Source organism: Thermodesulfovibrionia bacterium (assembly GCA_030646035.1).
Classification (GTDB): Bacteria; Nitrospirota; Thermodesulfovibrionia; order UBA6902; family UBA6902; genus JACQZG01.
The window spans coordinates 57,672-115,342 of the sequence record JAUSMY010000058.1 but is presented as its reverse complement, the minus strand read 5'-3'; the positions used below and the strand labels follow the sequence as shown (position 1 = coordinate 115,342).

General features: G+C 46.4%; 58 protein-coding genes, 1 tRNA gene and 2 pseudogenes (2 of these 61 cut by a window edge). 20 read left to right on the top strand and 41 right to left on the bottom strand.

Features of this window, described 5'->3' with window-relative positions:
• Positions 1 to 448, bottom strand: the start of a protein-coding gene (fmt, locus tag Q7U10_10905) for a methionyl-tRNA formyltransferase (protein ID MDO8283109.1). 488 nt of this gene lie to the left of the window's left edge; only the first 448 of its 936 coding nucleotides appear in the window; the start codon lies at positions 446 to 448; its stop codon lies off the left edge, out of view.
• Positions 449 to 458: 10 nt separating this feature from the next.
• Entirely contained in the window at positions 459 to 977 is a 519-nt protein-coding gene (gene def, locus Q7U10_10900) for a peptide deformylase (protein MDO8283108.1), read from the bottom strand.
• A gap of 99 nt (positions 978 to 1,076) precedes the next feature.
• Between def and queF the strand changes: the two genes are divergently transcribed.
• Positions 1,077 to 1,445 carry a preQ(1) synthase gene (gene queF / locus Q7U10_10895; GenBank protein MDO8283107.1) on the top strand — a complete coding sequence of 123 codons (369 nt, stop codon included), beginning with the start codon at positions 1,077 to 1,079 and terminating at the stop codon, positions 1,443 to 1,445.
• Here the strand turns inward: queF and thiD are convergent, their stop codons facing one another.
• Positions 1,446 to 2,210, bottom strand: a complete 765-nt coding sequence (thiD, locus tag Q7U10_10890; GenBank protein ID MDO8283106.1) for a bifunctional hydroxymethylpyrimidine kinase/phosphomethylpyrimidine kinase — start codon at positions 2,208 to 2,210, stop codon at positions 1,446 to 1,448. It lies immediately after the preceding gene.
• Between the two features lie 51 nt (positions 2,211 to 2,261).
• On the opposite strand from thiD, the gene Q7U10_10885 reads away from it, so the two are divergent.
• Positions 2,262 to 2,774 (top strand): NUDIX domain-containing protein, encoded by a 513-nt coding sequence (locus tag Q7U10_10885; protein MDO8283105.1) that lies wholly within the window; start codon positions 2,262 to 2,264, stop codon positions 2,772 to 2,774.
• A 13-nt stretch (positions 2,775 to 2,787) separates the two neighbouring features.
• On the opposite strand, the gene Q7U10_10880 is transcribed toward Q7U10_10885, so the two are convergent.
• From Q7U10_10880 to ccsA, 4 genes are all read right to left on the bottom strand, one after another.
• Complete coding sequence (locus tag Q7U10_10880) at positions 2,788 to 4,791, bottom strand: PAS domain S-box protein (protein ID MDO8283104.1); 2,004 nt, start codon at positions 4,789 to 4,791, stop codon at positions 2,788 to 2,790.
• 113 nt (positions 4,792 to 4,904) lie between these two features.
• Complete coding sequence (locus Q7U10_10875; protein MDO8283103.1) at positions 4,905 to 5,588, bottom strand: glycosyltransferase family 2 protein; 684 nt, start codon at positions 5,586 to 5,588, stop codon at positions 4,905 to 4,907.
• Positions 5,589 to 5,598: 10 nt separating this feature from the next.
• Positions 5,599 to 6,318 carry a hypothetical protein gene (locus Q7U10_10870; GenBank protein ID MDO8283102.1) on the bottom strand — a complete coding sequence of 240 codons (720 nt, stop codon included), beginning with the start codon at positions 6,316 to 6,318 and terminating at the stop codon, positions 5,599 to 5,601.
• A gap of 11 nt (positions 6,319 to 6,329) precedes the next feature.
• Positions 6,330 to 7,043, bottom strand: a complete 714-nt coding sequence (gene ccsA / locus Q7U10_10865) for a cytochrome c biogenesis protein CcsA (GenBank protein ID MDO8283101.1) — start codon at positions 7,041 to 7,043, stop codon at positions 6,330 to 6,332.
• Between the two features lie 124 nt (positions 7,044 to 7,167).
• Here ccsA and Q7U10_10860 point away from each other — a divergent pair, with 124 nt between their 5' ends.
• Both Q7U10_10860 and Q7U10_10855 read left to right on the top strand, forming a co-directional pair.
• Positions 7,168 to 7,503: an iron-sulfur cluster assembly accessory protein gene (locus tag Q7U10_10860; protein MDO8283100.1), complete on the top strand. Its 336-nt coding sequence runs from the start codon at positions 7,168 to 7,170 to the stop codon at positions 7,501 to 7,503.
• Between the two features lie 61 nt (positions 7,504 to 7,564).
• Positions 7,565 to 8,527 (top strand): cation diffusion facilitator family transporter, encoded by a 963-nt coding sequence (locus Q7U10_10855; GenBank protein ID MDO8283099.1) that lies wholly within the window; start codon positions 7,565 to 7,567, stop codon positions 8,525 to 8,527.
• Between the two features lie 34 nt (positions 8,528 to 8,561).
• Here the strand turns inward: Q7U10_10855 and Q7U10_10850 are convergent, their stop codons facing one another.
• From Q7U10_10850 to ndhC, 18 genes and pseudogenes are all read right to left on the bottom strand, one after another.
• The gene (locus Q7U10_10850) at positions 8,562 to 11,210 is read right to left on the bottom strand and encodes a PAS domain S-box protein (protein MDO8283098.1); all 2,649 of its coding nucleotides are present in this window, start codon (positions 11,208 to 11,210) and stop codon (positions 8,562 to 8,564) included.
• A gap of 8 nt (positions 11,211 to 11,218) precedes the next feature.
• The gene (locus Q7U10_10845; GenBank protein MDO8283097.1) at positions 11,219 to 11,650 is read right to left on the bottom strand and encodes a response regulator; all 432 of its coding nucleotides are present in this window, start codon (positions 11,648 to 11,650) and stop codon (positions 11,219 to 11,221) included.
• A 147-nt stretch (positions 11,651 to 11,797) separates the two neighbouring features.
• On the bottom strand, positions 11,798 to 13,339 hold the full coding sequence (locus tag Q7U10_10840; protein MDO8283096.1) for a PAS domain S-box protein: 1,542 nt from the start codon (positions 13,337 to 13,339) through the stop codon (positions 11,798 to 11,800).
• Between the two features lie 23 nt (positions 13,340 to 13,362).
• Positions 13,363 to 16,272, bottom strand: a complete 2,910-nt coding sequence (locus Q7U10_10835) for a PAS domain S-box protein (protein ID MDO8283095.1) — start codon at positions 16,270 to 16,272, stop codon at positions 13,363 to 13,365.
• Between the two features lie 85 nt (positions 16,273 to 16,357).
• Entirely contained in the window at positions 16,358 to 17,374 is a 1,017-nt protein-coding gene (locus Q7U10_10830; protein ID MDO8283094.1) for a potassium channel protein, read from the bottom strand.
• A gap of 75 nt (positions 17,375 to 17,449) precedes the next feature.
• Positions 17,450 to 17,534 (bottom strand) — tRNA-Leu (locus tag Q7U10_10825).
• Positions 17,535 to 17,611: 77 nt separating this feature from the next.
• The gene (locus tag Q7U10_10820; protein ID MDO8283093.1) at positions 17,612 to 19,033 is read right to left on the bottom strand and encodes an NADH-quinone oxidoreductase subunit N; all 1,422 of its coding nucleotides are present in this window, start codon (positions 19,031 to 19,033) and stop codon (positions 17,612 to 17,614) included.
• A gap of 19 nt (positions 19,034 to 19,052) precedes the next feature.
• A complete protein-coding gene (locus Q7U10_10815) occupies positions 19,053 to 20,582 on the bottom strand; it encodes an NADH-quinone oxidoreductase subunit M (protein MDO8283092.1) in 1,530 nt (509 codons plus the stop codon).
• 11 nt (positions 20,583 to 20,593) lie between these two features.
• Positions 20,594 to 22,510 carry an NADH-quinone oxidoreductase subunit L gene (gene nuoL / locus Q7U10_10810; protein ID MDO8283091.1) on the bottom strand — a complete coding sequence of 639 codons (1,917 nt, stop codon included), beginning with the start codon at positions 22,508 to 22,510 and terminating at the stop codon, positions 20,594 to 20,596.
• Positions 22,511 to 22,526: 16 nt separating this feature from the next.
• Positions 22,527 to 22,829, bottom strand: a complete 303-nt coding sequence (nuoK, locus tag Q7U10_10805) for an NADH-quinone oxidoreductase subunit NuoK (protein MDO8283090.1) — start codon at positions 22,827 to 22,829, stop codon at positions 22,527 to 22,529.
• Positions 22,830 to 22,838: 9 nt separating this feature from the next.
• A complete protein-coding gene (locus Q7U10_10800) occupies positions 22,839 to 23,354 on the bottom strand; it encodes an NADH-quinone oxidoreductase subunit J (protein ID MDO8283089.1) in 516 nt (171 codons plus the stop codon).
• Between the two features lie 119 nt (positions 23,355 to 23,473).
• A pseudogene (locus Q7U10_10795) lies at positions 23,474 to 23,899 on the bottom strand (NADH-quinone oxidoreductase subunit I).
• A complete protein-coding gene (nuoH, locus tag Q7U10_10790; GenBank protein ID MDO8283088.1) occupies positions 23,896 to 24,867 on the bottom strand; it encodes an NADH-quinone oxidoreductase subunit NuoH in 972 nt (323 codons plus the stop codon). Before nuoH ends, Q7U10_10795 begins: the two are co-directional and overlap by 4 nt.
• Before the next feature lie 49 nt (positions 24,868 to 24,916).
• Positions 24,917 to 25,660 carry a tetratricopeptide repeat protein gene (locus Q7U10_10785; GenBank protein ID MDO8283087.1) on the bottom strand — a complete coding sequence of 248 codons (744 nt, stop codon included), beginning with the start codon at positions 25,658 to 25,660 and terminating at the stop codon, positions 24,917 to 24,919.
• A 55-nt stretch (positions 25,661 to 25,715) separates the two neighbouring features.
• Positions 25,716 to 26,921, bottom strand: coding sequence for an NADH dehydrogenase (quinone) subunit D (gene nuoD / locus Q7U10_10780; protein MDO8283086.1), 1,206 nt, complete (start codon positions 26,919 to 26,921; stop codon positions 25,716 to 25,718).
• Positions 26,922 to 26,960: 39 nt separating this feature from the next.
• Positions 26,961 to 27,500, bottom strand: coding sequence for an NADH-quinone oxidoreductase subunit C (locus Q7U10_10775; GenBank protein ID MDO8283085.1), 540 nt, complete (start codon positions 27,498 to 27,500; stop codon positions 26,961 to 26,963).
• A 19-nt stretch (positions 27,501 to 27,519) separates the two neighbouring features.
• Positions 27,520 to 28,080, bottom strand: coding sequence for an NADH-quinone oxidoreductase subunit B family protein (locus Q7U10_10770; protein MDO8283084.1), 561 nt, complete (start codon positions 28,078 to 28,080; stop codon positions 27,520 to 27,522).
• Positions 28,050 to 28,406: an NADH-quinone oxidoreductase subunit A gene (gene ndhC, locus Q7U10_10765; protein MDO8283083.1), complete on the bottom strand. Its 357-nt coding sequence runs from the start codon at positions 28,404 to 28,406 to the stop codon at positions 28,050 to 28,052. The genes Q7U10_10770 and ndhC overlap by 31 nt, the downstream gene beginning before the upstream one ends.
• A gap of 223 nt (positions 28,407 to 28,629) precedes the next feature.
• Between ndhC and Q7U10_10760 the strand changes: the two genes are divergently transcribed.
• The 9 genes from Q7U10_10760 to nuoG all read left to right on the top strand — a co-directional run bounded on the left by Q7U10_10760 (position 28,630) and on the right by nuoG (position 38,111).
• On the top strand, positions 28,630 to 30,225 hold the full coding sequence (locus Q7U10_10760; GenBank protein MDO8283082.1) for an ATP-binding protein: 1,596 nt from the start codon (positions 28,630 to 28,632) through the stop codon (positions 30,223 to 30,225).
• Between the two features lie 33 nt (positions 30,226 to 30,258).
• Entirely contained in the window at positions 30,259 to 30,741 is a 483-nt protein-coding gene (locus tag Q7U10_10755) for an anti-sigma regulatory factor (GenBank protein ID MDO8283081.1), read from the top strand.
• Positions 30,738 to 31,070, top strand: coding sequence for a DRTGG domain-containing protein (locus Q7U10_10750; GenBank protein ID MDO8283080.1), 333 nt, complete (start codon positions 30,738 to 30,740; stop codon positions 31,068 to 31,070). The genes Q7U10_10755 and Q7U10_10750 overlap by 4 nt, the downstream gene beginning before the upstream one ends.
• Positions 31,071 to 31,075: 5 nt before the next feature.
• Positions 31,076 to 31,819: a PHP domain-containing protein gene (locus Q7U10_10745; GenBank protein MDO8283079.1), complete on the top strand. Its 744-nt coding sequence runs from the start codon at positions 31,076 to 31,078 to the stop codon at positions 31,817 to 31,819.
• 4 nt (positions 31,820 to 31,823) lie between these two features.
• Positions 31,824 to 32,363: an ATP-binding protein gene (locus Q7U10_10740; GenBank protein ID MDO8283078.1), complete on the top strand. Its 540-nt coding sequence runs from the start codon at positions 31,824 to 31,826 to the stop codon at positions 32,361 to 32,363.
• A gap of 77 nt (positions 32,364 to 32,440) precedes the next feature.
• Positions 32,441 to 33,331: an NAD(P)H-dependent oxidoreductase subunit E gene (locus Q7U10_10735; GenBank protein ID MDO8283077.1), complete on the top strand. Its 891-nt coding sequence runs from the start codon at positions 32,441 to 32,443 to the stop codon at positions 33,329 to 33,331.
• A gap of 44 nt (positions 33,332 to 33,375) precedes the next feature.
• On the top strand, positions 33,376 to 33,759 hold the full coding sequence (locus Q7U10_10730; protein MDO8283076.1) for a (2Fe-2S) ferredoxin domain-containing protein: 384 nt from the start codon (positions 33,376 to 33,378) through the stop codon (positions 33,757 to 33,759).
• 50 nt (positions 33,760 to 33,809) lie between these two features.
• Positions 33,810 to 35,639, top strand: coding sequence for an NADH-quinone oxidoreductase subunit NuoF (nuoF, locus tag Q7U10_10725; protein MDO8283075.1), 1,830 nt, complete (start codon positions 33,810 to 33,812; stop codon positions 35,637 to 35,639).
• Positions 35,640 to 35,660: 21 nt separating this feature from the next.
• The gene (gene nuoG, locus Q7U10_10720) at positions 35,661 to 38,111 is read left to right on the top strand and encodes an NADH-quinone oxidoreductase subunit NuoG (protein ID MDO8283074.1); all 2,451 of its coding nucleotides are present in this window, start codon (positions 35,661 to 35,663) and stop codon (positions 38,109 to 38,111) included.
• Between the two features lie 26 nt (positions 38,112 to 38,137).
• Here nuoG and Q7U10_10715 read toward each other — a convergent pair whose 3' ends face one another.
• Positions 38,138 to 38,953, bottom strand: a complete 816-nt coding sequence (locus tag Q7U10_10715) for an SdiA-regulated domain-containing protein (protein ID MDO8283073.1) — start codon at positions 38,951 to 38,953, stop codon at positions 38,138 to 38,140.
• 152 nt (positions 38,954 to 39,105) lie between these two features.
• Between Q7U10_10715 and Q7U10_10710 the strand changes: the two are divergent.
• From Q7U10_10710 to Q7U10_10700, 3 genes and pseudogenes are all read left to right on the top strand, one after another.
• Positions 39,106 to 40,545: pseudogene (locus Q7U10_10710) on the top strand (RtcB family protein).
• Positions 40,546 to 40,551: 6 nt separating this feature from the next.
• Positions 40,552 to 41,343 (top strand): menaquinone biosynthesis protein, encoded by a 792-nt coding sequence (locus Q7U10_10705; GenBank protein ID MDO8283072.1) that lies wholly within the window; start codon positions 40,552 to 40,554, stop codon positions 41,341 to 41,343.
• Between the two features lie 247 nt (positions 41,344 to 41,590).
• The gene (locus tag Q7U10_10700; protein ID MDO8283071.1) at positions 41,591 to 42,217 is read left to right on the top strand and encodes a hypothetical protein; all 627 of its coding nucleotides are present in this window, start codon (positions 41,591 to 41,593) and stop codon (positions 42,215 to 42,217) included.
• A gap of 269 nt (positions 42,218 to 42,486) precedes the next feature.
• On the opposite strand, the gene Q7U10_10695 is transcribed toward Q7U10_10700, so the two are convergent.
• The 11 genes from Q7U10_10695 to Q7U10_10645 form a co-directional block, all read right to left on the bottom strand.
• Complete coding sequence (locus Q7U10_10695) at positions 42,487 to 43,386, bottom strand: DPP IV N-terminal domain-containing protein (protein ID MDO8283070.1); 900 nt, start codon at positions 43,384 to 43,386, stop codon at positions 42,487 to 42,489.
• A gap of 295 nt (positions 43,387 to 43,681) precedes the next feature.
• Entirely contained in the window at positions 43,682 to 44,755 is a 1,074-nt protein-coding gene (gene ald / locus Q7U10_10690; GenBank protein ID MDO8283069.1) for an alanine dehydrogenase, read from the bottom strand.
• A 35-nt stretch (positions 44,756 to 44,790) separates the two neighbouring features.
• Positions 44,791 to 45,453 (bottom strand): EpsI family protein, encoded by a 663-nt coding sequence (locus Q7U10_10685; GenBank protein ID MDO8283068.1) that lies wholly within the window; start codon positions 45,451 to 45,453, stop codon positions 44,791 to 44,793.
• On the bottom strand, positions 45,446 to 46,306 hold the full coding sequence (gene xrt / locus Q7U10_10680; GenBank protein MDO8283067.1) for an exosortase: 861 nt from the start codon (positions 46,304 to 46,306) through the stop codon (positions 45,446 to 45,448). Before xrt ends, Q7U10_10685 begins: the two co-directional genes overlap by 8 nt.
• A 43-nt stretch (positions 46,307 to 46,349) precedes the next feature.
• Positions 46,350 to 46,685, bottom strand: a complete 336-nt coding sequence (locus Q7U10_10675) for a hypothetical protein (GenBank protein MDO8283066.1) — start codon at positions 46,683 to 46,685, stop codon at positions 46,350 to 46,352.
• A gap of 14 nt (positions 46,686 to 46,699) precedes the next feature.
• Positions 46,700 to 47,320 carry an XTP/dITP diphosphatase gene (locus Q7U10_10670; protein MDO8283065.1) on the bottom strand — a complete coding sequence of 207 codons (621 nt, stop codon included), beginning with the start codon at positions 47,318 to 47,320 and terminating at the stop codon, positions 46,700 to 46,702.
• A gap of 12 nt (positions 47,321 to 47,332) precedes the next feature.
• Positions 47,333 to 48,319, bottom strand: coding sequence for a 4-hydroxythreonine-4-phosphate dehydrogenase PdxA (gene pdxA, locus Q7U10_10665; protein MDO8283064.1), 987 nt, complete (start codon positions 48,317 to 48,319; stop codon positions 47,333 to 47,335).
• Between the two features lie 174 nt (positions 48,320 to 48,493).
• Entirely contained in the window at positions 48,494 to 48,889 is a 396-nt protein-coding gene (locus tag Q7U10_10660) for a RidA family protein (GenBank protein ID MDO8283063.1), read from the bottom strand.
• A gap of 255 nt (positions 48,890 to 49,144) precedes the next feature.
• Positions 49,145 to 50,425: an NAD(P)/FAD-dependent oxidoreductase gene (locus Q7U10_10655; GenBank protein ID MDO8283062.1), complete on the bottom strand. Its 1,281-nt coding sequence runs from the start codon at positions 50,423 to 50,425 to the stop codon at positions 49,145 to 49,147.
• Positions 50,422 to 51,621 (bottom strand): MFS transporter, encoded by a 1,200-nt coding sequence (locus tag Q7U10_10650; GenBank protein ID MDO8283061.1) that lies wholly within the window; start codon positions 51,619 to 51,621, stop codon positions 50,422 to 50,424. Before Q7U10_10650 ends, Q7U10_10655 begins: the two co-directional genes overlap by 4 nt.
• A complete protein-coding gene (locus Q7U10_10645; GenBank protein ID MDO8283060.1) occupies positions 51,618 to 52,013 on the bottom strand; it encodes a hypothetical protein in 396 nt (131 codons plus the stop codon). The genes Q7U10_10650 and Q7U10_10645 overlap by 4 nt, the downstream gene beginning before the upstream one ends.
• 182 nt (positions 52,014 to 52,195) lie before the next feature.
• On the opposite strand from Q7U10_10645, the gene Q7U10_10640 reads away from it, so the two are divergent.
• From Q7U10_10640 to Q7U10_10630, 3 genes are read left to right on the top strand one after another with little or no spacing between them, the layout of a single operon-like run.
• Entirely contained in the window at positions 52,196 to 52,942 is a 747-nt protein-coding gene (locus Q7U10_10640) for a hypothetical protein (protein ID MDO8283059.1), read from the top strand.
• Positions 52,926 to 53,705 (top strand): TPM domain-containing protein, encoded by a 780-nt coding sequence (locus tag Q7U10_10635; GenBank protein ID MDO8283058.1) that lies wholly within the window; start codon positions 52,926 to 52,928, stop codon positions 53,703 to 53,705. Before Q7U10_10640 ends, Q7U10_10635 begins: the two co-directional genes overlap by 17 nt.
• A 58-nt stretch (positions 53,706 to 53,763) precedes the next feature.
• Entirely contained in the window at positions 53,764 to 54,339 is a 576-nt protein-coding gene (locus tag Q7U10_10630; GenBank protein MDO8283057.1) for a LemA family protein, read from the top strand.
• Between the two features lie 51 nt (positions 54,340 to 54,390).
• Here the strand turns inward: Q7U10_10630 and Q7U10_10625 are convergent, their stop codons facing one another.
• The 4 genes from Q7U10_10625 to Q7U10_10610 all read right to left on the bottom strand — a co-directional run bounded on the left by Q7U10_10625 (position 54,391) and on the right by Q7U10_10610 (position 57,281).
• The gene (locus Q7U10_10625) at positions 54,391 to 54,639 is read right to left on the bottom strand and encodes a hypothetical protein (GenBank protein MDO8283056.1); all 249 of its coding nucleotides are present in this window, start codon (positions 54,637 to 54,639) and stop codon (positions 54,391 to 54,393) included.
• 150 nt (positions 54,640 to 54,789) lie between these two features.
• Complete coding sequence (locus Q7U10_10620) at positions 54,790 to 55,635, bottom strand: histone deacetylase (protein ID MDO8283055.1); 846 nt, start codon at positions 55,633 to 55,635, stop codon at positions 54,790 to 54,792.
• Between the two features lie 32 nt (positions 55,636 to 55,667).
• Positions 55,668 to 56,408: an MBL fold metallo-hydrolase gene (locus Q7U10_10615; protein MDO8283054.1), complete on the bottom strand. Its 741-nt coding sequence runs from the start codon at positions 56,406 to 56,408 to the stop codon at positions 55,668 to 55,670.
• 24 nt (positions 56,409 to 56,432) lie between these two features.
• On the bottom strand, positions 56,433 to 57,281 hold the full coding sequence (locus Q7U10_10610; protein ID MDO8283053.1) for a deoxyribonuclease IV: 849 nt from the start codon (positions 57,279 to 57,281) through the stop codon (positions 56,433 to 56,435).
• Between the two features lie 82 nt (positions 57,282 to 57,363).
• On the opposite strand from Q7U10_10610, the gene Q7U10_10605 reads away from it, so the two are divergent.
• On the top strand, positions 57,364 to 57,671 hold the 5' end (the start) of the coding sequence (locus Q7U10_10605; protein ID MDO8283052.1) for a cysteine desulfurase family protein. 856 nt of this gene lie beyond the right edge of the window; 308 of the gene's 1,164 nt are visible here — the first part of the coding sequence; the start codon lies at positions 57,364 to 57,366; its stop codon lies off the right edge, out of view.

Below are 57,671 nucleotides of genomic sequence, written 5' to 3'. Positions count from 1 at the left end.
GAAGCAGGATATCTCCTGTATCCATGCCCTCATCCATGAGCATAGTTGTTACGCCTGTCTCAGTGTCGCCATTGATGACAGACTGGCTAATTGGTGAAGCGCCGCGGTATTTCGGAAGCAGAGACGCATGAACATTTATACAACCCTTCTCAGGCATGTTGAGTATTTCACGGGGAAGGATCTGTCCATATGCCGCGGTCACTATCACATCAGCGCCGATCTTCCTCAGTTCTTCTATGAAACCTGTATCCCTGACCCTATCCGGCTGGATTATCCTAAGCCCTGCTGCATCAGCCGCAGCTTTTACCGGAGAATATGCGATATGCCTTCCGCGTCCGCAAGGCCTGTCAGGCTGGGTTACAACGGCAAGCACTTGATGTTTATTATCCAGAAGGGCTTTAAGTGCGGGGACTGCAAATTCAGGTGTGCCGAAAAAGACGATATTCAAGAGTTCACCTTTAAGGGCCTACCTTCTCTTTCTTTCTCTCTTTCAAGAAACGCTTTTTGAAAAAATCCTTTCTGATGCGGCCTATCCTGTCTATGAGCAAGGCGCCGTTCAGATGGTCGATCTCATGCTGGAGCGCCCTGGATAAAAGCCCTGTACCCTCAACCTCTATCTCATTGCTCTCCCTGTCCAGCGCCTTCACAATCACCCTTTCAAACCTGCGCACAACGGTATAATATCCCGGCAGGCTTAAGCACCCCTCCTCCATCTCGATCTCTCCCTCAGAAAAGACCAGAACAGGATTAATAAGCGTGATAAGCTGGATATCTTCATCCTCAGTGCTCGCGTCAATTACAACCACCTGTTTGGATACCCCGACCTGATTGGCTGCAAGCCCGACTCCCGGCGCGGCATACATCGTCTCTATCATATTATCGATAAGGTCCTGCAGCTCATCATCAAACTTCTTGACGATCAATGTCTTCTTCAGCAATACCTTATCAGGGTACTTTATTATAGGTAGCACAGCCATAATTCTAATTTAAATGATTTTTCATTTAAATAACAAGTTAGGCGTGATTTAAAGCGGAGCGGGGAATTGGAAAGCAGTAATCAGGTATAATACTTTCGTATGAAATACGGTGAAAAAGCTATAGCAGGCGCAGGGTTGAAAAGATGGCCTAACCCAAACCCTGAAAAGGACTACACGATTGAAATAAGTTCGTGCGAATTTACCTGCCTCTGCCCGCGCTCAGGCTATCCTGATTTTGCGACCATAAGGGTAAGCTATGTTCCGGATAAATATATAGTAGAGCTGAAGTCATTTAAGCTGTATCTCAACAGTTTCAGGAACGAGGGCATATCTCACGAATCAGTTACGAATAAGATATTCGATGACCTGAAGAAACTCCTGAAACCAAGGCAGGTTGAAGTAGTCGGGGACTTTAATCCTAGAGGAAATGTTAAGACAGTAATAAGGGTCGCAAGCGAAAAAGAATAATTAAATCCCCAGTATCCTCAGCCCGCTGCCGAATGTCTCCGCACTCTCAATAGCCTTCAGCGTGAACGCCTTTGCCTTGACCATTGACGCCTTTACATCATAACCGAGCGCAAGGCTTGCCGTTATGACAGATGAAAATACGCATCCCGTTCCATGAAAGTCACCTTCAACCCTGCCGCCTTCAAGCAGGAAGAAATCATCCCCGTCAAAGAGCAGATCCATCGCCCTTCCCTGAAGATGCCCGCCTGTGATTATCACATTCTCCGGGCCGAGCCGCATGAGTTTGACAGCAGCCTCTTTCATCTCATCCTCTTCAATGACCTCCATGCCGGTGAGAAGAGAGACCTCATATAAGTTAGGGGTCACCACCTTTGCGAGAGGAAAGAGGATCTCTTTGATCGCCTCAAGGGTGCCTTCTTTAATAAGAGGCACGCCGGTTGAAGAGACGGTCACAGGATCAATGACAAGGTTATTCAAAGAGTGTTCTTTGATATTTTGGGCTATCAGCTGGACAATCTCAGGAGAATATATCATGCCTGTCTTAAGGGCATCCGGCCGGATATCATTGAGTAGATGGCTGATCTGTTTAGAGAAAAAATCAGCAGGCACCTCATGCACATCATGCACCCCTCTTGTGTTCTGCGCGGTAAGCACGGACGGGATGCTCAGGCCGTAGACCCCGAGAGACATGAATACCTTCAGGTCAGCCTGCAAGCCTGCGCCTCCGGTAGGGTCAGAGCCTGCTATGGTAAGGGCGGTTTTCATGCAAAGACTATAGCACCTTGTTTATAATAATTCAACAGAAAGGGAGGCGGAATGAGCGAAGAGCTTTTAGATGTTGTAGATGAGGATGGAAGGACGATAAAGACCCTCGCGAGAACTAAGATACACGGCAATCCTTCATTAATGCATAAAGTTGTTCATGCGCTTGTATTTGATATAAATGGCAGGCTTATTCTGCAGAAACGGTCAATGACTAAAGATGTAGCCCCGGGCAGATGGGACACTTCCGTCGGTGGACATGTCAATGCTGGAGAATCCATTGATGAAGCGCTCAGCCGTGAGATGGAAGAAGAGTTAGGCATAACCTCTTGCAATACTGAATTCCTTTATACATACATCCACTCAAACCCTTATGAGACAGAGCTTGTTTATACATTTTCATGTGTCTATGCCGGGAAGATAAAGTTTCAGCATGACGAGATAGATGAAGTGCGTGCATGGAGCCTTGATGAGATAAGTGATAACCTCGGCAAGGGGGGCTTCAGCGATAACTTTGAGCATGAGATAAAGATGTACTTAAAGAATAAACCTCAACAGAAAACCTGATCCGATTGCCGTATCATTTTTTCTGTTTCTCTTTCTTTTGTTCATACATCAGCTTGTCAGCCTGAACCAGGAGTTCCTCAATTGAATGGCTGCACTTTTCATAATACGCGATCCCTATGCTAATAGAGAGATCATATGGGGCAGATCTTTTCGTATTGTAAACCCTGAGATGTTCTTTGAACCTGGCGCTAAGTGTCTCTGTGCTGTAACCGGTGGTATGCACAGGGAACACAACAAACTCATCGCCGCCGATACGGGCTATAATATCAGACTCCCTGAAGACTTCCCTCAGAAGATTGGCAGTCTCAGAAATGGCGCGGTCGCCTTCCTGATGCCCGTACTTGTCATTTATGATCTTCAGGTCATCCAAGTCGGCGTAAAAGATGAGCACCCCTCTTTTCAGGCGGTTCGCCAGCTTAAGCTGCTGGCCGGCAAGCATGAGAAATCCTCTCCTGTTATAAAGGGCTGTAAGCTCATCTGTAATTGAGAGGGTACGGAGTTCTTCCTCCATCCTTTTCCTGTCGGAAATATTTTTGGAGATCACCGTGACGGCGATGACCTTGCCGTCCTTGTCCCTTACCGGGCTTAAGGTCCTGAGAAAATACATATCATCTCTTGAACTCTTGTGGTCCATCTGGATGGAGAGGCCTGTGTCAAATACCTCATCGATCAATTTTATGAACTCCTTTGTCTCTTTGGGAGAGTGAAGTTCAACATAAGAGTGATCTTTAAAATCATAATCCAGAAGCCCCATCCTCGATATATGCTTCTTGTTCATGAACAGGTACTTGTAATTCTTGTCAACAAGATATATCGAATCCTCTGTAGATTCAACCAGTGACCTGTACCTCTCTTCATTCATCTGAAGCTCAAACTCGAAGCGCTTGCGGGAAGTTATATTCTTTGATAAAACAGTAACTGCGGTAACTTTGCCATCCTTGTCTTTTACAGGGCTGAGGGTCCTGATGAAGTGCAAGTGCCTATCATCATTGATCCCCTTGTACTTATACTCCTGCTGGGAAGACTCCCCGGTATCACATACCTTGTCTATCAGTTTGGCAAAAGATTCCGTATCTTCTGCTGAGTGCAGATCCCCGTATCCTTTACCGGCATATCCGGACTCTGCCAGGCCAAGCCTCTCTATATGGTGTTTGTTCATAAAGAGATATTTACAGTCTCTGTCAAGAAGATATATTGAATCCTCAGTCGATTCGACAAGTGACCGGTAACGCTCCTCGTTGAATATCAGGGCATATTCTGACTTTTTACGCTCGGTAATATCCCTGAATATTCCATGGGTAGCGCCGGGGTTCCCGTCAATAATGCGGCAGCCCACATTGCCTTCAACTTCTACTTTATGTCCGTCTTTGGCAATAAAGATCGCTTCAATATTCCTCTGAGGCTCCCCTGACATCACCTTTTTGAAGAGCTCCATGCAGTGGCCCATGCAGCTCGGATCTATGAGGTCGAACATGGTGATACTTTGAAGCTCTTTCATCGTATAGCCCATCGTCTGAAGCCAGGCGTTATTAACATATATGAACTTCCCGTCCGGGCTAACGCTCTGGATCAAATCATGGGCATTATCAAAGAGTTCCCTGTAGCGCTCCTCGCTCTCTGCAAGCCTTGCATCAGTCTTAATACGCTCGGAAATATCTCTCACTATCTCAATACCGGCTATTATTCTTCCTGAAGTGTCTTTTAGCGGTGACGCCTTTATCTCAATATCCGGGATATCCCTGTCCGGTGGAGATGGCTTTATTAATGAGTGGACATTGCCGTCCTTAAATGACGCGGCAACAGGGCAGTTCTTGCAAATCTTATCACTATGAGCGTATGCCTTATAGCAGTACTCTCCGACAAACTCTCCCATAGCCATCTTTATATGAGCCTGATTCTGGTACAGCACCTTGAAATCAGTATCCTGAACGCTGATGCCGTCACCCATCGCATCTATTATCTGGATGGCAGGAAGGGACTTCATATCAAGTTGATTGTTCTTCGTTTCTTCTTTCATGATATTGGATTATTGCAAGAAAAAATAATAAGGATAAAAAGCATCCTGATATAAGTTAAACATTAAAAACAGGAAAGATTCAAGTCTTTTTTTCATACAAAAGCAGTGCGCTATCAATTCGTAAAAAGGTATTTGAAGATATTCCAGAGTATCTTGAACCCGACCTTGAATATTCCCTTTATATTTCCTGTCAGCTTGGATTTCCCCTCGCCTTTCCGGTAACTTACAGGAACCTCAAGAATCTTGTATCTTTTCTTCACAGCCTTTATCTGCATCTCAAGCGTCCAGCCGAGATTGTCTTTGACATCAAGGGCAAGGAGCTTATCAAACCTTACAGCCCTGAACGGGCCGAGGTCAGTGTATCTGAAACCGTAAAATAGCCTCATCAGTGTTGTGGCAAGCCAGTTGCCGAAGAGCACAGGCGGCCGGAGCGCGCCCTTTTCACATTCTCCCATAACCCTTGACCCGAGCACCATGTCATACCCGTCTTTCTCAATGGGCCTAAGTAGTTTTGGTATCTCTGAAGGATGGTCGCTGTAGTTTCCGTCAACAAAGACCACGACATCAGGCGGGGCTGTCTTCAGGTATTCGATCGCCCTGAGACAGGGATAGCCATAGCCTCTTCTTGACTCAAAGAGCACAGTAGCGCCCCAATCTTTTGCTATGAGAGCGGTCCTGTCAGAGCTCCCATTATCAACAACTATCACCTCGTTTATTATGCCGTGAGGCATGTCCGCAAGGACTTTCGGGAGAGTCTCTTCCTCATTCAGCGCCGGGATGATTACTGTAGTCTTCATATTTGACATATCAAACCGTTATCTTTTCTATCCTTATTTTTAACACGATGAGTGTGAGAATGCCGGTGATAAAGAGGATGCTGCCGGCAAGCGCCCATACAGCGCCCGGGTCTTTGCTTATCTGCAGAAGCGCTGCTTTTGGATACGGCTGAACATCTTTTGCAATAATATTCAGGCTGTTATGGAGTGACGGTTTATTGGGAGCTATCCGGTCTTCATCAATAACCATACCGCCGGATAAATACTCCAGATCAAGGCTCCAGTCATTTACATATCCCTGAGGATCAACCTGTATATCAATATTCTTTACCCTGAGAAGTTCACCCTCTGATATTTTGACCTGATAGCCCTCTGCAACAGCGACTTTATAATGATAGCTGCCGACAGCGCCCAGAAGATGAGCAAGAAGAATAAAGATAAATCCTATATGAATTATCTGCGGCGAGATAAGAAGCAGCCACTGGGTCACCTTTCTCTTTTTGATGATCGATTCGATGCTGCAAAAAAGCGTGTTTACCGAAAGTATACCAAGCAGACCGACAGCTCCCCATAACCACCACGTTGCGCCGGACGGCTGCTGCACAAGCCATTTAAAGAGCGGGATGTCAATTGAAGAGAACTCAGGATAGGAGGGCATGATGACCGCGCCTGCTATAAAAAAGAGCGTGATCAGAAAGAGAAGCCAGAGGCTTGTTCTTAAAGACAGCAATATTTCATATATGTTTTTCATCAGAGTAATTATCAGAAACTATGCGAGCTCTTCATTAAGAGGCTTACCCCGAGATATGTAAACATGACCACTCCGAACCCGGCTATGCCGAGGATGGCTGCAGGCCTTCCTGTCCACCACTGCCTAAGGCGCGCGTGAAGATAAAAGCTGTAGAATATCCATAGAATGCTTGTCCAGAGTTCCTTGGGCGTCCAGAGCCAGTAATTCCCCCACGCAAGATAAGCCCATATACCGCCGAATATCATGGACAATGTAAATAGGCAATACGCGATAAGTATCGCCCTGTACTGTAAGCCCTCGGTCATAGCTTCATTGTCTTTGAGATATACATAACCAAGCACTGACGCGACTCCGAAAAGCGCGTAAGACATAAAGGCAAGCACAACGTGTGTCTCAAACCAGAAGGTCTTAAGCACAGGAGGAAGCGGGATGTTGCGCGGCTCGTAGATAAGCGCAAGAACTGTTAATAATGCCGCTGAAACAACGATAAGATTATGGAACACCCTGCTGTTCTTTATCTTACTGCAGAAAGGCAGCGCAAATGCCGCGATAGACGCGGCTAAAAAAACCATTGTGTCATGCGGGCCAACAAGCGGAAGCCTTTCAAGCTCAGACGCCCTCCATAATATATATCCTGACTGAAGAAGGATCCCGAGGAAAAGAAGCGGCCTTATGAATAGCGCGAAAAGATATGCCCCGAAAGATAATATCAAGACTATATGCATAGCGGCTTATTTTAACTCATTTCACGCCTCAATAGCAGTAATAATTCCTCTCAAATTGATTTTATTGCGCTGATTCATTTATCTTAAATACAGAAGCATAAAAAACAGTTTAAGGAGAAAATATATGTTGACCATTTCAGATGTGGCAGTTGAAAAAGCAAAAGAGATACTTTCTGCAGAGGGAAAAGATAATTTCGGATTGAGGCTGTATATGGCAGGAAGCAGCTGCTGCGGGCCTTCTTTTGGAATAGATGTTGTTGAAACCCCTGAAGACGGTGACTCAGTTGTAGAGAAAGGCGGGCTTAAGGTCTTTGTTGATCCATCCGCGTCAGCAAAGCTTATGGGCATGGAGCTGGACTTTATTGATGACGGCGACAAACAGGGATTCATGTTCACCGGCAATCCCCCTGCATCATCATGCGGCTCAGGCTCAGGTTCAGGCTGCAGCAGCTGCGGCTAAATCTATTAAATCCCACCTCCTCCCCCTCTGCTAAAAGGGGGAGGAATTATTTACCTGAAGCATGATATTAAACAATTCAACTACAGACCGTTCATCTCTTACGCGCTTTGCATGGCTCTCGATCGCTGCTGCTCTCGTCACAATGGCGCTCAAGACCATAGCGTATCTTCTGACAGGTTCGGTAGGCCTGCTTTCTGATGCGATGGAGTCGCTTGTGAACCTTGCCGGCGCTATCATGGCTTTATCAATGCTTACGATAGCAGCGCGGCCTGCTGATGAAGATCACACCTACGGACACGGCAAGGCTGAATATTTTTCGAGCGGGGTTGAAGGCACGCTTATCCTTATAGCGGCTGTAAGCATCGCTGTAGCAGCTGTGCCGAGGTTTATCTCGCCAAGGCCCATTGAGCAGATCGGATTGGGAATGATCATTTCGGTCGCGGCATCTCTTGTCAACTTTTTCGTTGCGCTTATCCTGCTGAAGGCAGGCAAACGCCATCACTCGATCACCCTCAAGGCGAACGCTCATCACCTTATGACGGATGTGTGGACTTCAGGCGGTGTGCTTATCGGAGTCGGCGCAGTAGCAGTGACCGGATGGGAACGCCTCGACCCTGTTGTCGCCATAATTGTCGCGGGTAATATCGTCTGGTCAGGGTTTCGCATAGTTCGTGAGTCCATGTCAGGGTTAATGGATGCAGCGCTTCCTGCAAAGGAACAGGAAATGGTAAAAAAAGCTCTGGAACCTTATCTGCATGACGGGGTTGAATACCACGCCATACGCACCCGCCAGGCAGGGTCGCGCAAATTTGTTTCGCTCCATGTGCTAGTTCCCGGCTTGTGGACGGTCGAGCGCGGCCATCATCTCCTGGAATGCATAGAGGCAGACATCCGCAGCGCACTGCCGAATGTCACTGTCTTTACCCATCTGGAATCACTGCATGACCCTGCTTCATATGAAGATATGCATCTGGACCGGTGTGAAAAATCATCTGTTGAGGATACCGGGGAAAAGCAGGGGTAAATAGTTTCACTTGCGAATGGGAATAACGGCCTTTTTAATCCTCTTCCGGCATTGTGCTTATCAGGTTAAGAAAGACATCAACCATGGCGGGGTCAAAGTAAATGCCTGACTGTGAGCGGATATACTCTACTACCTTTTCCTTTGGCCATGCATCCCGGTAAGGCCGGTCAGATGACAAGGCATCCCAGACATCTATTAACGAGAATATCCTTGCTCCAAGCGGTATCTCATTTGCTTTAAGCCCGTTCGGATAACCGGAGCCGTCCCATTTCTCATGATGCGAGAACGGGATATCAAGGGCAGGCCGCAGATAGTTGATCGGATAGATCATTGCATGTGCAAGATTGGGATGATTCTTCATTATCTTCCATTCCTCATCCGTTAACTTGCCGGGCTTGAGCAGTATGCTGTCAGGTATCCCCATCTTGCCTATATCATGCAGAAGAGCGCCTCTTTTTAAATGGACAATATCTTCTTCCCTAACTCCGAGTTCGCGGGCCATGCTTATGGTTATCTCAGTAACACGCCTTGAGTGCCCCTCTGTCTCTCTGTCGCGAAGGTCCAGCGCCCTTGCCCATCCTTCAATTGTGGAATCATATGCAATGGCAAGGTCGATATTGGAACGTTTGAGATCCTCAAAAAGCGTAGCGTCATCTATGGCTATAGCTCCCTGTGTGGCAACGGTATTGAAAAAATCCAGCCACTCATCATCAGCATTAAAGAGTGTGCGCTTGAATATCTCAAGAACCCCCTTGACCTGTCCTTTCGCAATGAGCGGCACGGCAAAATATGTTACAAATTCTTCTTTGCTGAAATGTACCGAAGTTTTAAATGCCGAGGGTTCATCCTTAAGGTTCGGGATAGATATAATACGGCGCTCCTTTGCCGCGCGGCCGGCGTAACTCTCGCCCATTCTTACATTTGCATGTTTTAATGCTGGTGAACGGAAACCTTTGGAAGCGAAATACCTTAGCGTCATAGAGGCCTCATCCAGAAGCAGGACAGCAGCAGCATCCAAGCCAAGCTGGCTGATGACCTGTTCAAGGAAGATGTCAAGCGTGACACGCAGGTCAATGCTTGATGTAATAGCTATATCAATAGAATGCAGGGCATTTATGCGCTTAATATGGCGCTGGAGCATCTCCTCAGACTTTTTGCGTTCCGTTACGTCCCTGAATATACATTGGATAGATACCGGCTTCCCGTTCACAATCCTGCTCCGCGCATTTCCTTCAAGCTCTACTTTGCTTCCGTCCCTGGCAGCAAAAGTAGTTTGTATATTATCCTGCTGCCCGCAGGACATTACATTATTGAAAACATCCGCGCAGTGGTCTACACAATCCTCATGCAACATATCAAAAATAGAGAGACCTTTGACCTCCTCCATTGTGTAGCCAAAGGTCTTAAGCCACGCAGAGTTAACAAAAATATATTTACCTTCAGCATCCACACTCTGTATGATGTCGCTTGTATTCTCAAACAGCTCGCGGTAACGCTCTTCACTCTCATGTATCTCATCTTCCATCTTCTTCCTTTGAGTGATGTCCCTCACAACATGGATAAGGCCGATGAGTTTATTCTCTTTATCAAACCTGGGCATGGACCTTATCTCAATGAATTTATTAAGATGCGGCTCAAAGACCTCAAAGGTAGCAGGTTTGCCGGTCTTGAGGCAGTCACAGCTCGGGCATCCCTCAGGCGGGCAGGCAGTGCCGTGATAAAATTGGAAACACTTTGCCTGCATATCCTGAAGAACCGGCAGGTGGAGAATTTCCTTTGCCGCATTATTTGACCGTATGATATTAAAGTCAATATCATGGACCGTTATCATGTCAGTTACTGAGTTGAATACATCTTCCCAATCCTGTTTCGACTCAAAAAGCTCTCTTTCATATCTCTTCCGCTCTGTAATATCCGAGAACGAGAAGATAACACCCATATCAAGATTCTCGGGGTTAAGAGGGGCTACCTGGATATTTACATCAATGTAAGTGCCGTCTTTACGCCTGCACCTTGTATCAACCTCACCCCTGCCTTTCTGGGCGATGTCATCATAGAGCGCACTGCCGACACGTTCATACTCCTCATGCCTGTCGTAAAACATCTCTGTAGAACTGCCGACAAGTTCATCCTCTGAATAACCGATCATCTCTATGAACCTTTCACTTACCCATTGCATTTTCCGGTCCTTAAGCAGACCTATGCCGTTAGGGGAAGCTGTAAGGATGCTCTTGAGATTTGCCTCGCTCTTCGTCAGCACACTGTCAATCGCATTGACTATATTTTCATGCGAGATCTCTTTCAGCGCCTTCTTAACCCTGAAAGGGAGTATCTCCATCAGGTTTTCGTTTTTAACGATGTAGTCTGTCGCGCCAAGCTTCATCATCTCAACAGCTATCCTCTCATCGCCGAATCCCGTAACAACAATAAAGGGGATAGCACAGCCCTCTTTGGCAAGCGACTCTATGACCTGTTTCCCTGATATATCCGAAAGCTTGTAGTCAAGCACCATCAGGCTGACATTACCGGTCATCACATTTGTGACAGCTTCCCTGCCGGTAAAGACACCCATGGCATTATGCCCCGCCTCCTGCAGCGTCTTTACAATAAGGTTGTTTACTCCCTTATCATCCTCAACAACAAGGATTATGCCCCCTGTCCTGTTCACTTTCTTCGATAGCATTATATTGTTTACTCCGGAACTTCCATCATCTTTAAATATGCTCCCAGCTCCTGAACCATCTTAATAAATGCATCATAATCAACCGGCTTGGATATATAGCTTGCGCATCCCAGTTCATAGCATAGATTAACAGTCGCGTCGTCGTCCGTTGTTGTTACCATGATCACCGGTATCCTGCGCAGCCTCTCATCCTTTTTCATCCTGGTGAGCACCTCGATCCCGTCAACCCTCGGCATACGGATATCAAGAAGCAGAACATACCCCGCCCCGCCTTGATCCTTAGGCACCTGCGTTTGCTCAGATAAATAATTAAGGGTATCCTGCCCGTCCTTGAAATGAATGATCTCATTTCCAATACCCGACCGCTTCAGGTTCTTAATAATTAGCCCTGCATGCCCAAAATCATCTTCAGCCAACAGGATCACAATATTATTTTTCATGGCATATCCTTTTTTTTATTTCCCCTATAGTAAGAGCCAACAGCAGGTGCCTTAAGCAGGGATTAAGGGGTGTGTCCCGTTTTATCCTCTGCATTAAATCATATTAGTATTTAAAAATATATGCAAGATAAATTTCGCTCTCTTGTTTTATGCGGGCAGCGCCACAAAAAACCTGCACCCCTTGCCTGCCTCTGACTCAAGCCATACCTTCCCGCCGTGCCTCTCCACCATCCTCTGCACTATCGCAAGCCCAAGGCCCTCTCCTACCTTCATTGGGTCAAGCTGATGGAATATGTGGAATATCTGCTTCTGATGGTCAACAGCTATGCCGATGCCGTTATCCTCTACGCAATAGATAGAGCTGTTATCTTTTACATATCCTGTGACCTTTATCTCGCCTTTGCGCGAAGGGTCAAGATATTTAACTGCATTCTCAATAAGGTTAGAGAATATCCTGCCTATCTGTTCCCTATCCCCTGTACATTGCGGAAGGTCAGTCACTTCGAGACTTGCGCCTGTGTCTTTCAGTCTGTGATTAAGATTGTCTAATATCTCATTTATCAGCATATTCATATCTATATCTTCTTTCTTCAATTCAACCTTGCCGGCACGCGAAAACTGCAAAAGCCCGTTCAGCAGAGCATCCATCCTTACAACGCTAGTGCTGATAAAACGAAATGAATCCGGCAGTTCTTTTATAAGCGGTGATATCTCTTCCCTGATTTCAGAAGACATCTCTTCTCTCTCTACAACCCTCGTTATATCATCTAAAGTCTTTTGCAGTTCACGGCTGTAACCATTAATGTTGACAAGAGGGGTCTTCAGGTCATGCGATGCCGCATATATGATCTGCTCAAGTTCCTTGTTCTTTATCTCAAGCTCCCTGTTAAGGCGATCCCTCTCTTCCTCGGCCAGCTTGCGCCCGGTGATATCAACAAAAACCCCGAAACTGCCGTTATAATTCCCTTCCGCGTCAAAAACAACATGCGGAGACACAATGGTATGGACACTGCCCCCGTCCTTGCGCCTCCACACGACCTCATAGTTTTCTTCTTTGCCCTGGCATCTCTGTGCCATCTGGGCTTTAAAAGTTTTCAGCCCTTCTTCATCAAATAAAATATCTATCGGCCTGCCAAGCAGTTCCTCAGATTTATAGCCGAACATTTCACAGGCACGCTTGTTCATATAGGTGATTACATTGTTTTTGTCCTGAATTCCCAATCCCTCGTTCATTGTCTCAACAAGTACGCGGTATTTTTTCTCGCTCTCCTGCAGCGCCTCCTCAGCACGCTTGCGTTCGGTGATGTCGCGATGGAATCCTAAAATATACTTTTCATTGCCGATAATGACTAAGTTTGCCGACACTTCCAGCGGAATCGTTCGCCCGTTCTTGCAATAGTGCTCGACCTCAAAAGTCATCGGTTCTCCGGCAAACAACCGCTGTAACCGCGCAGTCGCCAGCTTGGCGCTTTCCGGCGTATCAAGATCTTGGAGGTTCATCTTCATCATCTCCGCAACCGTGTATCCGTGCATTTTGGCAAATGACGTGTTCAGATCAACCACATCGCCATTGTCGGAGAGCAAAAAAATACCGTCAATTGCACTTTCAAATAGTACCCTGAACTTTTCCTCGCTGACTCTCAGCGCCGTTTCCGTCTCAAGCTGATTTTTGTTTATCTTTTCTTTCATCTCTATATTTATCCGGAATTAAATTATGCCGCATTTGCGCATTTCAGCTGCACATAAAACCTGCTTCCCCTGCCTTCCTCAGACTCGACCCATACCTTGCCGCCGTGTCTCTCGATTATCTTACTAACGATGGCAAGCCCGATACCTTCACCGGTGCTGCCCTCAGTGTATCCGCGATAGAAGATATCAAATATCCGGCCCTGCTCATCTGACGGTATGCCGATGCCGTTGTCCTGAACGCAATAGATAACCTGCCCATTATCTTTAGTGCCGGAGATATTTATAACCAGAGGGCGTTCAGGAGAATAATATTTAACAGCATTGCCGATTAGGTTTGAAAACAGCTGATTTATCTGGACAGCATCACCGGAGCAAGAGGGAAGAGGCGATATCTCAACCACAGCCCCTATCTCCTGCATCTGAAAATTAAACGTATTCAGGACATCAGACACTATCCTGTCCATATCAAGTTTTTCAATCTGCAGCTCAGCGCTTGATGAACGCGAAAGCTTCAGCATTGCAGAAAGCAGGGAATCCATCTTGCTGATGCTCGCATCTATATATGACACCGCCTCAGGGATATCCTTATCCACGAGAAGAACAGCCTCTTCCCTCGCCTCTTTTGTGACACTCTCCTGCGCATAGGCAGAAATAACTTTCTGAAGATAATCAACCAGCATCCTGCTGTATCCCCGAATATTAATAATGGGCGAGCGAAGGTCGTGCGATACCGTGTAAACGATCTGCTGCAACTCTTTGTTCCTCTCCTTTAACTGCCCGTTCAGGCTGTCGAGTTCTTTCTCTGCCTTCTTGCGCCCGGTGATATCCTGACAAATACCAAAAACTTTTTTTGATCCATCAAGCTTCTGATCCGCTTGCCCAATAGCATGAACCCACCGATGATTTCCTTTTGCAGTAATTATCTCCAACTCCAAATCAAAAGGCTTTCCATGCTCTATAGCGCGCTGTAAGGCCTGTTCAATAATCGGCCTGGACGAAGGTGCATAGAAATTTATCGCTTCGCTAACTGTCGGCTGATATGTCATATCCGCTTCATGGATTCGATTGACTTCATCTGCCCATGATAGATCCAGTGTTGTTACATCAAGTTCCCACCCGCCGACCTTCCCTACCTTCCCGGTTTCAGCAAGCAGAAGCAGGCTCTTGTGCAGTTCTTCTTCCGCCGTTTTGCGATCTGAGATGTCAATGCCCATACCGACCAGACAGAACTTACGATCAAAAACAAAGCGCTTCCCTGTAAAAAAATACGGGATGCTTATCCGGTCTTTTGACAAGAAATCAGCTTCCGCCGTAGCTTCGCCGGTCTGAAAAACCTGTCCGATCTTTTCAGCTATGACCTTCTTGCCTGTATCGTCAAAGAGATCCAATGGTGACATGACTGAGATCTCTTCAGCCGAATAACCCGAGACCTTCTCAAAGTTTTTATTCCAGCGAATGAACCTGCCCTGTTCGTCAAAGAGATAGAAGAGCCCCGGCAAACTGTCAAGCGCAGCCTGAGAAAAATTTCTTTCGAGCAGAATTGCCCTGTTAAGATGATTCCGCTCCGCCTCCGCCTTTTTGCGCTCGGTGATATCGCGAATGACGCTGAAGAAAACTTGCTGTCCCTTATAGTCTATTACCCTCGAGTTCACTTCAACCGGCATGATGCTTTTATCTTTCCTGCAATGAGCAGACTCAAAGATAGCATAGTCCTGTTTCCGTATCTGTTCCAGACGTTTGGGCACATGGACGGCGAACTCCGGCGGATCCAGTTCCCTGATGTTCAGCGAGAGCATCTCGTCTTTAGTGTATCCCAGGCGCTCATGAGCGGTCCTGTTGACATCCAGAAAATTACCCTGCATGCCGAGAATAAATATGCCGTCAACAGCTGAGTCAAAGAGCATCCTGAACTGCTCCTCGCTCTTCTTCAACTCCTCCGCCGCCTTCTTCCGAAGAGATAGATCCAGGCTTGCTGTTCTGAGAAGATACAGAATAAGAATGCCGAAAAATATAGTTATCGCCAGAAAGAGAAAACCTGTTTTTTTGAGTAGTGCCCCTCCGATACCGCCGATCACTCTTTCATGTTCATGAAGGTATACGATCTGCCATCCCGGCATATTTCTTAATTCTTTCTGATGAATATGATATTCCGTCCCAACAGTATCAACAGCATGATGCTCTTCCGTCCTTTGAACTCCCGACCATTCCCACGGCCCTTCACCAAACTGCCTTGATTCCTTTATCGCAAGTATCTGCCCAGGCGTGACTTTCCACAATGTCTTATAAAGCCAGTCTTCACGGTTAGAGAAGAAGATCACATCGTTGGGGCATGTCATCATCATTACACCTTCATATGGTTTGACTATAACCGTCCTCAGATGTTCTATATTCTCCTTGATCACGATCACACCTGATGGGCGTTCATCTTTATCGCCGTAAACAGGATAGGCGTAATATAACCCGCGTTTATTTGAGGTGACGCCAAGCGCCGCGTATACCGCCGGAACGCCGCTGGCGGCCTGTTTGAAGTAAGGCCTGAAAGAGTAGTTCTTCCCGAGAAAGCTGTCCGGAGCGTTGCGGTTGGAAGAGGCTATCGTGTTGCCCTTAACATCCATAAGGTAACAGACATCCATGGTCTCTATAATGGAGCAAAGACGGTCAAGTTCCTGGTTGGCTATTGAAAGCGTATCCGCGTCATTGCTTGTAAGGGCTTTTTTGAACTCCTCCTGCCTTGAAATAAAACCGAGAATTCCAGTGTACTCACTGATATGCAAATCAATATCGTCAGCAATATTATTTACAAGTTCCTCTGACCTGGAACCTGCCTCATCATAAGTTTTATCGCGGAGAGAATTAAAAAAGATGATCATCCCCAATGATATGGAGAAAAAGGCGAGAAATGCTATGGTTGATATAATTATACGAAGCTTCATGATTTATATATGTAATAAAGTATAACTACTTTCATGACATATACAATCATATCACTATTCAGCAGTATCTAAAAGAGAAAAAAACTCATCCCGCGTTAATAGCCTTCTCGATCTTCTCTCTCTCACCCGGTGTTGCCATAAAGACAAGACTGTCATCAATCTTCAGGCTGTGGTCATCAGAAGGGTTATAGACCCAGTCCGCACCGGTCTTTACAGCAAGGAGCAGGGCATCATGGTTCTTCCTGAGGTGCAGTGAAGAGAGAGGCCTGCCGGACAATGAGGCGGGAACTTTTATCTCCTCTATCCTGAGGCTTTTGCTCTTGTCCCTCAGCATCGTATCAAGGAAAGAGACCACCGAAGGCCTTATCATCTCTGACGCCATCCTCAGCCCTCCTATGAAATTCGGGGAAACTACTGCGTCAGCGCCTGCCTTCTTTATCTTCTCGCTGTACTTGATATCATTACAGCGGGCTATGACCTTTATGGATGGATTCAGGTCTTTGGCAGTAAGGCTTATAACAAGGTTCTGATTATCATCTCCGGTAACGGCAAAGAGCCCTTTTGCCCTCTCTACCCCTGCCATGAGAAGCGCAGTGTTGTCAGTCGCGTCCTTCTCAATATATATCTGGTCAGGATAGGTATCAATAAACATCTCAAGATTCTTCCTGTCTGAATCAACGACCAGAAAAGGCCTCTTGGTCGCCAGGAGTTCACCGATTATGTGATATCCTACCCTCCCGACCCCGCATACGATATAATGATCTTTGAAATGCATCGCTTTCTTCTCCATCTTCCTCCTCCTGAAAGACTCCTTGAGTTCTCCCTCAACAACAAATGCAGTAACGTTAGTGATTATGTAAGAGAGTACGCCTATGCCTGAAAACGCAATGAACATTGTGAATAACCTTCCGCCCGGGCTTGCCGAAAGATTGACTATCTCGCCGAAACCTATAGTGGTGATGGTGATGAAAGTCATATAAAGGCAGTCGATAAAGGTAGCTCTCCCGCCTCCGATAATGTGGTAACCCGAAGTCCCTGTTATCAGGATGACAATGAGGGCCATGCCCGCGATTATGAATTTTCTGTAGATATGTTTATACATGGAGTAAGTCATTCCATAATATCACATCAGATAGAAAAAGTTGAAAGTGAAGAGTTTAAATAAGGGGAATAAAAATGGTGCCGAAGGGGGGACTCGAACCCCCATAGGTTGCCCCACACGACCCTCAATCGTGCGTGTCTACCAATTCCACCACTTCGGCTTCATTTTTTAGCTTACAATAATATCACCTGAGACGCTAAGATATCAAGCGGTTAGGAAAACCAACAGCCGGCAGACCTACCCCATGAACGAGGACATGACAAATTTAAGGAGCAAAGAAGGGAATATTCCCAGAATGATCACCATGATAGACGTAAAGGCAAGTGTAAGCTTTACAGCATTGGGAACGCTCACCACAGCAAACTCCGCAGCAGGCTCCTTCATATACATATAGACCACAACCCTTAGATAAAAGAATGCTGAAATAGCGCTGAATATTACCGCGATCAGTATCAGGGTTGTATATCCCGCCTTTACCGCCTCCATAAATATGTAGAATTTGCCGATAAAGCCTGCCAGAGGGGGAATGCCGGTGAGTGAGAACATGAATATAAGCATCAGCGCGGAGAGGAGCGGATTCTTCTTTGCGAGCCCTGCGAAGTCCTGAAGGTTATCGCCTGTGATGCCCTCTCTTCTCATGAGTACGACAATGGTAAACGCGCCGAGGTTCATTAGGGTATATATCATAAGATAGTTAAGCGTGGCTGCAAAGGCTTCCTGTGTCCCCGGAAGAAACCCTATTACTGCGTATCCGGCATGGGCTATCGAGCTGTACGCAAGCATCCTCTTGATATTCGTCTGTGACAAGGCGAGTATGCTTCCGACAGCTATGGTGATAATCGCAAGAGGCTCAAGTATCATCGACCATTGCACCTGCAATGCTCCGAATGCGGTGAAGAAGACCCTGCCCATAACTGCAAATGCCGCTGCCTTGGGGCTGGTGGACATGAATGCTGTTATGGAAGTAGGCGCGCCTTCATAGACATCAGGCGCCCACATATGAAAAGGCACAAGCGCTACTTTGAAGCCGAAGGCCGTTACAAAGAATATCAGCGCAAGCAATGTGACAGGATTGTCAACAAGCTTAAGGTCATGAAGCGCAACCGCTATCTCATGGAGGTTGGTAGTGCCTGTAAGACCGTATGTCAGCGCTATGCCGTACAGCAGGAATGCCGATGAGAATGCGCCCAGGAAGAAATATTTTATCGCCGCCTCGTTTGAACTGCGCCTGTTCCTGAGTATGCCTGCAAGTATATACAGGGAGAGAGCCATCAGCTCAAGCCCGAGGTAAAGCACCATCAGGTCGATAGCGCCAACCATTATCATCATGCCGGATGTCGCGAAAAATAGCAGGGCGTAATACTCACCCAAAGACGCGCCCTCAATATCCATATACTTGAGCGATATCAGTATCGTAATGATGATAGTGATATAGAAGATAAGCTTAAAGAACGAGGCATAGCCGTCAAAGATGAACATGCCCTGAAAAACATCCCCGGATAAGCCTGGGCCCATAAGGCTGAAATTAAAGTACGCGGAGAGAAGCGTTCCGAGTATCCCGGCAAACGCGACAGTCTCCTTCTTCTTTATTACGAGATCAAGAAGTATCACCGCAAGCCCGGTGCCTATCATTATGAGTTCAGGCGTTAGAATTCTCATGTTCTCCATATTGAACAAATCAGTTGCCTCCTGATAACCATTGCATGTAGTCGAGCATGAACCCAGCCGTATTATTTATCTCAATCCCTCTTAAAAGATGCTGAACAGAAACGTGCATATAGCCAAGGAAGAGATTGGGATACAACCCTATCCAGAATACGAGCAATATTAACGGGAGCAGTATCATGACCTCCCTGAGGTCGAGATCAGAAACAGATATGCCCTCCACCACTTTCCCAAAAAATATCCTCTGATACAGCCACAGCATATATCCCGCGCCGAGAATGATTCCGGTTGCCGCAAGTATTCCATAGGTATTTTTTACGGTGAATGCTCCGAGTATGATCAGGAACTCTCCGATGAAGCCGTTCGTAGCCGGCAGTCCTATTGATGCAAAGGTAAATATCATGAAGATGCCGGCATACCACGGGACGAGCTTTGCAAACCCGCCGTAATCAGCTATCTGCCTTGTGTGCGTCCTCTCATAGATCATGCCCACCATCAAAAAGAGCGCGCCTGTAATGATGCCGTGATTAAGCATCTGGAGTATCCCGCCCTCAACGCCCTGCGTGTTCAGCGCGAAGAGCCCGAGGGTGACAAAACCCATGTGGCTGACGCTTGAATACGCGATGAGCCGCTTGAGATCCTTCTGCGCAAAACAAACGAACGCTCCGTAGATGATCGCTATGACAGACAATATCATGAGCAGCGGCGCAAAATATTCTGTAGCCGCCGGGAACATAGGCATTGAGAACCTCAGGAAACCATATGCGCCCATCTTTATGAGCACGCCTGCAAGTATCACGCTGCCTGCTGTAGGCGCCTCTGTGTGAGCATCAGGAAGCCATGTGTGGAAAGGGAACATCGGCACCTTCACGGCAAAGGCGGCAAAGAAAGCAAGGAAGAGCCAGTACTGAAGGCGGACCGGCATATTCATTTCGCTTAGCGCGAGTATGTTCAGAGTACCGCCCGCGTAAAAGTATATCACCACAATGCCGACAAGCATAAGCACGCTGCCGACAAGGGTAAAGAGAAAGAACTTAACAGCGGCATATATCCTGTTGCTGCCGCCCCATACACCTATAAGTATGAACATGGGAATCAGCATCATCTCCCAGAAGAGATAAAAGAGGAAGAAGTCAAGAGAGACAAAAACCCCGAGTACTGCTGTCTCCAGCAGGAGCAATGCGATATGGAATTCCTTGACCTTTGTCTGTACAGACTTCCAGGATACAAGCACCGAAAGTATGCTCAGCAGGATCGTGAGGAAGATGAACAGTATGCTGATGCCGTCAATGCCGATAAAATAGTTTATGCCCCATGAAGGTATCCACTCGTACTTCTCGCCGAACTGCATAAGGTATGTAGTCTTGTCAAAACCGGTCAATACCGGAATAGATATGAACATAACGCCTGCTGTAACAATGAGGCTTGTCCACCTCACAGCCCTGGCATTGCTCATGAAAAGCAGCGCCGCCGCCCCTATCAGAGGGAGGAAGACTATAAAGCTCAAGATCGGATATTCAGATTGAAAGTATATTTCCTGCATCTATCGTCCTTTTATAAGAAAAACATCATTCCGATTATTATCAGCACTCCGGCTGCCATCATAAATGCATAAGATGATATAAGGCCTGTCTGCATCTTGCGCAGCCCGCGGCTGAACGACCCGATGAGGCTTGGGACGCCGTTGACTACTCCCTCTATAAGCCTGGTGTCAAAGAAACCGAGGATTATCCTGTCAGACGCCTTGATGAACGGATTTACAATTGCTTTGGCGTAAAGTTCATCCACCCAGTACTTGTTATAGAGCATTGTATAGACAGGCTTAAATGCCGCTGCGAACTTCTGAGGGAGGCCGGTCTTTGAGATATAGAAAAGTACTGCGGTCATGATACCCGCGATGCTGATAATTACAGAAGCGCCCATGATCATCATCTCTTCACTATGAGAGCCTTCACCTGCCGGATGCCCAAGCACCGGCGCAAGGAACTCTCCTATCTTGTCCCCATGTTCAAGAAATAGCGGAGATATGCCTACCCATCCGGCTGCAACTGCACCAACCGCAAGCAGTATCAGCGGAACGGTCATAACTGCGGGTGATTCATGAAGGTGGTGCTTCTGCTCTTCTGTCCCGCGGAACTCGCCGTGGAAAGTCATGAAGATAAGCCTGAACGAATAAAAGGCTGTCATAAACGCTGCGACAGTGGCAAGTATCCAGAGGAACTTGCCCATATCACCTCCGGAGATATACGCCCTCCACAATATCTCATCCTTGCTGAAGAATCCGGACAGGCCGGGTATACCGGAGATGCTGAGCGAGGCGATTATAAACGTCCAGTAGGTGACCGGCATATATTTTTTCAGGCCGCCCATCTTCCGCATGTCCATCTCATTGCCCATTGCGTGAATAACGCTGCCTGAACCAAGGAAGAGCAATGCCTTGAAATAAGCGTGAGTATAAAGGTGGAAGATACCGGCTGTATACGCGCCGACGCCAAGCGCGAGGAACATATATCCAAGCTGGCTGATGGTTGAATAGGCTATGACACGTTTTATATCATTCTGAACAAGGCCTATTGAAGCAGCGAATATCGCAGTGACACCTCCCACAACCGCAACGGTCGTCATTGCTGTGGGCGAAAGGCTGAATAGCGGGTTGCAGCGCGCAACAAGATAAACACCTGCCGTGACCATCGTAGCCGCATGTATCAATGCAGAGACAGGCGTCGGCCCTTCCATCGCGTCCGGAAGCCAGACATGAAGAGGCATCTGCGCAGATTTTCCCATAGCTCCGCAAAATAATAGGAGACATATAAGCGTAACCGTGTCGACCTGATAGCCGAAGAGGTTTACCGTCTGTCCGATAACAGAGCCCGCGCCGCTGAATACATGCATGTATTCAATGCTTCCAAAAGTAAGGAATATGAGTATCACGCCCAGCCCGAAACCGAAATCGCCGAACCTGTTCACAATGAACGCCTTTTTGCCTGCGTTTGCCGCAGAGCTCTTTTCAAACCAGAATCCTATCAGAAGGTATGAGCATAGACCGACCGCCTCCCATCCGAAATAGAGGAGGATGAAGTTGTCCGCCATAACAAGCATGAGCATGGAAAATACAAAGAGGCTTAAATATGCGAAGTATCTTGAGTAGCCTTTATCGCCATGCATGTAACCTATGGAATATATAAAGACCAGAGAGCTTATGGATGTAACAACAAGAAGCATTATGGCAGACAGCTGGTCTATGAGGAAGCCGATAGGAACGCTGAAGCTGCCTGATACGAGCCATTTATATACTTCAAGCTTGATCACCTGCCCTGAACTGACATCAAAAAATGCCGACAGCGCAAGCAAAAACGATCCGATGACAGCAGGCACAGCTATCCAGTGCGCCTTCTCCTTTATCCTGTTGCCAAAGAGGATATTAATTAAAAAAGCAGCCAGCGGAAGTAATGGGATTAAAATATATTTCATAAAATTAATTTTTCTATTATCCCTTTAATAAATTTATCTCATCAGAATTGAGCGTCGGGTTGTTCTTGTAAAAGACTATCAGTATTGCAAGCCCTATCGCCGCCTCTGCCGCCGCAACAGTAATTACAAAAAAGACCATCACCTGCCCTGTCATGGACTGAAGGTAATGGCTGAATGCCGCAAAACTGATATTCACGGAGTTAAGCATCAGCTCCATGGAGAGAAAGATCATTATAAGGTTGCGCCTGACCAGAAAACCGAATATCCCGATACTGAACAGCACAGCGCTCAACATTACATACCAGCTTAAAGGTACCACAGTTTCCTCCTAATCAAGTTTCCTCTTTGATAAGACCACAGCCCCGATTATTGAGACAAGCAATATCAGCGATGCTATCTCAAACGGCAAGAGGAACTTTGTAAATAAAATATTTCCGATGACCTTTATATGTCCATCTGAAGTTATCTTTTCGATAGAATATTCGCCAATAGCAGGATATACCGCAAACTCGCTCAGCACAGGCAGCAGCAGGAGAATAAATGCCGCGGATACGAGCAGGCCGACTATCCAGATGCTCTGGAACTTCCTCTCCTTCTCTATCTTTCTGAGGTTAAGAAGCATAACAACAAAGAGGTATAGCACAAGAATCGCGCCCGCATAGACTATTATCTGAATGGCTGCAAGAAATTCGGCATTAAGAAAAAGGTAAAGCCCTGCTATGTGAATAAAGAGTATAAGCATCCACATAACGCCGTGAACAGGATTCCTTCTTGTAACAACAAGTATGGAAAGGCCTGTAAGCATTACTGCGAAATAAATAAAAAATATCTGCGGGAGTGTCATGCCCCTCCTCCTGCTGCTATGTTTTCAGCTGCCTTGTGTGCGATGTCCGCTGACTTCGGTCCCCAGAACTTCTCAAAATATACCTTTCCCTTGTCTCCTGCCATATACTTATCCCAGTTCTCCAGCAGGCGTTCCTTTGTATAGTAGAACTCCTCTCTTGTGTAGCCTGAATACTCAAAGTGGTCAGTAAGCGCGATAGCGCCGAAAGGACACGCCTCAACACAGAAAGCGCAGAAGATACACCTGAGCACATCTATCTCATACCTGTTAACCACCTTCATATGATCCTCGCCGTCGCTTGTATAGATGTGGATACATTTAGACGGGCAGACGGCAGCACAGAGGCCGCAGCCCACACATTTTGCCTTGCCTGTCACATCACTCCTGACAAGAGCGTGCAGCGCTCTCGCTCCGGGGAAAGGCACCCTCTTCTCCTTCGGGTACTGCCTTGTGACCGCAGGCGTGAAAAGCTCCCTCATTGTAAGGCCAAGGCCGCCGATTATCTCTATAAAAAATATTTTTCTTAACAGTTCCTTAAATGTCATACCCATAACAGCTTTATCAAAGCTGTGATAACAATGTTTGCCAAAGCTAAAGGGATAAAGAGCTTCCAGCCGAGGCTCATGAGCTGGTCATACCTGTATCTCGGAAGCGTAGCCCTTATCCAGAAATAAAAGAATATAAAAGCGTATATCTTTAAGAGGAACCATACAACTTTAGGCACATGCGCGAATATCCAGAAATCAGGCCCGCTCCATCCGCCTAAGAAGCATACGCTGGCGAGCGCTGACATTACAAACATGCCGGCATACTCAGCCATAAAGAAGAGTCCGAAACGCATGCCGCTGTACTCGGTCGCATAACCGGCAACCAGCTCTGTCTCTGCCTCAGGCATATCAAACGGCGCCCTGTTGGTCTCGGCGATCGCAGCCATGACAAAGACAAAGAAGGCTATGGGCTGTAAAAATATAAAAGGAAGAGATGACTGCGCAATGACGATCTGTTTCAGGTCAGCGCTGCCTGCAAACATCATGACGCCTACAAGGCTGAGCCCCATAGCTATCTCATAACTTATGACCTGCGCTGAAGACCTCAGCCCGCCCAGGAAAGAATATTTTGAATTAGATGCCCAGCCGGCAAGGATTATACTGTATGAACCGACAGATGAAAGTGCAAGGATATAGAGGAGGCCGATATCAAGGTTGACAACGGAAAATTTTTCCCAGAATGGTATCACGGCAAAAGAAGCCAGCGCCGCAACAACACCCAGGACAGGCGCGATATAAAAGATCGGCTTATCAGCCTTCGCAGGCATAATATCCTCTTTAAAAAATAACTTGATGCCGTCGGCTATAGGCTGTAGCAGCCCGTGCCACCCAACCCTCATGGGCCCCATGCGAGCCTGCATATGCCCTATGACCTTACGCTCAAAATAAACGACATAGGCAACATGCAGCAGGACAACACTGATTAAGGCAGCTATCTTTAAGATAAGTATTGCGAATTCAATCATATGGTCAATGTATTTTTTTCACTTTCAACTCTTAACTATTTGCTTCCCACTACATCATCATAAGTTCCATAAGAAGCCTTCTTGAGTTCTCATCGTTCGGATCAAGGTCAACCGCCTTCTCAAGAGTCTTTATGGCCTTGTCTGTCATGCCGCTCTTTGCATAGGAGAATCCAAGATGAAAGAATGTATCGGCATCTGTCGGATTAATGGCTATAACGCTCTCAAACGCCTTGATAGCCTCCTTCATAAGGTTCTTTTTTGTGTATGACCTGCCGAGGTGATAATAAGCAACCGCGTATTTCGGGTCCCTTCGCACAACCTCTTTAAAGTTCTCGATAGCCTTGCCCATTCTTCCTTTGTGATAATAGGTAATGCCGGCAAAGTAATAAGCTCCGACATACTCAGGATTAATAGCTATTACCTGTTCAAAGGTCTCGATAGCCTTGTCTATGCTGCACATGCGGTAATAAGCCATGCCCTTGGCAAAATAAGCATCAGCCCATTTGGGCTCTGACTTAAGCGCCTTGTCGTAAAACTCGATTGCATCCTCGACAAATCCGCCGTCATACATAAACTTGCCCATGAAGTAATTCGCCTCGGCGTCGTTAGGGTCGAGCTTAAGAGCCTCGTCCATCTCAATGACTGCGAGGCCGAGAGATGCGGGGCCGCCGCGGCGGCGGTAAAGCAGCGCGCTTGCAATATACCCTTCAATGGACTTTTCCATACGCCCGCCGCAGTCCTTGCAGAACTTGCTGTCTTCCTGGTTGCCTGTGCCGCACTTTTTACATAACATATATTTTCATCTCCTTTTCTATTGTTCCTGTTGTGCTCATAAACCGGAAATAATATTATCTGTCACATTCACCAAGAACTATATCTATAGACCCGATATTTGCTATAACATCAGCAACAAGATTGCCCTCGCACAGCTTCGGCAGGACCGAAACATGAACAAAAGACGGTGCCCTCACCCTCATCCTGTAAGGCTTACCTGTGCCGTCGCTCACAATATAAAATCCGAGCTCTCCTTTAGGAGCCTCTGTCGCGACATATATCTCGCCCTTAGGGGCTGTCTGAGGCCCTTTTGTCATAAGAATGAACTGATGAACCATATGCTCCATATCCTCAAGCACCTTCTCCTTTGCAGGAAGCACGAACTTTGGTTCGTCAGCAAGTATGGGCCCTGCAGGCATCTGGTCTATGCACTGTTTTATTATCGAGTTGGACTGGCGGAATTCTTCCATCCTCACACGGTAACGGTCATATATATCGCCGTTCTTTCCGACAGGCACTTCCCATGTGAGCTTATCGTAAACGCCGTAGGGCATGAACTTTCTGACATCATATGCAACCCCCGAACCCCTGAGAGTAGGCCCGCTGAGCCCCCAGTCAACAGCCTCTTCAGCAGAGATGACGCCTATGCCTTTTGTCCTCTTGAGCCATATCCTGTTTTTATCTATTAGAGTCTCGTACTCCAAGACCCTTGTTGGAAACTCTTCTGTGAATTTATAAAGGTCATCCAGCCACTCGTCATCCACATCGCTCTTAACTCCGCCTATCCTCGGATAGGTCACTGTGAGCCTTGCGCCGCAGAGCCTTTCAAAAAGGTCCACAAGCTTCTCCCTCTCCCTGAAGCAGTAGAGAAAGACCGTCATCGCGCCTATATCAAGTGCATGTGTGGCAAGCCATAGTAGATGGCTCAATATACGCGCCATCTCTCCGGTGAGAGTCCTTATATAAAGAGCCCTTTCCGGCACCTCTATATCAAAAAGCCTCTCAACCGCTGTGCAGTAGCCGATATTGTTTGACATTGAAGATATATAATCGAGACGGTCTGTAAGAGGCAATACCTGAAGATATGTCGAATGTTCAGATAGCTTTTCAACTCCCCTGTGGAGGTATCCTATATGCGGCGTGCACTTTACAACGGTCTCGCCGTCAAGGTCGAGCACAAGCCTCAGGACGCCGTGGGTGGCAGGATGCTGAGGCCCCATATTGAGCGTCAACTCTTCTGTCTTTACCCTGCTGTTCCCCTGTCCGCTCTTATTTTCCATAGTATGCTTGCCCACAAATAGCCGCTTTAAAATATTTCCTTAAGAACTGCTGTCGATATTCCATTCATCATCGCTGGTATGGAGGATCTTGGCATCCTGATAATCCTGATACTCCCATGTTTCAGAACCTTTGAGAGGATAATCTTTTCTTAACGGGTGACCTTCCCATTCCTCAGGCATAAGGATGCGCCGCAGGTCAGGGTGGTTGTTGAAGATTATGCCAAACATATCATAAGCCTCCCTCTCGTGCCAGCCTGCGCCTTTCCATATCCAGATAACGCTCTCGATGGTCGGTGCATCGCTGGGCAGAAGCGCCTTTATCCTGAGCTGATGGCGGTGCGTTAATGAGTAAAGGTTATATACAACCTCAAAACGAAATCTTCTCTCAGGATAGTCAACCCCGCAAAGGTCGGCAAGATAGTCCATCTTTAAATCAGGATCCACCTTTAAAAAATGGCAGATATCAAGTATCCTTTCCCGCTTTACCGTTACAGAGACCTGGCCCCTGAACTCAGATATATCAACTATCTCTTTGGCAAATTGTTTTTTTAGTTTTTCCGCTATCTCTAATGGTTCCATAATTTAAGCTGTAAGCTGCTTACCTCCAGGGGCTCCATCTGAAATGCTCCTTCTCTATCTTCTCCTGAAGCTTTATCAGCCCTTCCATAAGAGCCTCAGGCCTCGGCGGGCATCCCGGAACATATACATCAACAGGGAGGAAGCAGTCACACCCCTGCACAACAGAATAGGTATTGAATATCCCGCCGGAACATGCGCAGCTTCCCATCGCCATTACATATCTCGGCTCAGGCATCTGGTCATACACCCTTCTGACAACAGGCGCCATCTTCTTTGTTACCGTTCCCGCAACTATCATAAGGTCCGCCTGCCTGGGAGATGCGCGGAAAATAATACCAAAGCGGTCAAGGTCATAATGGCTTGAGCCTGCAGACATCATCTCAATGCCGCAGCACGCAAGCCCGAATGTCATCGGCCATATAGATGACTTTCTGCCCCAGTTTACCACCTTGTCCAGAGTCAAAATAAATACATTCGACCCGGGGATCAGCTTTATGCCTTCCTCAACCTCTATGAGATGCGGCTTGTCAGAAACATCTTCAGGTTCAATTATTCCCAATTGAGCGCCCCTTTCTTCCATGCGTATGCATATCCGACCAAGAGTATAAAAATAAATATCATCATCTCGACAAATCCGAATATCCCAAGATTATCGTAAGAGACCGCCCACGGGTATAGAAAGACCGCCTCCACATCAAAGACGACAAAGAGCATGGCTACGATATAGAATTTGACAGAAAACCTTAAGCGCGGCTCGCCTATAGGAAGGTTGCCGGATTCATACGGTTCGAGCTTCTGGGCGTAAGGCCTTCTGGGCCTCACAAGGAGCCCGGCTACCATTGCTCCCATACCCACGAGTACGGAAAAAACAAGTATTACGATTACAGGCAGATAATGTGATGGTATATAAGTTCCGGGCATAACAGATTGATTAACACATAAAATATATGGCCATGTCAACAATTATTAAGCATCCTTATTAATACTTTTGAATAACTTATTTATATATTAATAATAGGGATTGTATTAAGAATATCCTGATTTTGCAAAATAATGAGAAAACTGTATAATCAGAAAAAATGATATATTACTGCATATACAAGCCGGCCGGCAATTATAAGGATTAGCCATGCGTAACATATTCCTTCATCCGAAAAGGTCCATTGCCGCGAAACTTATCATCGCCACCGGCCTGCTGATAGTCATACTGAGTTTTATCTTCTGGTTTGCCATCTTCCTTAAGCAGCAGAAAGACGTTATGTCAATTGCGGTTGAGTATGGGAACTCTTTTACTGATTTCATAAAGAGGAGCACCCGCTTCAGCATGCTCACCCTTCACAAAGATGCGATCCAGGAGACGCTCGAAGACATAAACACTGCGCAGGGTGTGGAACGGGTAAGGATATTCGGCCATTCAGGCAATATATCTTATTCTTCAAACAAAAGTGATGTCGGTAATTCAGTCAGCAGAGATTCAATAACCTGCACAGGATGCCATCTGGATACCGCAAAACCGTCGATGTTTTTACCGGTGCCTAAAAAATGGGATTTCTATAAAAGCGCTGAAGGGGTCACAACATTAAAACTTGTCGACACGATAAACAATGAACCCTCCTGCTATACCGCTGCCTGCCATGTTCATCCTCAGGAGCAGAAGATACTGGGGTTTATCGAAGCTGATATATCTCTGGCGCTGCTTGACGAAACGCTCTTTAAGCAGGGGCTCGCGCTTACAGCTTATGTCCTGATCTTTGTGCTTGCGATATCATTGTTCCTCGGCATAATCAACTACAAGATAGTGACCAAACCTGTTAACGAACTCGCCAAAGGCATGGAACATGTAGCCGGTGGAAATCTCGATTATTCGGCGCAGATCAAATCCTTTGATGAGATTGGAATACTGGCAAGCACATTCAACTCCATGCTCAAGGACCTGAAGGCGGCAAAAGACCAGAGGATATCCTGGACAAAGACTCTTGAGGCTGAGATAGCCAAAAAGACCGAGGCTATACAGAGGACACACGCCGGGCTGATGCAGACTGAAAAACTTGCCTCCCTCGGCAGGATGTCAGCCGGAGTAGCGCATGAGATAACTAACCCGCTGACAGGAGTTATCACACAGGCTCGTCTCATGAAGAACAGCTTTCCGGATGACAGCCCTGAGGCAGAAGGACTAAATATAATAATTGAGCAGGCTGAACGATGCTCAGGCATTGTGAAGAACCTTCAGACCTTTGCGCGCGCCACAGCCCCCGGGAAAGAGGCCATTGATGTGAACCGCATTGTGGAGCAGACGCTGACTATGGTGCAGAACGGGGAAAAGTTCCAGCATGTAAAATTCAATAAAGATTTCGCAGAAGGGGAACTGATAACACAAGGGGTTACAAACCAGCTTCAGCAGATATTCATCAATATGCTCATAAATTCCTCGGACGCAATGTCAGAAAAAGGGGAGATCACTATTGCAACACGAAAAGTATCAGAAGGCGGCAATCTTTTTGTTGAGATAGAATTCACTGACACGGGAACCGGCATAAAGGACGAGGATATGTCTAAACTCTTTGAACCATTCTTTACAACCAAATCAGATGAGCACGGCACCGGCCTCGGCCTTTCCGTGAGCCACGGCATAGTCAAACACCTTGGAGGACATATTAACGTCTCAAGCACGATTGGCAAGGGAACAAGTTTTTATGTAAGGCTGCCTTATTTTGAGAAAGCATAATGCGAAATATATCAGTTGCAATGAAAGGAATAATTGAAAGAAGATAAAAAGCCTGATAAACAGTGCGGAAATGATAAAGCGATTGAGAACTCATGCCAGATAATCGGCGGGGACTTCAGCAGGGCAAGCGAGGTATCCATGCAGCTCAAGAGAGAGCTCATCGCGCTTGAACTGCATGAAGATATTGTGAGCAGGGCATGCACCGCTGCCTTTGAGGCAGAGATGAACGTTATCATCCACGCTGCGGCCGGATGGCTTCGTTACTATATTACTCCTGAAAAACTCAGGATCGTGATCGAAGATATGGGCCCGGGCATAAAGGATATAAACCTGGCAATGAAGGAAGGTTATTCAACAGCCCCTGACTGGGTAAGGAAGATGGGCTGGGGGGCTGGCATGGGCCTTCCCAATATAAAGAAGAACTCTGATGAGTTTAAAATTGATTCAGTAGTAGGCGAAGGGACAAGCCTTGAAATAATAATAAACCTTGATAAAAACAAAGGAGATAAAATATGAAACTGGCTGATCTGGCCGAGGAGCTTTCACTGAAAGTTCTGACGTATAACGAGGGAACTGACAGAGATGTATCAGGTTGTTACATCAGCGATATGCTGTCTGATGTAATGGCAAACAGCAAAAAAGGAGATATCTGGATAACGATTCAGGCCCATACCAATATACTGGCTGTGGCAAACCTTAAGAACCTTTCAGGCATCATAGTCGTCAACGGAAGAGAAGTTGATGAAGAGACGCTGAAAAGGGCTGACTCAGAGAAGGTCACCATCCTGTCGAGCAGCCTTTCAGCATTCGAGATCGCAGGCAAAATATACAAGATGATCATGTGACATTCATGCTGAAGCAATTCAAAGCTGACCTGCACATACATACCTGTCTTTCGCCATGCGCAGATATTGAGATGTCTCCTAAGGCTATTGTTAAAACCGCCCATGAGAGAGGCATTGATATAATTGCCGTCACAGACCACAACTCTGCTGAAAACGCCGAAGCCGTAATACGCTCCGCACAAGGAAGCGGGCTGACTGTGTTTTGCGGCATGGAGGTATGTACCGTAGAAGAGGTGCACGTACTCGCCCTTTTTGAAAAGCCCGAAGGCATCATGAAGCTTCAGGAGTGGGTTTATAATAAACTCATGCCCGGCAAGAATGACCCTGAAATTTTCGGAGAGCAGGTGATCGCTGACGAAGAGGATGATGTTCTCGGCTTCAATGACAGGCTGCTGATATCAGCAACAGGCATTACCGCAAAATCGCTTGTAGATACCGTCCATAGCCTCAACGGCATCGCAATAGCATCTCATATCGACAGAGATGGTTTCGGGATAATATCACAGTTAGGCTTTATCCCTGATGACTGCATGCTCGACGCCCTTGAGTTCTCTTCGCAAATATCCTTTGACAAGGCAAACGAGCTCTACGGCAATTACAGCAATTTCACTTGGGTCTCATCTTCTGACGCGCACAGGCTTGATGATATAGGCAAGAGGACGACAGTCTTTACCATGCAAGCACCGACCTTCACAGAACTGACATATGCCTTAAAGAATATAAACGGCAGAAAGGCGGTCTGGAGATAACCACATGAGAGACCTCTCACTTCATATACTCGACATCGCTGAGAACTCTATCAATGCCGGGGCTGATAAAATCCTGATAAGGATCAAAGAGGATGTGCCTAAAGATATCCTGATGATTGAGGTCAGGGATAACGGGAAAGGCATGGACAAAGAGACGCTTCTTAATGCTTCAGACCCATTCTTCTCGACAAAAAAAGTGCGCGGCAATATCGGGCTGGGAATCCCGCTCCTTAAGCAGATGGCGGAAGAGTGCGGAGGAAAGGTTGAAATTGAGACTGGTGAAGGAATAGGCACTTCCATTACAGCCTCGTTCCGGCATGGCCACATAGACAGAAAGCCTCTTGGAGACATCGGCAGCACAATATCAACGCTTATCTACTGCCACCCTGCGATAAATTTCAGATATGAGCACGACCGTGACGGAGATATATACAGCCTGGATACCGAAGAACTGAGGGAAGAGCTTGGCGATGTGCCTCTTAACTCTACGGAAGTCATAAAATTTATTAAAAACAGTATTAACTCGTGGCTAAACAATACATAATACTGTTAAGATATTTTCCATATTACGATAAGATTTATATAATAGCCTTAAAGTTAATCACTCCTTATGGAGATATCATGACGCATAACGGCAAGATCCTGATAGTTGATGATGAACCGGACGTTCTGAAGAGCTGCGAGAATATCCTCAGGCATGAGGGCTACACTATCGACAGCGCAGGAAGCGGGCCGGAGGCGATCGATTTCCTTCAGAAGAATGAATACGATATCGTCTTCACTGATATTGAAATGCCTGAAGACAGCGGCATTGAAGTCATAAGATGGATCAATAATTCAAAGCCCGGCACAGGCGTAGTCGCTATCGCAGACAATCCCACGCAGGATTCCATAAGGGAAACACTCAAACTCGGCATTGTTGATTATCTCCCGAAGCCCTTTACCCAGCCGGTACTTATTGATGCCGCATTCAAGGCGGTAAGCTTTATGAGGGAGAGGAGATCATACGAAAAAAGTTCTGAAGAAGAGGCTATGGCTGCCAAAGAAAAAGAGATAGCTGCCAAGTCTGATGAGCTTGATAAGATAATCGCCAATCATCGTGATACTCCCGGAGGCCTCATCCCTATTCTTCAGCAGGCCCAGGAACTCATAGGTTATCTGCCTGCCTCTGTGCAGCGGAAGATAGCAAGAGGGATCAATATCCCTGTGGCAGAAGTGCATGGGGTGGTCTCATTCTATTCCTTCTTCAGCATGAAACCCAAGGGCAGGCATGTGATAAAGGTCTGCCTTGGAACGGCATGCTATGTTAAAAGGGCTGAAGAGATCATGGAGAAGCTCAAGGAAGCATTGGGTATAAATGTCGAAGAGATCACAAAAGACAACCGGTTCTCGTTGGAAAGCGTCAGATGCCTCGGCGCGTGCGGGCTTGCTCCGGTTGTTGTTGTTGACCATGATACACACGCTTCAGTCAACCCGGTCAAGACCGCGGAGATACTTGCCGCATATGAGTGAGACTCGGCAATAAAAAATTATAACAGGGGAATGAGAGGTTAACAATGGCCAAACTGACGATAGACGACCTGAAGAAGATAAAAGAGAAACACCAGTCTACCTTTACGCTCAGAGAAGGCGGCTACAGGGCAAAGGTGACTGTACATATGGGTACATGCGGTATCGCTGCCGGTGCAAGGGCTATTATTAACACGCTTATGGCGGAGATAGAAAAAAGCGGCACGTCAGACATAATTGTCACTACTTCAGGATGCGCCGGGCTCTGCAGCAGTGAGCCGATGGTCACCATAGATATACTTGGCCATCCGCCTGTCAAATATAAGGCGCTGAACGAAGAAAAGATGCAGGAGATATTCAAGGAACATATTATGGGCGGCAATATCGTTGAAAAATACGCTCTGGTCATAGGAAGCGAAACAACCTACTAAGTTTTGCGGCAGTTATATCAATATTGATTTATTGTATCGGGAGAGTTTAGATGCAGAATTACAGGGCCAACATAATGATGTGCGCAGGAACGGGTTGTGTTGCCTGCAATGCCCTAAAGGTCAAAGATGCCCTTGTTGATGAACTCAAAAAACAGGGGCTGGAGAACGAGATACAGATAGTCCTTACCGGCTGCAACGGCTTCTGCTCCAATGCGCCGATAATGTCTGTACAACCTGAAGGCATCTTTTATCAAAAACTCAAGATCGAAGATATCCCCCTGATAGTAGAAGAGCATCTTCTCAAAGGCCGGCCTGTTGAAAAGTTAATGTATAGAGAGCCTGAGGCAAAGACCTCTGTTCCTCTGATGAATGACATCCCCTTCTTCAAACTCCAGGTTCTGAGGGCACTTAGAAATAAAGGCATGATAGACCCTGAGAATATCGAGGATTACATATCAAGAGACGGCTATCAGGGAACAGCAAAGGCGCTTCTTGAGCTGACCCCGGAAGAGATAATCAAGATCATGAAAGACTCCGGGCTCAGAGGCAGGGGCGGAGCAGGGTTTCCGACAGGGCTTAAATGGGAGTTCTGCTCAAAAGTAATATCTGATACCAAATACATCCTCTGTAACGGTGATGAGGGCGACCCCGGGGCATTCATGGACAGAAGCGTCATGGAGGCTGACCCTCACGTTGTGCTTGAGGGCATGATAATTGCCGGAAAAGCGATAGGCGCAACTAAAGGGTACATATATGTAAGGGCAGAGTACCCGCTTGCCGTAAAAAGGCTACAGCTTGCCATAGACCAGGCTAAAGAGGCGGGCCTTCTTGGAGATAACATACTCAACAGCGGATTCAGCCTTGATATAGAGATATACCTCGGCTCAGGCGCCTTTGTCTGCGGTGAAGAGACAGCGCTCATGCGTTCACTTGAGGGCAAGCGCGGCATGCCGAGGCCCAGGCCGCCATTCCCCGCTTTTAAGGGACTCTGGGATAAGCCGACAGTGCTTAATAATGTTGAGACATATGCAAACGTTCCGCAGATAATCATAAACGGAGCCGACTGGTTCAAACAGTTAGGAACTCCAAAGAGCACCGGCACAAAGGTCTTTGCGCTTACAGGCGCTATCAATAACATAGGGCTTATTGAAGTGCCGATGGGCATACCTTTAAGAACCGTCATATTTGATATTGGCGGAGGAATTAAAAAGGGGCGGAAGTATAAGGCAGTCCAGCTTGGAGGGCCGTCAGGCGGATGCATACCTGAGAGCCTTTTAGACACGCCTGTTGACTATGAATCCATCAATGCCACAGGAGCGATAGTAGGCTCAGGCGGAATGGTCGTTATGGACGATACGAACTGCATGGTCAATGTCGCAAAGTTCTTCCTTGAGTTCACTGCTGACGAATCGTGCGGCAAATGCCCCCCATGCAGGATAGGTACAAAGGTGATGCTGGATAAACTTATAGACATTACTGAAGGACGGGGAAAAGAGAGCGACATAGACCTTCTCCTTGACCTCTCTCATGATATCATCAACACCTCGCTCTGCGGGCTCGGACAGACAGCTCCAAACCCTATACTCACGACCATAAAATACTTCAAGCATGAATATGAGTCACATATAATAGACGGCTGGTGCAAGTCAGGGGTCTGCAAAGAACTCTCAACCTTTTATATAGACCCTGAGCTCTGCAAAGGCTGCGGCCTGTGTCTCAAGGCATGCCCCAAAGGCGCCATAACAGGTGAAAAGAAACAGCCTCACAAGATAGATAACGATCTCTGTATAAAGTGCCGCTCATGCTATATCGCATGCCCGGCCAAGTTCGGGGCATTAAAGATAGGCCCGGGCAATATGTTTGCGCAAAGCAAAAAATAGAATATTGACATTGAGGATAAGATGGTAAATATCACAATAAACGGCAAACAACTTTCAGTCATTGAAGGCACGACCATACTTGAGGCTGCCCTTCAGAATAAGATAGATATCCCGCACCTCTGTTATGACAAACGCCTGGTGCCATACGGCGCGTGCAGGCTCTGTGTCGTGGAGGTTGAGGGGCAGATGAAACTTCTTGCCGCCTGTTCCACTCCGGTAACACCCGGGATGTCAGTCAAGACCGAGACACCGAAGCTGCTTAAGGCAAGGCGGACGGTACTTGAGCTTCTCCTAATACATCATCCTCTTGATTGCCCGGTCTGCGACAAGGCAGGTGAATGCAAGCTTCAGGATCTCGCATTTAAATACGGTGCTGCTGACAGCCGTTTTAAGGCGAAGAAAAAACATGACCCCGCAGACACAGGAAGCCCATTTGTTGAGAGAAACAGCAACAGGTGCGTGCTCTGCGGCAAATGCGTCAGGGTCTGCGGCGAACTTCAGGGAGTCGGCGCAATAAATATAATAGGCCGGGGCTTTGAATCAAAGATCAGCCCTGCGTTTGAGGAGAGGCTTGACTGCGAGTTCTGCGGCCAATGCATAGATGCATGCCCGGTCGGCGCACTTGGGAGAAGGTCTTACAGGCACAGCGCCAGAGCATGGTTCCTTGAGTCTCACGATAATATCTGCCCTTACTGCGGTGTCGGGTGCACGGTCACGTATGACATGAAAGATGGAAAGATAATGAGGGCGAGGGGAGTTGAAGATAATGGGATCAACAAAGGCAACCTCTGCAGCAGAGGGAGGTTCGGCTATGATTTTATATATTCTGAAAAGCGCCTCGCAACCCCGCTCATAAAAGAAGGCAACAGCTTTAAAGAGGCTTCATGGGATGAGGCACTGAAATTTATAGCTGACAATATCCAGTCAATAAAGCATGCCCACGGAGCTGATTCGATAGGCGCTATCGGCTCGCCAAGATGCACTGTGGAAGACAACTATATGCTGCAGAAGTTCATGAAGAGCGTTAACAGCAGCAACAACATCGACTCTTCCGCAAGGTTCGGGTATGCAAAGATACTCGAGGCGGTGGATCTGGCATTTGGTTTAAAGAGCCTTCCTGTTGAGCATGACTCGCCTCTTGGCAAAGAGGCAATACTTGTCATCGAATCAGACATCTCATCCACCCACCCTGTCTGGGGCCTTAACTTTCTGAAGGCGGAGCGGGAAGGGACAAACCTTATCGTTGCGGACACGCGCGAGACAAAGCTCACGCGCCACAGCAGCCGCTGGCTGAGAATAAAGCCCGGCACCGGCGTGGCGCTCCTGAACTGCATAATCAAGGTAGCGCTTGACGAAGGGCTTTATGATAAGGATAAAATATCAAAAGTTGAGGGATTCTCTTTCCTCGCAGAGACTGCAAATGATTATTCCCCTGCCGCTGTCTCAAGGATAACCGGAATAAGCGAAGATATGCTGATCAAAACAGCAAGAGAATTTTTAACTGCCAAGTCAAGGCTTATCAGCCTGACTCTTGGGGCATCAGAGAATACCAAAGGCATTGACACCGCGCTTGCAGCTGCAAACCTTATCATCCTGACCGGGGAAAAACCTTCCAGCCTTCAGATGCCTGCTGAATACTGCAACACCTTCGGCATGTGGGAAGCAGGCGTGCGGCCTGAGATACCTGGGAAGGACGCAATATCGATGTTATACAAAGAAGGAGCGGTCAAGGCATTATTCATCATGGGCGAAAACCCTGTTGTAACCTTCCCTGATTCAGCAACCGTTGAGAAGACGCTGAACGGCCTGGACTTTCTCGTTGTTCAGGATATAACGCTGACCGATACCGCAAAACTTGCCGATGTTGTGCTGCCGGCATCCTGCTGGTCTGAAAAAGACGGCACATTTATTAACGCCGGAGGGATCGCTCAGAAGGTAAAAAGGGTTGTCAAACCGTTTGAAAAATCTGTGGCTGACTGGCAGATACTGAAAAACCTTTCAAAGGCGATGGGCGCTGAAATAGGCATTAAAGATATCACAGGACTGCAGGAAGAGATCAAAAACAGGAAATCCGAATCAGGCCAGCTGAAGATGACATTCAACCCTGTTACATATACACCGGTCGGAGAATATGACACTGAATTCCCTCTCAGGATGATAACCGGCAACCTTATGCAGCATTCAGGCGCGCTCTCGGCAATGTCCAGAAACCTGGGCAACGCCATCGCATCAGCATTCATTCAGGTCTGCAAGGCTGACGCGGAAAGATATAATATCAGAGATAACGGCTTTGTGAACCTATCATCAAAAAATGGTTCAGTATTAATAAAAGCCCAGATCTCAGAGGAAGTTCCAGAAGGCACAATATTCGCGCCGGTGCATTTTCACCATGCAAGGATAAACAACCTCACCTCTTTGTCTCATGACGGCTCCTCACCTATCTGCGCGGTAAAGATAAAAGCGGTTAACTGACCCTGCGGTTCACTGCGTGAAAGATATCACTTCTGTTTTCTCTTAAGATGAATTATCCGGCCAAGTTCCTGTTCCGCCAACAATATGTCTTTCCCGTCTGTCAGAATGCCCTGAGGAGCATTCAGCCCCTCAACGATCGTTTCAAGCAGCCCGTTATAATATCGGAGCAGCCGCCCAGGATTCACATCCTCAGCGATCCACAAAGCGCCGTCATTATCGATCGCAAGCTGGTCAGGTTCATGAAGCCCCTGCAGAAGTATCCCCTTTTCATCGCCCTTTAAAAAAAGCACCTTGCCGGTTTTTGTTTCAGCAATATAGATCACGCCTTCTTTATCAACTGCTATCCCTTCCGGGTTACTCAGCCCCTCCCACAGAACCGTTCTATCTCCTGAAAGTGACAGCTTGATAAGCCTGCCTTCTTTTTTGTCTTCAGCTATGACGATCTCTTCATCAGAGATAACTGCTATGCCTTCAAGATTGTCGAATTCAGCCATTACTCTGTGTTTAAATGCCTTGACATCATATTCAATTACCCTGCCGCTGCGTGACTCTTCAAGGATGTATAATTTAAATCCTCTTGCGCGAAGCCCGTCCGGCCGGTTCAGCCCTTTCATGACAGATGTCGCCTTGCCGTCGCGGTCTATCATTATCAGTTCTCCGTCAGGAGAGTTCAGTTCAAGTGTGGCAAACAATAAACCGTCAGGTGTCTTTGCAAGATTGTCCACACTCTTAAGTCCTTCAGCATAGACCTCCCAGCTGTATCCTTCAGCAACTTTTATTTTTTCATCAGGCGCTTTATTGGAGTTAAAAGAGCATGACAGAGATGCTCCGCATAAAAGCAATAAGGCCTGCATAAATAAAAACATTCTATTCATAATGTTAAATATAGTAACCAATTCAACATGGAAAAAGCAGGGCATCGGCAACATCGCATCACTCGACAAAAGAGCCGGAATGCTTTAATCTCTAATTATCTTGACAGGAGGTAATGGTTATGGAAGGTCTTCGCAGGATTGATGATACAAAGTTAGAGATACCTCAAGGCTACAAAACAGGCATGAGGACAAACGGCATCATCTATGTGGACAGGGCGCTGGAAAAAAGTCTTGATAAGGAATCAATCGAACAGGTCGCGAATGTGGCCTCCCTTCCCGGAATCGTCGGCGCGGCGCTTGCGATGCCTGACATACACAGGGGCTACGGCTTCACTATCGGCGGCGTAGCGGCATTTGACCTGAAGGAAGGGATAATATCCCCGGGCGGTGTCGGCTACGACATAAATTGAGGAGTCAGGCTCCTGAGGAGTAACCTGCACAAAGACGAGGTTATTCCAAAGGCCAGAGACCTCGTGGAGGTCTTGTTCAGGGACATACCGACAGGCGTAGGTTCAAAAGGTAAGCTCAAACTTAAATCAAAAGAGCATCGAAAGGTTCTGCTTCAAGGCGCGCAGTGGGTGGTTGAGCAGGGTTTTGGAAGCAGCGAAGACCTTGAACATACAGAATCAGGCGGATGCATGGAAGGCGCAGACCCGGATATTGTAAGCGATAAGGCTTACGAGAGGGGAAGCGCGCAGTTAGGCACACTCGGCTCAGGCAATCACTTTGCCGAGATACAGTATGTTGATGAGATATTTGATGAAGGCATTGCAAACAGCTTCGGCCTCTATAAAGATCAGATAACGGTCATGATACATACCGGCTCAAGAGGTTTCGGGCATCAGGTCTGCACAGACTTTCTTAATGTGATGCAGAAGGCAGCTCGTAAATATAAGATAGACCTGCCTGACATAGAGCTTGCCTGCGCGCCGTACAGCAGCCCCGAGGCGAAAGAGTATCTTGCAGCGATGAAGGCTGCGGCAAACTATGCATGGGCGAACAGGCAGTATATTACGCACTGGGTAAGAGAGGCCTTCATGGAGGTGCTGGGCATCGGGCCAAACAAAGCAGGCATGAGCCTTTTATATGATGTCGCGCATAATATCGCAAAGGTTGAAGAGCATATTATTGACGGCAGGAAGATGAAGGTCGTGGTTCACCGCAAAGGCGCTACAAGAGCGTTCCCGCCGGGGCATCCTGAACTTCCTGACGCTTACAAAGAGATCGGCCAACCTGTTATAATTCCCGGTGACATGGGCAGGGCTTCATATGTTCTCATCGGGACTGAAACAGGGATGAGAGAATCCTTCGGCTCCACATGCCACGGCGCAGGCAGGCTGCTCTCAAGGCATCAGGCGATGAAACAGGCAAAAGGCAGGTCTATAAGACAAGAGATGGAAGATGCAGGCGTGGCCGTCAGATATACAGGCAGAGGCACACTCGCGGAAGAGATGCCTGAGGCGTATAAAGATATTTCAAATGTCGTGGATGTCGTGCATAGAGCAGGGTTCTCAAAAAAAGTCGCAAAGCTCAGGCCGCTCGGCGTAATAAAAGGATAAGATATTTTGAAGACCAATAATCTCAGAATCGGCAAGATACCTTTCACCAACCTATTCCCCATCTTCTATTATCTGGAGAACGAATGCAGGCGTCCTGAGTACACATTCACTGAAGGCGTGCCTTCACAGCTCAACAGGATGCTCCGTGACGGCGAGATAGATGTAAGCCCTTCATCATCAATAGAGTATCTGAGACATAAAGATAAATACTCCATCATCCCCTGGACATCAATAAGCGCGACCGGATCTGTCGGAAGCATATTCCTTTTTTCACATTATGCATTGGAATCTCTTGAAGGCAAGAACATATCCGTATCCTCACACTCTGAGACCTCGGTCGTCCTTTTGAAGATAATCATGAAGCAATTTCTCTCCATGAACTGCACTTTCACGGTCACTGAAGGCGTTTCTGCTGAAGAGAATCTTGAGAATGCTGACGCGACACTGCTTATCGGCGATGAGGCGATGAGAGAGGCACAGGAGTTCACAGGAAACATATTCGACCTCGGAGGCCTGTGGCACAAACATACCGGACTGCCGTTCGTATTCGCGCTCTGGATAGCCAGGAAAGATTCGCTCGCTGAGAAGAAAGAACTTATCAAAAAACTCTCCGAAGACCTTATCGCCGCAAAAAAGTATATTCCAAAAAACCTTTCCCTGCTTGCTGAAAAAGCGCCAATGAATAAACTGCTGAGCGAAAAAAAACTGATAACCTACTGGAACGGCATATCATACGACTTCACAGACGAGCATCTTGAAGGGTTGATGCTTTTTGATAAGTACGCAAAGAAGCTGTAGTGTCCTTTTCCCCTCTTTAACAAGGAGGGGCAAGGGGAGGTTTTACAATGCCATTGTCATTCCGGCGACTCCGTTGCTTAAAGCACCTACTTCTGGCCAGCCTACTGTTGGCTTGTCCGAAATCAATTAACCACACCACTCTATTTTTTGCTTGTATTTTTCCTACTCATATAACTATACTTTTCTTATTCCAAAAAATACGGCTGGCTGTATATTAATTGTTAGGCGACTTAGCGATGGAGGGGATATGAGTAGCTGGATTTGTTACATCAGAGAGAACTACCAGGTCTTCGACATCGCGATCAAAACCATAGCGGTTTTAGGAGCGATTATGTCGGCCTGGATCGCATTAGCGTCTATTAGGATTGCGAAGAGAAAAACACAGTATGAGTTTTTTTGCGATCTCTACGAGGACTTCCATGGAGACGATATTCTGGCAACGAAAAACGATGTTGCATTAGTCTGGCAATCTCGCTTTCGGCAAATAACTTCAACCAGTACTAGTGACGAGGCTGAGCAACGAATACCTGAGTTGGCCGACTTAGCTGATGAGCTGATTAAGGACTACCTGTTGCAACGAGTAGGGGTAGAGTTTGATGACGTCGACGAACAATTCATTGAGGATAACAAAGAAAGCATCAAAAAAACGAAACACATTTTGAATAAATATGAGCACCTTGCGAAACTAATTGAGGCGAAGGTTATTCATAAGAAAGAGATCGAAATATTTTTCTACACCTCGTTGGCAGATACGTTTGTTATATGCCTTCCGTTTATTCTATATAGAAGAAAATCAAAACCGACCTATGCCCACAAGATGCAGGCTCTGCTCAAAACCTTCCCTGCTCTTTCGCGTTCGTGGCTTCGTGTCTAAGTCAATCGGACGCTGCGCAATAAAGCTGCGCAGCATCGGTTACCTTGAACATTCTAGTTCAAAGAAATAGCTTGACATGCCCATATCGTTAGCACATATTAGTACATATGAAAACGACATTAACCATAGACAGGACTTGCAAGGATACAGAAAGACGGTGAAGCAGGATTTCACATCTCTGCTCTCACCGTCTCAATATCGTTCACTTCAGCCACTGCTGATTAGCCGGTGACTGAAAGAGAGATTACAACATCTTCACTGAATGTATCTTAACGTGACCAGGCAGGCTCATAGTCCCATGCCGGATTGTTTGTAAGCCTTGTCTGGTTTGAGCCGTCTGCATCCATTATAAATGCTTCCATGCCTCCATCACGAGCTGATGCAAAAGCAATTTTACTCCCGTCACGTGACCAGGAAGGCCTGTAGTCCCTTGCCGCATTATTTGTAAGCCTGACCCGGTTTGAACCGTCGGCATTCATTACATAGATCTCTTCATTGCCGTCATTGTCTGATGTAAAGGCGATCTTTGCCCCGTCAGGAGACCATGATGCGAGAACATCTTTTGTCTGATTATTTGTAAGCCTGACCTGGTTTGAACCGTCGGCATTCATCACATAGATCTCTTCGACCCCGTCACGTTTGGACGTAAAGGCGATCTTTGTCCCGTCTCTGGACCATGAAGGTTCGCCGTCCCATCCCGGGTTCTTTGAAATGTTTACAGGATTTGACCCGTCTGCATTTATTACATAGACTTCCGCATTTCCCTCCCGGTTTGAGAGAAATGTAACCTTTTTCCCATCAGGAGACCATGAAGGCCCGCATTCAAACTTGGCCGGATGGTTTGTCAGGCTTACCTGGTCTGAGCCGTCTGCGTTCATCATATAGATGTCCCAGTGCACATTGCGGTTTGAGGTAAATACAATCCTGCTTCCGTCAGGAGACAGATTAGGTTCAAAATCTCCGCCCGGAGTATTTGTCAGTCTTGTCTGGTTGGAGCCGTCGGCATCCATTGTGTAGATTTCATCATTCCCGTCACGGTTCGATACAAAGAAGACCTTTTGGGATAAATCGGATGCTGAAAAAACCTCACTGCCTCCAAGAGTAACAACAGAGCAGACAATCAACAAACACAAAATAAAAATATTACACTTCCATGCTTTTTTAAACATTTCCCCTCCTTTTAATGTTTTTTTAAAATACAAATTAATTCCATGAATAAACTGTGAACCTTTTAATAACAAATAATTATCACATGATTCGATAAAACGCAATTATTTTTTTATAATGATATTATTTGTATTTCAGATAGTGTTGCTCTCTTTTTAATAAGAAAGCTTAGCAATCTCTAACGCCATAGATTGATTCGGTCGTTATCCTTCAAACGGCTAAAACGCATATGTCAGATGCAGCGTACCAGAATCTCAGTTGTACCAAAGACGAGAAAGACAAAGAAGGACCAGATATTTATTTCGTATGTATGACAGCCTTATGTATGATTCTTCCCTGATAAGTATTCAACGCGCTCTTTAATGCTGCATTCTCTTCAATGGCTCGCTCTATCCCCATATCCGCAAGTATCTTCACATATTCAATAGTCTTATTTGTCAGTGCCTGAGTAGATGTCCTCGGATAAGCACCGGGCATGTTGGCGACAGCATAATGGATGACCCCGTCAACAGTATAGACTGGATCGGTATGTGTTGTTGGCCTTGTCGTCTCTGCGCAACCACCCTGATCAACAGCCACATCTACAATAACAGCTCCCTTTTTCATATTTGAAACAAGTTCCCTCGATATCAATTTGGGCGCCTTTGCGCCTGTGACAAGGACAGCCCCGATAACTACGTCTGCTTTCATGACTTCTACTCTGATATTTTCATCAGTAGAATGAAGTGTTTTTACCCTGCCCTCAAACAGCCTGTCGATCTGCTCAAGTTTAAGAGAGCCCTTATTAATTACAGCAACCTCAGAGCCCATGCCGTACGCGACCTTGAGCGCGCTCATGCCGACATTGCCTGCGCCGAGGATCAGCACCTTTGCGCAAGTCGCGCCCTCGACACCTGACATGAGAACGCCCTCTCCGCCGTGAACCTTCTGAAGAAAAAAGGCCGCGACAACAGGAGCCATCTTGCCTGCTATCTCGCTCATCGGCTTAAGCAAAGGCAATCTGCCTTCAACCTCAAGCGTTTCATATGCCAATCCGGTTATCCTGCTGCTCAATAGAAAATCTATCAGATCAGGGTTTGGAGCAAGATGAAGGTATGTGAAGAGGGCCTGCCCTTTGCGAAAGAAATTATATTCTGAAGGCAGGGGTTCCTTTACCTTGAGTATAAGGTCCGCATCATTAAAGAGTTCAGACTTGCCGATGATCACAGCCCCGGCATTCTCATATTCAATATCAGAGAAACCGCTGCCCTCCCCGGCGGCCCTCTCGATCAGTATATGGTGCCCGCTATTTTTCAGCTCGCTTACGCCTGAGGGTGTTACCGCAACCCTGTGCTCTTCTTCCTTTATCTCTTTTGGAACGCCGATTATCATGAAGAAATCATATCTGAAACTTTCAGGGTTATCAACTAATTATTCTTTCCGAATATATGATCCGCCTCTTCATCAGACATGGCGCCGCTCAGGTCATTAACAAGTATATGTGCAAGTGCAAGGCCCTGCTCATAATCATCGCCTTCTACCGGGATATCAAGCCGGACAAGAAGCCCTACGTTATTTTTATCAAATAGAGAAAAGTAAAGCTGCTTCACCTTCTGCTCGGCCCAGTTGGTTACGAGCTTCTTATCTATCACTATCCAGTAGAGGATAAGGGTCTTATCGCGTTCACTGAAATCATCAGTTAAAAGTGTATATGCGCTTATGATACGGCCTGAGGCATTTAGTTCGGTATTGTCCATTTCTTTCACTTCAATGCCTGAGCTCGTTAGGCAGGCATTGGGATAGTGAAAGTCCCTCGCGTTAATGATTAAGAAGAGAAGGCTCCTTTCATCTATATCAGAATACCGGTACGCAAGGGATTCACTTATGAATTCATATCCCGCACCCTGCAGGTTTGCCCTGAACTGCTCTGACATATCAACTCCTTTCCAGCCAGCAAATGCATCCGGCATCTCAAGGCCGGCGATAAGCCTTGCGCCCTCGTATGTGGCCTTATTGGGAAAAGTGAAGCTGAACAATATGGATGCTGTAAGTAAAAAAGTTACTAAAATGAACCTTGTATTTCTATTCATATTTGGCCTCTGTTATCTCAGGTTTTCCTGATGTGAACCTGTCCATCAAACTCTCAATACCTGTCAGCCCCAGAATTGTGACCATGAAGATAAGTATCCCGCTGAAGTTGTGCAGAAAGCCCTGCCCTGCTTCAGTCCCGAAATAAAAAGTGATCAGGCTTATCGTAATGACACGGATAAGGTTTCCAATAAGCGCAAGGGGGATGACAGATATCGCAAGAATGGCCTTATTTAATAATCTTCCCTTTATTAAATAAATATATGGAAGCGAAAGCGCTGACATTGTGACAAGAGAACGAAAACCGCTGCAGGCAGGAGCCATAAATATTTCACTGTATCCTATTGAAAGCAGTAAGCCCTCCCTTGTAACCGGATAAGTGAAAAGAGAGAGTATCTTTTCTGCTGCAAAAGATACACCATACCTCATCGGAAGCGTTACGCTGTCAAGTATCGCTGGAGGCGGCGGCACAAGGAATAAAAAATACAGGATAGGAAAAGATAACGCCTTTAAAACCTTGCTGCCGTAGAGATAGCCGGTCAAACCGAATAAAACAGGGATCAGCGAGAAGATGTAGATAAGATCGTAAGCATTCCGCCACCCGAAGATAAATAAGAGTATCCCGCCAAGAAGAAAGATAAAACTGAGAAATACCCGGACTGCGCTATCATCCTCTTTTTGAAAGAGACTTTTAAGCACTTCGCGTTTTTGCCATACAAGAAAAAGGGATATCGGAAGAATAAAATAGATATGAGAGTAATCCTCTAACGCCCAGTTGGTTCTGCCTGAATACAGGATAATAAAGGAGGGAAGATACATAACAACTGTTAAAAGCCAAATTAAAGAGTTAATCATTTTTCATTCTCGCCTCTCCTGTAAAAAGGCAAGAATAAAAAAACTAATCAAAATCAGGAAATATTTTTACGCTTACCTCTTTATTGCCATCAAGTGTCTGAACAGCAGAAAGTATGCCGCCCTCAATATATGAAAGGTTAAAACTCCCGAACCCGTCACTTACAAGGCTCTTCGCATCAGAAGGGCATCCACTTTCACAACCTGCAACGCCCCTTATCATCCTCGGAATGAGCTGCTCAATATCAAGGGCAGAGAGATCCACCCCGTGTTTCGAGCCGAAATCAATAATATTCCTGGTATCTTTAACCGCATCGAACTTAAATGGATTCTCTACATCTACAGAAAAAGACTGCTTGCCTATACTTATATCTATCTCCATGCAAATACCTCCGGTTATTTTTTATCTGTCTTTGCCTTTGCGTTTTTTATCTGTTCCAAATAATTCTGAAGTTCCCTGAGCGCCATCGCCCTGTGACTGATAACGTTCTTCTCCGTATCATCCATCTCTGCGAATGTCCGTTTATGGCCTTCAGGAAAGAATAGAGGATCATATCCGAAACCGTTGTGCCCCTTATTCTCTCTGCCGATCTTTCCTTTTATATATCCGGTAAATGTCCTGACGCCATCATTAGAAGCAAGCGCGATACAGCAGACAAACTTGGCGCCGCGCTTTTCATCAGGAACATCTTTAAGCTCATCAAGAAGCTTTCTGTTATTGGCTGTGTCGTCTGCCGGCTCTCCGGCATAACGTGCTGAATAAATACCGGGCGCTCCATTTAAAGCGTCAATCTCAATCCCTGAATCATCAGCAATAGCAGCCATCCCTGTTCTTTCAGCGATAAACTCCGCCTTTTTTAGAGCGTTAGCCTCAAACGTATCACCGTCTTCCACCACGTCTCCATACTCGGGAAAATCATCAAGCGTATATATCTGAGAAGAAGTATCCGCCAGGCTCAGGATCTCCTTCATCTCCCTGATCTTCTTCCTGTTCTTTGTAGCTAAGACAAAATCCATAACTTTTAATTCCTATCTATCAATTTTCAAATCTATTTTAGATGCAAGTTTTATAGCCTCGATCATGCTTGAGGGATTAGCTTTATTCTGCCATGCTATATCAAAAGCAGTCCCATGATCAGGCGAGGTCCTGATGAACGGCAGCCCTAATGTAACATTTATCCCGGTATCAAACGCAAGCATCTTAAAAGGTATGAGCCCCTGGTCGTGATACATGCAGACTACAATATCAAAATCCCCGTTATACGCTTTATGAAAAATAACATCAGGGGGGTACGGCCCTGAAACATACATATCATCAGCAGATGCATCCTCGATCGCAGGGATTATGGCGTCTCTCTCCTCATTGCCGAACAGGCCTGATTCTCCTGCATGGGGGTTCAGGCCTGCTACACCGATCACAGGTTTATAAATGCCGAGAATGGATGCAGCCTTTACAGCATGCCTGATGGCCCTGTACACCAGATCCTTGTTTATAGTATCAGGCACATCCCTTAATGGAATATGAATTGTGCACAGCACGATCTTAAGCTTCTCCGAAACGAACATCATTGCGAAATCATCTACTCCTGTAAGTTCAGCCAGAAGCTCAGTGTGTCCGGGCCATTTATAACCGGCCATCCTCAGGGATTCTTTGGATATCGGAGCTGTTACAATCGCAGAGACTTCATTCTTCAGCGCAAGCTCAACAGCCTTTTTTATGGATCTGACAGCCGCCCGCCCGCCCTCTGCAGAAGAGAATCCCTTTATGAAGGCCTCGCCGGAGTTGATATCAATGACCTCTATCTTCCCTTTGGAAGGAGATGAATCAGCAGGGCCTGAAATATTTATGACCTCAAAAGAGGAATTCGTAAGCCTCACAGCTTCCTTGATTATCTTTGCTGACCCTATTACAAGAGGATTACAGTTTTGACTTATCTCACCGCCGGAGATCGCCTTTACGATTATCTCAGGCCCGATACCTCCCGGGTCACCCAATGTAATAGCGATATTATTCATAAAATTATCAAAAGAAAAGTGGATGCGGCTGGAAAAGCTTTACAGCGATACCTTAGAAAATTGCAAAAAAGCATAACTGATTTTTTGAGCTTTCTTAATCGTTACTTCTCCCCTGAGGCATAATTAAAATTCCCATCGCTTTGTAAAGGTTTTCCAGCCGCATCCACTGTATTACTAAGGTTTATCCGGCAATGCGACGATCGCGTCTATTTCTACAGTTACATCCATAGGAAGTCTGCCTGCCTGAATAGTGCTCCTTGCGGGCGGCTCAATATCAAAATACTCCCTGTATACACTATTAAACCTCTGAAAATCATCCATATCTGCAAGATAGCATGTCACTTTAATTATGTCCTTCATTTCTGCGCCTGCATCTTCCACAATGACTTTCATGTTTTTGAGAACCGCATGGGTCTCATCCTCAATAGTTCCCCTGACCATCAAACCTGTTTCAAGATCTATGGGTATCTGTCCGGAGAGATACATTAAGTCATTGTGAATGACCGCCTGTGAATACGGCCCTTTTGGTTTCGGCGCCCTGTCTGATGAAAATATTTTCTTATGAGACATCTGATGCTCCTTATGCAGTAGTAGGAAAATATAAAGGCCTTGACCTGTAAAAGAATTTGCAATCCCTTTATCAAAGCAAGGCCTTTTATTTTCAGCCTATTTCTTGGTCTTTTCAGTCTTTTTTGTCTTTACTGTCTTCTTCTCTTTTTTAGAGTCGCAAGAACCTGAACCACATCCGCATCCCATATCTTATCCTCCTTTTGTAAACTGCATCTTATGCTTTATTTTAAGCGCTGCCAAAAATAAAATCCACTCCTACCCTGCAGCAGACCGTCCGGCTAACCAGCCGGTTGAAAACGCCGCCTGAAGATTATAGCCTCCTGTGTCCGCATTTATATCCAGCACCTCGCCTGCAAAATAAAGACCATTCACCAGCTTTGAGCACATCGTCCGGGGATCCACTTCCTTTATATCAACACCGCCCGCAGTGACGATAGCCTCTTCAACAGGCCGGTAGCCATTTATCTCAAGGCGGAGATCCTTCAGCCATAACTTCAGCCTCTTCCGCTCATCTGCCGTTATTTGATGGCACGTCTTGTCAGGAGATATGCCTGTCAGGTCAGTGCAGACTGGGATCATTTTAGCAGGCAAAAGTTCTTTGAGCATGGTCTTGTATTTCTGTTTGCCGTGCTCATTAAGGTCACGCAAAAGTCGTGCATCCAGCTTCTCCTCATCAAGCGCAGGCTTCAGGTCAATTGATAAAGAGACCTTATCCTTATTAAGAATAGCATCCACGACTCTACCGCTCATGGATAATATTACAGGGCCTGAAACGCCGAAATGCGTGAATAACATCTCTCCAAAATTATCTACCTCTTTCTTACCGTTAATGTAGGTGCGCACTGTAACGTTCTTAAGACTAAGGCCCTGCATCCTTTGAGCGATATCTCCTGATGTCTGAAGAGGAACAAGAGCAGGCCGGAGCGGGATTATCTTATGCCCTGCGGATTCCGCAAACTTGTAACCGTCCCCGGTTGAACCTGTGCCTGGATATGATATGCCGCCTGTTGCGATTATCACAGCATCTGAAATGTAAACCTTGCTTTTAGAAGTCTTGCCATCAAGTCCCTGCATACCTGCTGTTTCCACTCCTGTGAGATTGCCGTCTTCAAAAACCAGTTTCCTTACAGGTGAAGAGTTAATTATCTTCACCCCGCATCCAACTGCCCAGCGTGTAAGCGCGTCCACGATATCCTGCGCCTGGCCGCTTGCAGGGAATACACGTCCTCCGCGCTCGATCACTGTTTCAATACCAAGCTCGTTAAAAAAAGCTAAGAGCTCGGGTGAAAAAAATTTCGAGAATGCCTGCCTAAGAAAACGGCCATTCCTGTTGAAATGAGATATGAACTCAGACTGAGAAGCAGTATTCGTCAGGTTGCAGCGCCCCTTCCCGCTTATTCGCAGCTTTCTGCCGGGGCTTCTCATGCTCTCAAAAAGCAGCGTCTCAGCGCCGGCAATTGCAGCCTGTCCCGCAGCCATCAGGCCGGCAGCGCCTGCGCCGATAACTACCACACGGCGTTTAGATGTATCCTTCAAGGCCTATCCTCCTTCACGTTCATGATAAATACAGGGATCGACATTACAAGCAAGGCAGACATTATCCAGAATGAATAAAGGTAATCGAGCCTTGCTATGAGAATACCCGCGAGGATCGGCCCGGCTGCATGGCCGATGTCAAACAATGTCCCGAATACGCCCATCGCAGTTCCAAAATGTTTTTCCTTGCATATATCAGCGATAAACGCGGCTGATGATGATGTAACAAACGCCTCTCCAAAACCAAACACTATTGCGGCAAGCATGAGGGGATAAAAACTTTTCAGCATTGGGATCGACCCGAAAGATATTGCACATAATATCATACCTGCAACTATCAGCGGTTTTCTGCCGTATCTGTCAGATGTCCTTCCCATAATGGGTTTGGACAGGATCGTGACAAGCACCTGTATTCCCCAGAGCAGGCCAGCCTGAAATTCATTGAGCCCTGCAACCGTCACAGCGTAGATCGGCAGGAAAGCCTCCAGTGCGCCGACAGTCAGATTCTGCAAGCCTTCCATATTTGATGTGAGCACAACCCTTTTATCGCTTATCACCTCTTTGATGCCGGATGTAAACCTACTGAATGATTCCTTTAAACCTTTCCCTTTTTCAACAGCCTCTTTTTCGGTTAGCAATCTCAGCGCAAGGATGAGAGACATCATTCCGGCAAAACCACTTACCAGGTAGGCCATGTGAAAATCGGCGATCGCAGGCCCTGAAGCACCTGCTGTGCTGTGAAGTATAAATCCCCCGACAGGCGCGCCAAGAAGGTTCCCTATGATAGTTACAGAAGAGAACCATGAAAGCATCTCTCCTTTTCTTGTGCCTGCCGTGTCCGCGACAACCGCCATTGATACAGGCCCGTATATCGCAGTTGCGAGGCCGTGAACAAACCTTACCAAAACCAAGAGAGAATAATCCGTCACGAAAAGATAGGCAAACGGCATAACGGCAAAGACGAGAATGCCGATAAGCATCGTCTTTCTTCTTCCTATCACATCAGACAACGCGCCGGAAGGCAGCTTGAAAAAGATCCCTGTCACAGTTGATATGCCGACAACAAAACCGATAGCCTCAGGCCCCGCGCCGAGATAAAGCGCAAAGAGCGGGAGCACAGGGCTTCTTGCAAGCGCATAGGAGAACCTTGCAAAAAAACCCACGGTGCAGAGAGATGCAAATGGTGAAAAAATCATTCTCTGCCGGTAATGCCGTATTGAAGCTTAAGACTTATAAAAGCATCTTCATGGTTCTCCCACATCATGCAGAACGCCTCCTGGTCCTCAGTGTAATATTTCTGTTCATCGCACACTAATGTGCCCTTACGCGACCTGATATTCTTTTCGTTGACAGGATAGTGCAGCCCGTCAATCGCATGATAGTGAATATTAAAATCAAGCGGACGGGAGGATGTGAAGGAATATTCCAGCGCCTCGCCCTTCTTCAGTTCAAAACACGCTTCATAGGAACGATGCGGCTGTACCATCTCTTCAAGCTCACTCCTTTTGCCTGTAGTGGCACATGATACGGCAATAAACAAAAAAGCCAAGAAAAAGATCATCATCTTGCGCGAAGCAGTTATTGTCATATCATTAGTATCTGATTACAGGCTGGATAAATGCAACCCCTGTGATGATGCCCATAATTACCGCGATAAAAGCTATAATGAAAGCCTGAGTAAATTGCCTGTCAGTCATTGAATTGACTGTATGTTTATGATAGGTTAGTAATTAAAATCAGTTTTAGGACCATTCCGGGAGGATATATCATATGTCTGCTATCAATTTATCAAAACTCAATGAAACAGCTGCGGAAAGAATAAAGCCGTTCCTTAATGAGATATTAGCCGGTTATCAGGATATGATACATTCCATCTATGTGACAGGAACTGCCATTACAGATGATTTTGACCAGAAGAGATCAGATGTCAACTCCATCTTCGTGCTGAAAGAGATGGACCTGAAGTTTCTTGAGCTGATCGCGCCGCTTGGCAAAAAATACGGCAAGCACAAGGTTGCCGCCCCGCTTATCATGACCCCTTTTTATATAGAATCATCTTTGGACGTTTTCCCTATTGAATTTCTGAATTTCAAACTTATTCACCAGAATGTCTTTGGCACAGATATCCTGAAAGACCTGGAGATCAGCCTGAACGACTTAAGGCATCAATGTGAAAGAGAGATCAAATCAAAGCTCATCTGGCTGAGGCAGGGTTATATATCATCTCAAGGTGACAAAAAGCTTCTTGCAGAAGGACTCGCCGACTCGATCACCGGGTACATCCCTCTCTTTCGGGGGATCATAGTTTTGCTCGGTAAAGAAGCGCCTGTAAAACAAAGCTCTGTCATCAGGTCACTTGCAGATGCATCCGGGATCAATACTGATATATTTGCAAAGGTCCTTGCTGAAAAACATGAGAAGGCAAAACATTCGTCTGAGGAATTGAATGCAATATTTAAAGACTACTACAAAGCCACTGAAGAGCTGGGAAGGATAATTGATGCGGCCATTGTTTAAGTCTTTCTTAATACTTCTATCCGTCCTGTTCTGTTTCTCTCCGATGACTGTACGGGCAGAAGTGAATATCCCTGACGCCCCTGCAAATTATGTGGTGGATCTCGCAGGCATCATTGATGATAACGCAGAGACGAGCCTTAACATGTTTCTCAAGGAGCTTGAGCAAAAGACCACAGCCCAGATGGTAGTGCTTACTATCAACAGCCTTGAGGGGGCGTCGCTTGAGGATTTCTCTCTGAATATAGCGCATAACAAATGGAAGCTCGGGCAGAAGGATAAAGATAATGGGGTGCTGTTTCTCATAGCGCTTCAGGACAGGAAATACCGGATAGAGGTCGGCTACGGCCTTGAGGGTGTTCTTCCTGACAGCCTTGTCGGCTCTGTCGGAAGAGAGTACCTGGTGCCTTACTTTAAGAAAGGCGATTATTCAACAGGAATACTTACGGCGGCACTTGCGGTGATCAGCGAAATATCCAGAGATGCAAAAGTTGAGATCACAGGTATGCCGAGCATACAGTCACCTGTGGCTAACAGAAGCGGAAGAACAGGCAAGCCTTCACTCATAAACCTTATCTTCTTAATAATCTTTTTCTGTTTCATGATATATATGTTCATAAAACATCCACGCATGATGATGCTTTTTATTATGATGAGCATGATGGGCGGTGGAAGAAGAAGCGGAGGCGGTTTCGGCGGAGGAGGCGGCTTTGGCGGCGGAGGTGGTGGAGGTTTCGGCGGAGGCGGAGCATCAGGTGGATGGTAAAGATTAATGTTGACAGTTAGAAGTTATTTTATATAATAATCACTAAAGGAGGTTTATCATGTCAAAAGGTTTAAAGATCACACTTATTGTTGTCGGCGTAATAGTTGTTATAGGCATCATGATGGCAAAATGGATCATCGGAGGATATAACAACGCTATCGCGATGGATGAAAATGTTAAGGGTAGCTGGGCGCAGGTAGAGAACCAGTTGAAGAGAAGGTATGACCTCATCCCGAACCTTGTTGAAACTGTCAAGGGATACGCAACTCATGAAAAAGAGCTCTTTGAACATATCGCTGATGCAAGGACAAAATATTTCAGCGCCGGCTCTGTTAAGGAGAAGATCAACGCATCAAACCAGCTTGAGGGTGTACTCTCAAGGCTTCTTATGCTGAACGAGCAGTATCCGCAGCTTAAGGCGAATGAGAACTTCATGAAACTGCAGGACAGCCTTGAGGGAACAGAAAACAGGATAGCCGTGGAGAGAATGAGATATAACGAAGCCGTGCAGCTGCTGAATACATATATCAGGACATTCTTCGGCAGGTTCTTTGCAGGGCTTGCGGGTGTAACAAATGCGGAGTATTATGAGCTGCCTGAGGGCGAAGGAGCTGTGCCAAAGGTGAAGTTCTAATTTAAGACAAACCTCCCCGCCCCAAAAGGGCGGGGAATCTTTTCCGCGGTATCAATGATGATGGTGAGTGAATTTCTCACGGGACTTCTCAAGCTGTTCCATGAGCTGCCCCGGTTCAAAAAAGCCTATCTTCCTGTATATCTCATCGCCTTTTGAATCAAGGACTATAAATGCAGGCGTTCCCTTCACATCGAACTGGAGAAACTGCTCCGCATCAATTCCCGTCTCAAACTTTACAGAAATAAAGTTCTTCTCTAAATAATCCTGAAGCGCTTTGTCTGGAAACGTACCTGTCTCCATTCTCTGGCAGGCGCCTCACGTGGGGCTGAAAAAATCAATGAATATCAGCTTCCCTTCCTTTTCCGCCGACTCAACAGCAACGCTTATACTTTTCCCCCATGCGATTCCTTCAGACAATTAACGCACCTCCTGAAACCTGTGTATTATTCTCTACCCTTCAAGCCCAATCAAATACTGATAGACACAGTCAGCAAGCTCTTTGCTGTAGCCGCCTTCAAGAATAGAGAAAGTCGGCTTATCCAAACCTGCGATCATCTCCCCTATGGTTCTGTACGTCTCTTTTTCAAGAGATAGATTGGTTATGGGATCAAGCCTGTAAGAGTCAAAACCGGCAGAGACCGCAAGCATATCAGGATCAAACCTGCTGACCTCGTCAAGCCCTTCCTTGAAAGCGTATAGATATTCTTCAGGAGTGGTATCCGCAGGCAGAGGGATGTTGATGCAGTTGTCCCTGCTCTGAAGCCCGGTGCCGGGATAGAGCGGGCTCTGATGAAGAGAGAGATAGAGAAAATCTTTTTTACCGAGAAAGATATCCTCAGTTCCGTTTCCGTGATGGCAGTCAAAATCAATTATCGCGACTTTACTCACTTTCTCTTTAGCCCTTAATGAAGCGATGGCTATGTTGTTGAAGTAGCAGAAGCCGCCGAGATCATTTTTTGTCGCATGATGGCCGGGAGGTCGCATCAGAGAGAAAGCCTTCTCACCGCTGAGGCAGTGCATCGCCGCCGCAATCGCGCTTCCGGCAGACAATCTTGCATACTCAAAGATATTCGGCAGCGATGGAGTATCAAGGTCATAAAAACTGCCTCCCCTCACTCTCGCAAGAAGCTCAGGAGAGTGCGCAAGAAGTATATCATCATCAGAACATGGCGAAGGCTCTGCAAAGCTGTATCCCTTATCTGCAAGAAACCGGTGCGTGGAGTTGACGCGGGCAGGTGACTCAGGATGGCCGGGAGAGGAGTACTTCAGGCATTTGGGAGAATAGAATATCTTCATGGATTATATGTTAAAGCCTTTTGGATAATTCTTCAAATCTCGACTTCCATCAAATCTTCGGCAAGTTCAACTTTGCCGTCAAATACATCCTGCGCCTCTTTAACTCTTTCATTATCAGATACATCAGAGGGATAGATATGCGACAAGATAAGCCTCTTAACTCCGGCAGCCTGTGCGACAAGCCCGCATTCTTTTGCAGAGAGATGCCCTTTCATTTTCAATGAATGAGGAAAAGAGCAGTCTGCTATCAAGAGGCCGGCATCTTTTGAAAAATCTATCAGCCCCTGATCATAGTCAGCGTCACCTGTGAAGACCACAGACCTTCCTCCTGATTCAAATCTGTATGCAAGGCTCTTCCCGATATGAATGGTCTCTGTTGAAAAGATCTTAACCGGTTCCAGTTCAAGCTCAGACTTGATCTCTATGAGCTTTATAAATTCACGCCTTCGCAATATCGGAATGAAGGCGTTTTCATAATATTCCTTGAACCCTTCCTGGCCTGCGATGAGAAGTTCTTTCTCTCTTTTGAATTTCGGTGTGGCGATGAGCGCATGTATCAAAGGCATGAGGTCGCTAAAGTGATCGGGATGAAGGTGTGTGATGAATACGGCATCAATATCCTTATAGCTTTTACCTGCCCGTTCAAGCTGAAGCAGTGTCCCGCTTCCGCAGTCAATTAATATCTGCCTGCCCTCAGCCTCAAGAAAGTAGCCCGGAGCGTTTCTCTTAAGTGAAGGAACGCATGTGCCGCTGCCAAGAATAATGAGTTTCATAATAAAGATTATACCCTAACTGCATTATCCTATCTCATTCAAAATCCCTCTGACAAGATCGAGATTTCTCGTATCATCATCTTCCTCTTTCTTGGGCGTCTCTAAAACCAGTGGAATATTCTTAAAGAGAGGAACGGAGAGAAACCGCCTGAATCCCTCGATACCTATCGCACCCATTCCTATATGCTCATGCCTGTCTATGTTGGAAGATAGGCCTTGCTTTGCGTCATTGAGATGTATAAGTTCCACCTTCAGCGGTGAAAGATATTTCTTAATCTCCTGCTCAAGCCTGCTAAGCCCTTCATCCTGAGCTATATCATAGCCAGCTGCGAAGCCGTGGCATGTGTCAAAGCATATGCCTTTTACCAATCCTGAAGGAGCGCCTTCAATAACATCCGCTATCATCGCTAAGGAAGAAGAGATATCACCCTTCTGTCCGGCTGTGTTTTCAATGAGTATCCCTGACCTGGACTCTGCCTTCTCATACACCTTCAAGAGGGCGTCTTTTGTTTTTTCTACAGCGACATTTAATTCCTGGCCAACCATCTTGCCGGGATGAAGCACCACATGATCTATTCCAAGCAGGTCTGCCATGCGCAGTTCATAAGAGAGAAGTTCAATTGACTTACGCCTTGTTTCATCGTCAGGAGAGGCAAGGTTAATGAGATAAGATGAGTGGATGAATGAGCTTATGTCTGATTCCTCAGAGAGCCGGATAAATTGTGAGGCCTCTTCTTTATCAATATCCTTGAACGCCCATCCCCTCGGGTTGTGAGAGAATATCTGCATCGTGCTGCAGCCGAGTTCCTTTGCCCTTTCAAGTGAAAGATGAACTCCGCCTGCTATGGAAACATGTACGCCGATCCTTCTCACTGTTATTCTCCTGTCTCTCCTGTAATAGACATTGTAATGTTTATATATTATTCTAAAAAGGCTTCTTAATCCAAAAATGAATATGTCTAAGCAAATATATAAAAGAATATACCTTGACCACAACGCAACGACTCCGCTTGCGCCTGAGGTGCGTGATGCGATGTTTGATGTTATGAAAAATCATCCGGGCAATCCTTCCAATTCATACATGGAAGGGATAGCAGCCAGACAGATCGTTGATAACGCCAGGAAGAGCGTTGCCAAACTTCTGAACTGTGAAGCAGGCAATATTATCTTTGAAGGCAGCGGTTCAGAGGCAAACAACCATGTCTTAAAAAGCATAGCATCTGCAAATATCAAAAACAAAAACCACATAATAACCTCTTCCAT

Excerpts from the sequence above, each read along its gene's own strand:
- Q7U10_10695 (MDO8283070.1), bottom strand. The coding sequence starts at position 43,386 with ATGTTTAAAAAAGCATGGAAGTGTAATATTTTTATTTTGTGTTTGTTG.
- Q7U10_10835 (MDO8283095.1), bottom strand. The coding sequence starts at position 16,272 with ATGAAGCTTCGTATAATTATATCAACCATAGCATTTCTCGCCTTTTTC.
- Q7U10_10735 (MDO8283077.1), top strand. The coding sequence starts at position 32,441 with ATGACGCATAACGGCAAGATCCTGATAGTTGATGATGAACCGGACGTT.
- Q7U10_10650 (MDO8283061.1), bottom strand. The coding sequence starts at position 51,621 with ATGATTTTTTCACCATTTGCATCTCTCTGCACCGTGGGTTTTTTTGCA.
- Q7U10_10870 (MDO8283102.1), bottom strand. The coding sequence starts at position 6,318 with ATGAAAAACATATATGAAATATTGCTGTCTTTAAGAACAAGCCTCTGG.
- Q7U10_10885 (MDO8283105.1), top strand. The coding sequence starts at position 2,262 with ATGAGCGAAGAGCTTTTAGATGTTGTAGATGAGGATGGAAGGACGATA.
- Q7U10_10670 (MDO8283065.1), bottom strand. The coding sequence starts at position 47,320 with ATGGATTTTGTCTTAGCTACAAAGAACAGGAAGAAGATCAGGGAGATG.
- ccsA (MDO8283101.1), bottom strand. The coding sequence starts at position 7,043 with ATGCATATAGTCTTGATATTATCTTTCGGGGCATATCTTTTCGCGCTA.
- nuoF (MDO8283075.1), top strand. The coding sequence starts at position 33,810 with ATGCAGAATTACAGGGCCAACATAATGATGTGCGCAGGAACGGGTTGT.
- Q7U10_10855 (MDO8283099.1), top strand. The coding sequence starts at position 7,565 with ATGATATTAAACAATTCAACTACAGACCGTTCATCTCTTACGCGCTTT.
- xrt (MDO8283067.1), bottom strand. The coding sequence starts at position 46,306 with ATGATTAACTCTTTAATTTGGCTTTTAACAGTTGTTATGTATCTTCCC.
- Q7U10_10760 (MDO8283082.1), top strand. The coding sequence starts at position 28,630 with ATGCGTAACATATTCCTTCATCCGAAAAGGTCCATTGCCGCGAAACTT.
- Q7U10_10625 (MDO8283056.1), bottom strand. The coding sequence starts at position 54,639 with ATGGAGACAGGTACGTTTCCAGACAAAGCGCTTCAGGATTATTTAGAG.
- Q7U10_10770 (MDO8283084.1), bottom strand. The coding sequence starts at position 28,080 with ATGGAAGAAAGGGGCGCTCAATTGGGAATAATTGAACCTGAAGATGTT.
- nuoL (MDO8283091.1), bottom strand. The coding sequence starts at position 22,510 with ATGAAATATATTTTAATCCCATTACTTCCGCTGGCTGCTTTTTTAATT.
- nuoD (MDO8283086.1), bottom strand. The coding sequence starts at position 26,921 with ATGGAAAATAAGAGCGGACAGGGGAACAGCAGGGTAAAGACAGAAGAG.
- Q7U10_10775 (MDO8283085.1), bottom strand. The coding sequence starts at position 27,500 with ATGGAACCATTAGAGATAGCGGAAAAACTAAAAAAACAATTTGCCAAA.
- queF (MDO8283107.1), top strand. The coding sequence starts at position 1,077 with ATGAAATACGGTGAAAAAGCTATAGCAGGCGCAGGGTTGAAAAGATGG.
- Q7U10_10860 (MDO8283100.1), top strand. The coding sequence starts at position 7,168 with ATGTTGACCATTTCAGATGTGGCAGTTGAAAAAGCAAAAGAGATACTT.
- Q7U10_10620 (MDO8283055.1), bottom strand. The coding sequence starts at position 55,635 with ATGAAGATATTCTATTCTCCCAAATGCCTGAAGTACTCCTCTCCCGGC.
- Q7U10_10850 (MDO8283098.1), bottom strand. The coding sequence starts at position 11,210 with ATGCTATCGAAGAAAGTGAACAGGACAGGGGGCATAATCCTTGTTGTT.
- thiD (MDO8283106.1), bottom strand. The coding sequence starts at position 2,210 with ATGAAAACCGCCCTTACCATAGCAGGCTCTGACCCTACCGGAGGCGCA.
- Q7U10_10730 (MDO8283076.1), top strand. The coding sequence starts at position 33,376 with ATGGCCAAACTGACGATAGACGACCTGAAGAAGATAAAAGAGAAACAC.
- Q7U10_10645 (MDO8283060.1), bottom strand. The coding sequence starts at position 52,013 with ATGACAATAACTGCTTCGCGCAAGATGATGATCTTTTTCTTGGCTTTT.
- Q7U10_10675 (MDO8283066.1), bottom strand. The coding sequence starts at position 46,685 with ATGGAGATAGATATAAGTATAGGCAAGCAGTCTTTTTCTGTAGATGTA.
- ald (MDO8283069.1), bottom strand. The coding sequence starts at position 44,755 with ATGATAATCGGCGTTCCAAAAGAGATAAAGGAAGAAGAGCACAGGGTT.
- Q7U10_10750 (MDO8283080.1), top strand. The coding sequence starts at position 30,738 with ATGAAACTGGCTGATCTGGCCGAGGAGCTTTCACTGAAAGTTCTGACG.
- Q7U10_10740 (MDO8283078.1), top strand. The coding sequence starts at position 31,824 with ATGAGAGACCTCTCACTTCATATACTCGACATCGCTGAGAACTCTATC.
- Q7U10_10820 (MDO8283093.1), bottom strand. The coding sequence starts at position 19,033 with ATGAGAATTCTAACGCCTGAACTCATAATGATAGGCACCGGGCTTGCG.
- Q7U10_10685 (MDO8283068.1), bottom strand. The coding sequence starts at position 45,453 with ATGAATAGAAATACAAGGTTCATTTTAGTAACTTTTTTACTTACAGCA.
- Q7U10_10745 (MDO8283079.1), top strand. The coding sequence starts at position 31,076 with ATGCTGAAGCAATTCAAAGCTGACCTGCACATACATACCTGTCTTTCG.
- nuoG (MDO8283074.1), top strand. The coding sequence starts at position 35,661 with ATGGTAAATATCACAATAAACGGCAAACAACTTTCAGTCATTGAAGGC.
- nuoH (MDO8283088.1), bottom strand. The coding sequence starts at position 24,867 with ATGATTGAATTCGCAATACTTATCTTAAAGATAGCTGCCTTAATCAGT.
- Q7U10_10815 (MDO8283092.1), bottom strand. The coding sequence starts at position 20,582 with ATGCAGGAAATATACTTTCAATCTGAATATCCGATCTTGAGCTTTATA.
- Q7U10_10875 (MDO8283103.1), bottom strand. The coding sequence starts at position 5,588 with ATGAAGACTACAGTAATCATCCCGGCGCTGAATGAGGAAGAGACTCTC.
- Q7U10_10615 (MDO8283054.1), bottom strand. The coding sequence starts at position 56,408 with ATGAAACTCATTATTCTTGGCAGCGGCACATGCGTTCCTTCACTTAAG.
- Q7U10_10830 (MDO8283094.1), bottom strand. The coding sequence starts at position 17,374 with ATGTATAAACATATCTACAGAAAATTCATAATCGCGGGCATGGCCCTC.
- pdxA (MDO8283064.1), bottom strand. The coding sequence starts at position 48,319 with ATGAATAATATCGCTATTACATTGGGTGACCCGGGAGGTATCGGGCCT.
- Q7U10_10840 (MDO8283096.1), bottom strand. The coding sequence starts at position 13,339 with ATGAAAGAAAAGATAAACAAAAATCAGCTTGAGACGGAAACGGCGCTG.
- Q7U10_10635 (MDO8283058.1), top strand. The coding sequence starts at position 52,926 with ATGCGGCCATTGTTTAAGTCTTTCTTAATACTTCTATCCGTCCTGTTC.
- Q7U10_10700 (MDO8283071.1), top strand. The coding sequence starts at position 41,591 with ATGAGTAGCTGGATTTGTTACATCAGAGAGAACTACCAGGTCTTCGAC.
- Q7U10_10880 (MDO8283104.1), bottom strand. The coding sequence starts at position 4,791 with ATGAAAGAAGAAACGAAGAACAATCAACTTGATATGAAGTCCCTTCCT.
- Q7U10_10785 (MDO8283087.1), bottom strand. The coding sequence starts at position 25,660 with ATGTTATGTAAAAAGTGCGGCACAGGCAACCAGGAAGACAGCAAGTTC.
- Q7U10_10630 (MDO8283057.1), top strand. The coding sequence starts at position 53,764 with ATGTCAAAAGGTTTAAAGATCACACTTATTGTTGTCGGCGTAATAGTT.
- Q7U10_10640 (MDO8283059.1), top strand. The coding sequence starts at position 52,196 with ATGTCTGCTATCAATTTATCAAAACTCAATGAAACAGCTGCGGAAAGA.
- Q7U10_10800 (MDO8283089.1), bottom strand. The coding sequence starts at position 23,354 with ATGACACTCCCGCAGATATTTTTTATTTATTTCGCAGTAATGCTTACA.
- Q7U10_10845 (MDO8283097.1), bottom strand. The coding sequence starts at position 11,650 with ATGAAAAATAATATTGTGATCCTGTTGGCTGAAGATGATTTTGGGCAT.
- def (MDO8283108.1), bottom strand. The coding sequence starts at position 977 with ATGGCTGTGCTACCTATAATAAAGTACCCTGATAAGGTATTGCTGAAG.
- Q7U10_10660 (MDO8283063.1), bottom strand. The coding sequence starts at position 48,889 with ATGTCTCATAAGAAAATATTTTCATCAGACAGGGCGCCGAAACCAAAA.